The sequence below is a fragment of the Streptomyces sp. NPDC101166 genome (genome assembly GCF_044768125.1).
Taxonomy (GTDB): Bacteria; Actinomycetota; Actinomycetes; order Streptomycetales; family Streptomycetaceae; genus Streptomyces.
Map to the genome: position 1 here is coordinate 1 of NZ_JBIWPF010000014.1, position 57,671 is coordinate 57,671.

Below are 57,671 nucleotides of genomic sequence, written 5' to 3' on the forward strand. Positions count from 1 at the left end.
GCCCGTGTACTGGATGTACTCGGGTGATGCGACAACGCGGCGAGGCACCGTGCCGGGCGTCGCGAGCCGGTGAACCTTTCCGGTCACGGCACTAGAACGGCATGTGGCCGCGCGCGCGGCGACCGGCCGACCCGCTGCGGCTCACCGCGCGGGAGCTGCTGTGGAACGGCTTGCTGAACAGTTTGCCCAGTACGCCGGGCGCCTTGCCGCCGGCGCGCGCACCGGCGCCGAGGGAGCGCTGTGTGCCGCGCTCGGGGTGACGCGACAGGCGCGGAACGAGGAAGGCCAGCACGGCCAGGACCACACAGACGCCGATGACGACGGCGACCACCATGAGTCGGCTCCTTCGTACGAGGGGATTGCACGGTCACAGACACGTGTGCCCCGTCTCCTCGCCTCTAAGGACTCCTTCCCGTCGCCGTCACACCGTGTCGCGGAGCGCGCCCCAGGTCTCGCGGCCCACGACGCCGTCGGACTCCAGTCCCCGGTCGCCCTGGAAGCCGCGCACCGCGCTCTCCGTGCCGGGGCCGAAGACGCCGTCCGCGCCGTCGCCGCCGACGTCGTAACCGCGCCGGATGAGCATGCACTGCACCTGGACCACGCGTTTGCCGCTGTCTCCCCGGCGGGTGGGCTTCTTGCCCGCGTAGTGAGTGCAGTCGGAGATCCAGGGCGGGGTCGCCGGGCCGGGGTCGGTGCTGCTCGGAGAGGGCCCGACGGGGTTGCTCGGCTCGGCGGAGGCGCCGGACCGGCCGGCAGGGGCGGAGGGGGCCGCGGGGCTCTCGTCGGCGGCGGGGGCGGAACTCACGGGCGGCGCCTCGCCGGGTCCGGCGGGGCCGCCGACGCTCCGGCGGGCCGAGCCCTCGGCGGACACCCCGGGCGACGTCGCGGCCTGCGGAGAGGAGGAGGCCTCGTCGACGACGGTCCCGGAGAAGCCGGAGGAGCGGGAGGACACGGACGGGCCCGAAGCCGGGCGGTGGGCCGTGGTCGAGGCGTCCTGGCGGGTGAGGACGAAGGCTCCCGTGGCCACGACGCACAGCGTGACGCCCACGGCCGCGGCCAGCACCGGCTTCCGCCTCGTCCAGGCGGGGGCGCCGGCCGGGGGTAAGCGGGGTGCGGCGGGCGTCCGTGCCCGCGATGTGTCCTGCTCGGCGGCCTTCCGGTCCTCCGGTGCGGCCGGTGCGATCGCCGGTGTCGCCGACGTCGCCGACGGGGCGGGAGTCGGCCGGTGGAGGCCGGTCCGCCGTTCGGCGGAGAGACGGTGCAGCGTCTCGTAGGCGCGCTGCCGGGTGAGCACCCGGCCGGCCAGCGGCTCGGGCCATTCCGGCGCACCGGCGTGCACCGCGGCCGCCTCGACCAGTTCCTGCGGAGTGGGGCGCCGCTCGGGCTCCTTGGCCAGGCACGCGGTCAGCAGCGCGCCGAGCGCCGCGTCCGCCGAGGTGATCGCGCCGATCAGCTCCGGGTCCGGCTCCTCGAACGCCACCCGGTGCATCACGTCGACGCCCGTGCCGTCGCCGAATGGGGCGTGCCCGGCCGCCGCGTAGACCAGGGTCCCGGCCAGGGAGAACACATCCGACGCGGTGTCCGACAGGCCCGTCCTGAGGTGTTCCGGGGACATGTAGGCGGGGGTGCCCACCCGGTTGCCCGTGCCGGTGATCGCACTCGCGTCCACGGCCTTGGAGATGCCGAAGTCGATCACGTGCGTGCCGTGGACGGACAGCAGCACGTTGGACGGTTTCAGATCCCGGTGCACGATCCCGGCGGCGGCGAGGTCGGCGAGCGCGCGCCCCAGCTCGGCGGTCAGCCGCCAGACCGTGGCCGGGGCGAGGGCGCCGTGCTCGCGCACGACGTCCGCGAGGTCCGGCCCCGGGACGTACTCGGTGGCCATCCACAGCAGTTCGTCACGGAAGCCGGTGCCACGCAGCCTCGGTGTGTGCGGGGTGCGCAGCCGTGCGTGCACCGACGCCTCGCGCTCGAACCGGCGCCGGAACCTGACGTCCTCGGCGTACTCCGGCCTGATCACTTTTACGGCCACCAGGCCGGGGCTGTCGTCCAGGGGACGGGCCAGGTAGACCCGTCCCATGCCGCCGCTGCCGAGCAGGGCCAGCGGGACGAAGGGGCCGACCTCGGCGGGGTCGCCGACGCGCAGGGGAGCCGCGCCGGTCTCTCGCAGGGCGGCGGCCTCGATCGTCGCCGGTTCCGGCGACGCCGGCCGTCGTTCTGACACGGAACTCCCCGAAGTGATGTGCGCCGTACGCCAGTTCGCCATGAAGGAGACGAGGCTAACCCAGCATCGGCGCCGGCGTCAGCCGCCCACGTACCAGCTGAAACCGCCGTTGCTGGCGGCCACGGCCAGCAGGACCAGCCAGAGGACCACGTCGACGACGCCCAGAACGATGCCGGCCTTCGCCATCCCGGCGCCGTTCCTCGTGCCGGCCTGCCGCAGGGCGACCGAGCCGAAGACGATGGCCAGCGGACCCAGGACGATGTTGAGGAGGAACAGGCCGACGATGCCGCAGCACAGGCTCGCGATCGCCATGCCGTTGGTGCGCGATCCGGAGGACGCGGTGGAGGAACTTCCGTAACTCGACATTGCATACTCCCGATTGACGGTGGCGCGGCCCGAACTGGCCGCGCTGTACTTGCCTTTCGCTGACACTCCGAATGCCCCTTTGGTGCCGGGCCATGTCAACGCACCGTCAGATCAAGTGCTTTGGTCGAGCGCGCCCTCCGGGAGCGCGGGTGGGGCTACTGGCCGACGGGCTTGCCGCGTCCCCAGGCCCAGGCGAGCCGGTCGGCGCCGGACTGGTTGGTCGTCTCCAGCCAGGGGCGGGACGGGGGGCCGACCAGCTTCTGGATGGAGTAGGTGTCGTCGGTGCGCAGGCCCGGCCAGTAGACGGAGCCCATCTTCAGCTCGCGGAACGTGTCGGTGACGGCCTGGACGTAGTTGACGAAATTGTCGTCCGGGGTGGCCTTGTCGTAGTTCAGGCCGGTGGTCATCGGGGCCCCGAACTCGTCCGCGACCGTGCGGTTCGCGCAGTCGCCGATGCGCACCTTGAGGTCGGCCACCCACTGGTCGTAGGTGGCGTAGTCCTTCCAGAAGCCGTAGTGGTGCAGCGACAGGTAGGTGCCCTTGAGGCGGGGGTCGGCGCAGACGGTGGTGACGTGGTCGTTGTAGCCGGCGCCGCTGACGAACACCCGGTTGCGGGGAACGGACTTGTAGGTGTCGAGCCACTTCGCGGCGATGTCCGCCCACTGGGCGTCGGTGTAGCCGTGCGGCTCGTTCATCGGCTCGAAGTAGACGCGCTCGTCGTTCTTGTACGCCTTGACGACGGTCTTCCACATCGGCCAGTAGGTGGCCTCGTCGTCGATGAAGCCGTCCTTGCGGGGGCCGGTGCCCTCCCAGTAGGACACGATCACCTTGAAGCCCTGGTCGGACGCCGCGTCGATGACACCGCGGTACGACTTCCAGTACGCGCCGTTCACCGTGTACGGGTTGATCGGCAGCCGCACGGTGTTGGCGCCGAGGTTGGCGCGGAACGCGGCGATGACACGGGTCGCCTTGGCGTAGGTCTGACGGTAGGTGTCGGTCGTCGACAGACCGGAGAGCTGGAGGAGGTCGTCGGCGAAGTTGTCCCGGGGGTCGGCCCAGTTGACGCCCTTGAACTGCGTGGTGTCCTGGGCGGGCCGGGCGGCGGCGGAGGCGGGCGCGCCGGCGAGCATGCCGCCGCCGACGGCGGCCAGGGCGACGGCGACGAGGGCGGCTCTCGCGCGGGGGGTGCGGGAGGGGGCGGCGGGGGTGGGAGAAACCGCGGGGGGAGTGCGCATCAGCTGGGCCTTCCGGGAGCTGGGGCTGGTAGCTGGGGGGAGTGGAGGCGGCCGTGGGGAGCGGACGGATCCGACATGTTTGCGTGAACATTGCGATGCACGGGCCGGATGTTTACGTAAACATCGCGGCGCCGGAATCGTGGCACCCGCCCGGGTGATCGTCAAGGTTTCCCGCGCGTAACATCCGCCTCGGCAGACCCTGGCGCAGGAGTGCCAGAATGGCTGTGCCGATCTGTCGATCCTCCGATCCACCCGGGGTTTCTCGTGTCGAAGTCCGTGGCCCGCGAGCCGTTGCGGAGCAACGCGCGGTCCAACCGGGCGCGCATCCTCGCCACCGCCCGCCGTGAGCTCGGCCGCGATCCCGACGTCACCCTGGAGGAGCTGGCCAAGGCCGCCGGCGTCGTACGGCGGACGCTGTTCGGGCACTTCCCCGGGCGGGCCGCGCTGCTGGAGGCGCTCGCGGAGGAGGCCGCCGAGACCCTGCGGAGCACGGTGGCGGCGGCGTCACGGCCGGCCGAGCCCGCCGACCGGGCGCTGGCGTACTTCGCGTTCTCGACCTGGCCGGTGGGCGACCGCTACCGGATGCTCCTGGCGCTCGCCCGGCGTGACCTCGGCGCGGAGCGGGTGGCGGAGATCCTCGCGGTGGCCCGCGACGAGGTCACCGCCGTCCTGGAGCGCGGCCAGCGGGACGGTGTGTTCCCGTCGCACCTCCCGGCGCCGGTGCTGAGCGCGGGCCTGGAAGCGATGAACGTCGCTCTGCTGGAGCAGGTCAACGCGGGCGCCTGGGAAGACGACGGCACCCGCCTCGCGGTGGCGACGCTGGTGGCGGCGGGGGTGCCGGAGGAGCGGGCGGTGACGGTGGTGGCGGAGGTCGTCTCCGCGACGCCGGCCCGGTAGGGCGACGGCCGGCGCTGCCCGGTGATGTGACGCCGGGGCGTCCTGGTGGGCGGGGTCTTGTGCGGGCGGGGTCTTGCGCGGGCGTGGCCCTGTGCGGGCGAGGTCCTGTGCGGGGGAGGTTCCGTGCGGGCGTGGCCCTGGCGGGCGAGGCCTTGTGCGGGGTGGCCCCGACCTTCCCTGTGTGACGCCTGAGGCGTTCCCCTCCCTGCTCGCACGCGCACACCTTCGCCGACCTTCGCAGGTGTCCATCACCTCTGCCCACCTACACCCTTCTCCACTCGCACCCCCTCCACCTGCCCCTCCCATCTCCGCCCGCGCGGTGGGGTGTTCGACCTCTCGGTGTCACTGTCGGTTCGCCCGGCTGTCCGGTTCCGGGCGGGGTGTCCGAGGAGGGCTGGGGCACACGAGGTCGTGGGCCGCAAGGCTGCGTCGCCTTATTTGCACATGAGTGAGCAAGAACCTAGGCTGCACATCGATGGGCAATTAATTCGTTTCGCTAGGAGCACCTCATGCCCTTCCTCGCCGGCACTCCGGAAGAGAAGACGACCCGCCCGTACCCCCGCCGCTGGTGGGCCCTGCTCGTGCTCTGCCTGAGCCTGCTGATCGTGGTCATGGCGAACACCTCGCTGATCGTGGCCGCCCCCGCGATGACCGCGGACCTGGGGCTGAGCAGCAGCGACCTGCAGTGGGTCATCGACGGCTACACCGTCCCGTACGCCGCGCTGATGCTGGTGCTGGGTTCGATCGGCGACAAGTACAGCCGCCGGGGCGCGCTGGTCACCGGGCTCGTGCTCTTCGCCGGCGGGTCGGTCATGGGCAGCCTGGTGGACGGCACGGAGCTGGTCATAGCGGCTCGTGCCGTCATGGGCGTCGGCGCGGCCGTGGTGATGCCGGCGACGCTGTCCCTGCTCGTGGCGATCTTCCCCCGCCAGGAGCGGGCCAGGGCCATCACCGCCTGGACGGCGACCTCCGGTCTCGCCATCGCCGTGGGGCCGCTCGTCGCCGGCTGGCTGCTGAAGGACCACGCCTGGGGCTCGACCTTCCTGATCAACGTGCCCATCGCCGTCGTGGCCGTGCTGGGCGCGCTGACCCTGGTCCCGCCGTCCAAGGCGGCCGGCATGGGCCGTATCGACTACGTCGGCGGCCTGCTCTCCATCGTCTCCGTCGGCTCCCTCGTCTACGCGACCATCGAGGGCCCGCACTTCGGTTGGGGCGTCGGCCCGGTCACCGCCGCGGTCGTCGCCGGCGTGGGTCTCGCGGCCTTCGTCGTCTGGGAGTTGCGTCACCCGCGGCCGATGCTGGACGTGCGCAGGTTCGCCCAGCGTCCCTTCAGCGGCTCGATGCTCGCGGTGCTGTTCTTTTTCTTCGGCACCTTCGGCGCGATCTACTACTCCACGCAGTTCCTGCAGTTCGTCCTGGGCTACGACGCCCTGGAGACCGGGGTCCGTCTGCTGCCGCTGGCCGGCGCGGTCTTCGCCGGCGCCGCCGCCACGGGGCGGCTGACGCCGAAGCTGGGCGTGAAGGCGATGGTCGGCTCCGGCATGGTCGTCGGCACCGTCGGCGTCCTGCTCCTCACCCGGATCGACACGGGCTCCGCGTACAGCGACTTCCTCGCGCCGATGCTGCTGCTGGGCTTCGCCATCGGGCTGAGCGTGTCCCCGGCGACGGACACCATCATGGGCTCCTTCCCGGAGAGCGAACTCGGCGTCGGCGGCGGCGCGAACGACACCGCGCTGGAACTCGGCGGCTCGCTCGGCATCGCCGTACTGGGTTCGCTGCTCGGCACGGCTTACCGCGACGAGCTGACCGACCTCGTCGGAGGCCGGCTCCCGGCGGCGGCGTTGCAGGCGGCGCAGGACTCGGTCGGCGGCGGCCTCGCGGTCGCCCAGCGGATCGCCCAGGACCCGGCCGGCGGCCCCCGCCAGGCCCAGGCCCTCGCGGACGCCGTCCACCAGGCCTTCGCCCAAGGCGTCGCCCGGACCAGCCTGATCGGCGGCGTCATCATGGCCGCCGGCACCCTGATCGTCCTGGCCGTCCTGCCGGGCCGCCGCGCGACCGCAGAACACGCACCGGTGCCGGACGCGGGGGAAAGCGCCGGGGAGGACGTGAGTCATGAGAGCCGGGACGAGCCGAGCGAGGCCGAGGCGACGCCGGCCGGGCCGACGCGTCGGCGCCAGGGCTGAGACCGGTGGTCTCACGGTGCGTGCGCAGCGCGCAGGCGCTCTGTCGGACGAGCCGGCGGGTGCGTCCTTGACCTCAACTCCGGTTGAGTTCCTACGGTCGATCTCGTCGAACCGCCTCAGACCGACGACAGGGGTCCTGGCCATGGAGTACTCGCACAGCGACATCGATCTGATCAAGCAGCCCATCGGTTAATGGAGTTGGGCGGCCTACAAGGCCGTCGTCGCCCGCACCCGGGCCGCCCTCGCCGGGATCGGCACCACTCAACCGCAGTGGTGGGCCCTCGCGCAGGTGGCACGAGCCGACACCGTCAAGACTCGTGACGAAGTGTCCCGCCTCCTCCGGAACTACCTCGACGTCGGCCCGGAAACCATGGAGGCGGAGATCGACACGACCATCGCCCAGGGTTGAATCACCGAGGACGCCGAGGGGCGCCTGGGCATGACGGCTGAGGGCCGCGCGTTCTACGACAAGGCCGCTGCCCTCCAAGACGAACTCTGGGCGGAACGGCACGCTGATGTCTCCGACGAGGAGTACCTGACCACCCTCAAGGTGTTGCAGCGGTTCATCCACAACACGGGCGGCCGAGCGTGGCACCACTAGGGTGACGGGCCGGTGTAGGACGGCGAGGAGCAAGAAGGTCACTCCGGCGCTGGGACCGATCACGGTCGAGGTCCTGGACCGGACTCAGACCGAGAAGCTCGGCGTCAAGGGCTTGGTCTTGAAGGTGACCGGCTCCGCGAATGGAGGCTCGGCCGCTCTCGGTATCGACTACAGCCGCTTCGCCTCCGCCTACGGAGGCGACTGGGCGGGCCGTCTGCAGGCCTTACGTCTGCCGGACTGCGCGCTGAGCAATCCCGCTTCGGCCCGGTGCCGCGGCACCACCCGGCTCGAGTACGCCAACGACCGGGCGGATCAGCAGCTCACGGCGCAGTTGACCTTCCAGGCCCCCACTGCGGCTCGTCACAGCGGTGCCATTGCGACCGCCCCCGGCCGGACGATGCTGGTGGCTCTGGCCGCAGGCGCCGCGTCCGCCCGTGGTGACTGCAAGGCGACTCCGCTGTCCGCCTCCTCTTCCTGGGAGGCGGACAGCTCTTCGGGCTCCTTCACTTGGTCGTACCCGCTCAGGACGCCGCCTGCTGCGGCAGGCCCGAGCCCAGATCTGTCGATCTCCTACGACTCCGGCAGCGTCGACGGGCGCACCGCCTCCTCCAACAATCAGGGCACGACGATCGGCGAGGGCTTCGACCTCACTTCGTCCTTCATCGAGCGCAAGTACGGCTCTTGCGACGACGACCAGACCGACAAGTTCGACCTGTGTTGGAAGTACACCAACGCCTCCCTCGTGCTCAACGGCAAGGCCACTGAGCTCGTCAAGGACGACACCACAGGCGAGTGGCGGCTGAAGAACGACGACGCCTCCACCGTCACGCACTCCACAGGCGCCGACAACGGCGACGACGGCGACGCCTTCGACAAGGGCGAATACTGGACTGTCGTCACGGGCGAGGGCACCAAGTACGTCTTCGGCCTGAACAAACTGGACGGCGCCGGCACGGCCGACTGCACCGATTCGGTGTGGACGGTCCCGGTGTTCGGCGACGACGCCGGAGAGCCCGGCTTCATCGCGGGCGACACTTTCGCCAAGCGGGCGAAGAAGCAGTTCAGTTCAGCATTACACTCGATAGGGGGAGACGGCCGTGAAAAACATTGCATTGGCGACCGCTTCGCTGACCGCGATGTCTATGTTCTTCCTTGCTGCGTGCGGAAGTGGGGTGGAGGCCCCAGAGGGGCAGTATGCAGGGTGCGACTCGGTCATTCCATTCGATGAGATGGCCAGGCGGTATGCGCTCACGCTTCCGGAGCGAGCTGAGGGTGTTCGATTTTGTGATACTCCGAATCGTGACGGCTATGATGGGGAGCTGGAATTCTCCGCACCGGATGCGGAGGTAGGGAAAACCTTGCAGAGTATAGGCTTGGCCCTTAAAGACCTTAGGTCGCCAACGGAAAATAGGGTTAAGAGATATCAGTCCGAGAGGGCTTCTGGATGGAATCTTGAGTCCGGGAAAAAATACCTCATGGGTAGGAGTTCTGCTGAGTGGGACGGTGAGTGCTTGATCGACTACATAGTCTTTGTCGAGCAGCTTGAGAGAAGCAGAATGAAGGTTTATTTGGCAATGGGGTGCCAAAGCTGATCGAGAGTGCAGGCCTGTTTGGCGCAAAATTCAGGCCTGCACCCTCTCGGGTGCGCTGGGTGGGGGAGAGTTCCCCGGCGGGCTCGGCGCGGTGGCGGTAGTGGCGCGGCCGGAGGGGGCGCCAGGGCACGGACGCCCGGGGTGCCGCGGTGGCTGGAAGGGGTGGGTGCCCCTTTTCCTCGCGGTAGCTTGCCGGCATGTCTCGATCCGTCGAAACGGGCTCAGTCTTGTCTCCGGTCACCGCGGATGACGTCGGCCTTGCTGTGCGGCTTGCCGTGGACGTCCTTCGGGGCGCACCCTCGGAGGGGTGGGGTGGCAGGGCCGGTTCGCTGGAGTGGGACTGCTGGGAGACCGTCGAGCACCTTGCCAACGACCTGTTGTACTACGCCGTGCAGTTGGGGCCGAAGAGCCCGCCGCTGGATACTCATGTGCCTTTCGCGTTGAGCCAGAAGAGGCCGGACGGACCCGCGTACTTCCTCTTCGCGGAGCGTGACGCGGGTCCGGCCGGCCTGGTGCAGGTGCTGGAGGCGTGCGGCGCGCTGCTGGTCGCCATGGTGCGTACGACGCCACCCAGGGTCCGCGCCCACCACGCCGCCGGGGTGTCGGATCCCGAGGGCTTCGCGGCGATGGGGGTGGTGGAGACGCTGGTGCACATGCACGATGTGGCGGAAGGTTTCGGGTTTGGCTGGGACCCGCCCTCCGCTCTCTGCTCACGGGCGCTCGCCCGCCTGTTTCCGGATGCTCCGGGCGGCGCGGATCCCTGGCTCACCCTGCTGTGGGCCACCGGCCGCGCCGAACTCCCGGGGCACCCTCGTCCCACCACGTGGCGCTGGGTCAGCACACCGCGGTCGTAGGAGCGGATCGGCGTCAACCACGACCAAGCTGATGAAGGGGCGAGTCGTTGCCGGACTTCAGGGAGGACTCCGCCCTCTGGCGGAGCGTGCCGTTTCCTGGGCTGCGTCGGGGCGACAATCGACCAGGGCTGAAGATACGACGTGCCGGGCGTTCGGCGGGTGTGGCGGTCGTGCTGTTTGCGGTGCTTTCGACGTGCGGGCTTGGATTCGAGAGACCGACGATTGCCACTTCGATCTCCCCGGAACACGCGGGCACGCCGCCCGCCAACCTCTTGAGCAAGAACGGCGTTTCCTTGCGGGGAGAGGCGACCTCGGTTCACTACCGAGAGGTTGTGCCGCGCTCGGGCGGGTCACTGTATGTGCGGATGCGTTTGCCGGACGAGGCCGCCAGGGGGTGGATGACGGATCTGGGCGGAAGTGCCTCGGATCTGACGAAAGAGTGGAGTCCGGTCAGTTCCTATGAGTTGCGGGAATCGGGCTGACGCATCGAGAAGTCGGACGAAGTGTTCGGCGCGGTGATCCCCATCCCGGAATCGGGGCCCGAAACCAGCAAGGAGGTCCTCGTCGTGGAGGACGCGAGCGAAACTGCTTGGGTCTATCTGGTTGCGAACCTCTAGCGCGGAGTCTCGCGCCGCCCAAAGGTTGTCCCGGAAGCATCCGTGCCACTCTCTTGAGTCGAAGCGGTCACCAACGAGGCACACTCGCCCCCGGGCGACACCAGTCGGTGCCTACTCTTTGGATGCCGCCGCCAGCCAGGTCCGCCAGACGTGACGCGTATTCGGCACCTCGGGACGATCCAGAAGCCAGAGAACGTATCCGGCATGACGCTGCGCCCATAGGTTGTCCGAACGGGCGACAGTTTCAAGCCTGCTGCGCAGATCCTCACCGTCCACGGCCCGGGCCACGCGCACGTACTCGCGATCCTTGCAGCGGTAGGGCCGCTGGACGACGCTCTCGACCAGTTCCACAAGCTTGCTTCGAACCGTCTCATCGTGGTGAGCGGCAGCCACGTTCCGTATGAGGTCCTCCTTCGTGCCCCACGACTTGGCATACCGTGTCCACTCCTGCGGATACCTCGCTTCCCACTCCAGGAAGCACAGCGCGTAGGGAAGACCCGGCCATGCACTGATTTCAGGACCGGACGGCCGGTCCCATAGCCCGCCTGGCAGCGAACACCTCAGGGCCTTCAGGTAGTTTCTGTGCGCCGCCTTCCGCCTCAGTGAATACCTGCGACGCCACGTCTCGTGGTACCGATGCCGAGCCTCCTGGGTTTTCTTCTCCGCGTCAGTCAGACGGACAAGCGCCGCAGCACGTTCAGCCGGATCACTTGCTATCAGTCCGAACGTCCACCCCAGCCGCTCGTGCCACACGTCGGCACCATCCACACTCACGCCCGCATTCATGTCCCGCTTCACCCGGCAGATGATGCTCTACCTCAAGCCTCCATCGCCTTCATTTATCCCAGTCGTGCACAGCACCGTCCGACGTCGACCGCTGCTCAGAGTCGCGGCACTCCCGTACATTCCAAAGCCTTGCGGGCGGCGAGACAGCCCGCGATCTTGAACGCCAGTTCGTGAGAGCCGAACCTATCGGCGCGGGCACGCCGCAGCACCACCCGAGTGGCAATCACGACTCCGTGCTCGGGCAAGCTCAGATGCTCCTCGATCCCCGCGGCGGCAGCCGCGAAGAAGCGTGGCAGGTCCTCGGCAGGTTCGTACTCCACCGTCAGACCTTGGGCTACCTCGAAGGTGAAGCCCTCGGCTGCGGGCTCGAAATCCACCGCTATCTCCGCGAAGTGCGGCGCGCAGTTCTGCTTCTTATGCAGCACGCACACGTCACGAATCGGATACGGCGGAAACCGGGGCGGCCCTGACGTCATGCCGGAACGCTACCCCCTGCCCGGCACTCCGCCTCCGCTGTCGACCTTGGTGACAGCAAACCTGCCTCTGTGACAACGATCGTGCCTGGTGCTGTCGGAAGGCGACGCGTCCGGGCAAGCAGCCGCCTCACTCGGTTGCCAGGGGCGCCAGGGTCAAGGGCGCGATTCTGCCCTCCAGCATTGCTCCCAGGCCCTGGGCCGCGCAGATGTCGGGCTGTTCGGCGATGTGGACCGGCATGCCGGTGGCGCGGCGGAGCATCTGGTCGAAGCCGGGGAGCAGGGCCGAGCCGCCGACCATCATGATGCCGCGGTCCGCGAGGTCGGCGACCAGGTCGGGCGGGCATTCCCGCAGCACCCGGCCGATGCCGTCGAGGACCGCCGTCAGCGGCGTCTCGATCGCGTCCCGGACGGCCGCGGTGTCGACCTGGACGGTGCGGGCGAGTCCGGTCGCGACGTCGCGGCCGTGGATCTCCGTGCGGGCCGGTCCGTGCGCGGTGAGACCGTTGCCGGACAGGGCCAGCTGCAGCGGCCGTACGGACTGGCTCGGCAGCATCAACTCGTGTTCGTGCCGCAGGTGCTGGACGATCGCGTGGTCGACGGCCTCCCCGCCCACCGGGATCCGCTCGGCGGTCACGAGGGAGCCGAGGGAGAGGACGGCGACCTGCGTGGCGGCGGCCCCGCACACCATGATCATGGTGGCCTCCGGCTGCTCCACGGGCAGCCCGCAGCCGACGGCGGCGGCGATCAGCGTGTCCACCAGCTCCACCCGGCGGGCGCCGAGGCCGACGAGCGTCTCGACGGTCGCGCGCTGGGCGAGCGGCCCGGCGTCGTGCGGCGTGCAGGCGGCGGCCCGCAGGAACGGCCTGCGGCGCAGCTGCCGGCGCAGCTTGTCGCCGATCAGGTGCCGCAGCATGCGCTGCGCCATCTCGATGTCGATGACCGTGCCGCCGGAGACGGGGCGCACGACGCGGATGTAGTGCGGGGTGCGGCCCGTCATCTTCTCGGCGAAGTCCCCGACGGCGATCAGCGCGCCGGTGCGGGTGTTCACGGCCGCCGCTGACGGCTGGTCGACGACGAGCCCCGCCCCCTTCACCCACACGCGGGTGCGGGCGGCGCCCAGGTCGACTGCGAAGTGGCAGCGGCGCAGCTGCTCCAGACTGGCGGTCATGGCGGGTCCTCCCGAGAGCGCAGACCGTGGCGGCCGCCGGGCCGGCGGGCCTTCGTGCGTGGGCCGCCGGGCGGTGGCCTCCTACGCCATCGTGCGGGCGGGGGAGGACACGCGCCCGCTGGAGGGGTCCGGGCGGGGGAGCGGCCGAACGGGCGTAATACGGGCTTCCGCGCGCGGCGTGATCTGAGTGGGTGTCAGGAAAACGGCCGCGTGGGCGCTAAAGTGCCCGCGCCGCGTCGAGCACCGGCGCGAGCGAGCGCACGGTCACCTCGCAACCCGCGCCCCTGAGCTCCTGCTCGACGGTCGGATTGCGGGCGAGGCCCAGGAAACGCAGGCCGATCCGCTGGGCGGCGGTCAGCTCGGCCACCGTCGATCCGATGACGACGCTCGTGGAGTGCGGGGCGCCCCCGGCGGACGGCCGCCCCGGCGGGGGCAGCGCGTGCAGGGCGCGCAGCAGGACGTCCGGGTGCGGGGTGAGCAGTGCGAGGTCCGGGGCGCGGCCGTGGATCCCCACCAGCGGCAGCCGGTACGGCTCCACGTACTGGCGTACGGCCTGTTCGCACACGTCCGACACCAGGGTCACCCGCCGCCCCGAGGCATGCAACGCCCGTACCAGGGCTACGGAGTTGTGGGTGGTGGGCGCGTGCGGGACGGCTTCCAGCTCCAGGGCGTCCAGCCGGTTCCGCAGGAGAGGGCCCAGCGGATCCCGGGCGAAGACGCGCAGCACGTCGAGCGGGTGGGTGAGCGCGGGGTCGCCGGGGCGGCCGGAGGCGCGCGGTACGGCGTCGCCCCGCCGGTCGTCGCGGGGGGCGGATGCGAAGGCCAGCAGCTTCAGCGCGGCCTCGCGGGCGGTCACCGCCGTGAACAGGCGGGTGAGGGGTCCGTCGAATCCGAGCAGGACGGTCTCGGCCCGCGCGAGGAGCCCGGCGGGCGTCGCCTCGTCGAGCCGCTGCTCGTGGCGTTCGCCGTGCTGCTCGCCGGACGGGGGCGCCGGCGTGGGAGTCCGCCGGGGCTCGGGCGCGGGCGCCCACTCCGGCGTGAGCCGTACCTCGCACGTCACCGTCAGCCCCGGCACCGGCCATCTGCCCAGCCCGGCGTTCACCGCGCGCTGGGCGCCGACCGCGCGGCGCAGGGCCTGGTGGCGGGTGACGCGGGAGGCGGCCTCCGCCAGATGGGCCAACAGCCGCTCCGGTACGCGCGTCACCTCGGCCCGTACGAACGCCACCGGGTCCGCGACCTGCCAGGTCAGCTCGGCCGTGGCCGCGAAGTCGCCCTTGCTGGAGCTGGGCAGGGACAGCCGGTGCACGGCGTGCTGGGGGGTGAGGTCGACCTCGTAGTACGTGGTCAGCCGGGGCGGGCGGACGCCGTGCGGCCGGGCGGGGTCGAGGAGGGTGAGCGGGCCGCCGGCCTGGGTGTGCACCACGGCGGTGCGGCCGTGCGCGGGCACGCCCAGCTGCCGCAGGTCCGGTGTGACGAAGGGGCCGCGCACCAGGTCCCGGCTCGCGTCCTCGGCGTCGCCCCGGGGTGCGGGCAGCGGGCAGTACCAGGCGAGCGGGGGTCCGTCGACGGCGTCGCCGTACAGCGGGCGGAAGCGGTGCGGGCCGGAGGCGGCGGAGCTGTCGGCGAAGGACTCGTAGAGGTCCGGCGGGACGAGCACCAGGACGGGGGAGGCGGTGTGCGCGGGCTCGGGAAGCCGCGGTCCGTGCCCGAACGTCACCCGCAGGCGCGGCGGTTCGGCCGGCTCGGCGAAGGGGCCGGGCAGCCAGCGCAGGACCGCCGCGAGGACGGGGAGGAGATAGGCGTCCGCGTCTACGCCGACGTCGTAGCCGTCGGGGCGCACCCGGACGTCGTACTGGTGAGGAGCGAGATCCCCGCGCTCGAGGACCTGGTGCACCGCGTACTCGAGCGAGATGCGCGCCTCGGGACGGGCGCCGAGATCGACGTCGGTCTCGAAGCGGAGGGTGCGGCGATCGGTGCCCGTGCCGAGGTCCGTCGTGCCGAGGTTCGCCGTGTGGCCGGGGTCGGGCCCCGCCGCACCGGACTCCGTCGTGCCGGGGGCCGTCGTGTCAGGGGCTGCCGTGTCGCCGGGGTCGGGGCCCGCTGTGCCGAGGCCCGCCATGTGGCCGGGGCCAGGGTCCGCCGTGCCGGGATCCGCCGTGTCACCGGGGCCGGGTTCCGCCGTGCCGGGTTCCGCCGCACCGAGGTCCGCCGTGTCACCGGGGCCGGGGCCCGCCGTCCCGGGGGCGTCACCGTTCGCCTCGCGGTCCTCGCGGTCCTCGCGGTCCTCGCGGACGCCCGTGCCGCCGTCCGCGCCCAGTCGGCGTACCGTCTCCGCGCTCACCCTGGCGAACGTCGGGCCGTCGGCCGGTGCCGCGTCGCCGGGGCTCCACTCGGCGCGGAAGCCGCCCGCCGTCAGGCCCGCCCGTTCGTCGATCAGCGCGCCGACACGGTCGAGGAGTTCGCGGGCCCGCCCGCGTGCCGTGCGGGGCAGGGTGCGCAGCAGCAGGTCGCGTACGCCGGGGCGGAAGGCGTACGAGCCGGGCGGGCCGGGGACGCTGGCGAGCATGCCGCTGAGGATCACCTCGGCCAGGTGCTGCGGGCGCGGATCACGGTCCACCGCGCGCTGCACGAGCCGCATCACCGGTATCGAGGGCTCGGCCAGGGCCAGGTGCCCGGCGAGGCGGAACGCCTCCGGCGAGGCGGTGGCGCGGAAGCGGAGGACGAGGTCCTCGGCGGGGAGCGAGGCGGGGTCGGGAGCCGGATCGGCGGAGGCCGGGGTGGGGGCGGCGGGGCGTGGGGTGAGCCAGGCTGCCGCGCCGGGCGTGCGGCCGCCGCCGGGGGCGGCCAGCAGCGCCGCCCAGTGGGTGAGCCAGGGGACGCCGGCCTCCAGGACCGGGAGGGGGACGGCGGCGGGGTGCGGGGGCGGGGCGTCCCGGTCGTAGGGGGTGAAGGAGCAGGCGGTCAGCGGGGCCGCCGCGCCGGGAGAGGACAGGACGCCCGGTTCGGCGGGCAGCGCAGTCGTCGCCCACAGGTGCTCCGGGAGCGGCTGGACGACGGCCAGCGGCATCCGGGCCGCCCAGTGGCGCAGAGCGCGGTACCAGCGGTCGCCCGCGGGGCCGGGACGCCACTGCGGTCCCATGCAGTCGCTGACGATCAGGGCGACGGTCCGGCCGTCCCCGGAGTCCGGGACGTGCCGGGCGTGGCCGTCGGGGCCGGCCGGGTGCGGGGTGACCGTCCGGAAGACGCCCGACTGAGCCAGTACGGCGTGCAGTTCGCGGACGAGGGGACGCCAGACCGGCATGGTCGGGCCGGTGTCGTGCAGGAGGGCGAGCCGCAGCCAGCGGTCCCGCGCCGGGCGCAGGACGGGCAGCCAGACGTCGGGGTGCGCGCCGAGCCGTGCGATGCGGTCGGCGGTGGCGCGTTCGTCCAGTGCCCGCACCCGCGCCGACGGCACCGTCCGCTTCAGGGGACGCAGGGCGCGCTGGAGGCTCAGAGGGCAGGGCAGCATCGGCGGCACGGGCGCGAGGAGCGGCGTGCCGCCGCCGCCCGGTTCGCCCTGGTGGGCGGGGGCGCGGGGGAGGCGCAGGGGGACGCGGTCGGAGGCGGACTGCGGGAAGGAGGCGCCGGGGGCGGCGCGATCGGGGGCGGGACCGGAGTCGGCGTCTTTCGCAGGGATGCGGGAGTCGAGCCGGCCGGCCTTGTCGTCCGTGGCCGTGGCCACTCCCGTGGGGGCGTCTCCCTCGTCGCTCAACTGCCTGGCGAGCCAGAGGACTTCGGCGATCTCGCGAGGGGTCGGAGTGAACTCGGAAGCGGAAGGATGGCCGGCGGCGGCGAGGACGGCGGTCAGCCGGGCGACGGCACGGACGTCCCGCCCCCGAGCCGCTTCCAGGTCGGAGCGGCCCGCTTCCCCCTTCTTGTCTCCCACCTCACCTCCCGCCTCACCTCCCGTCTCCCCGTCCACCTCCCCTCCCTCCTGCTCTCCCCGGCGTTCAGAAGCCATCGGTGTCTGCCGTGGGGGTCAGGTAGGGCATCAACTCGTCGGCCAGGGCGTCTCGGGAGGTGGGGTCCAGGCCGGCGACGCCGGTGAGGTAGAGGGCGTTCAGGAGTTGGTCGGTGGCCAGTTCGCCGTCGGCCGCCCGGTTCAGGAACCGGGTGATGAGGTGGTCGGCCTCGCCCGGCGGGGTCGCCAGGTGGGCGCGGACGATCTCCGTGAGCTGCTCGCGGTCGGGGCGGCGCAGCTTCAGCCGGACGCAGCGGCGCAGGAAGGCCGGCGGGAACTCGCGCTCGCCGTTGCTCGTCAGCACCACGAACGGGAACGCGCGGCAGCGGACCCGGCCGCGGGTGACGGGCACCGGCGTGTCGGTGCCGTCGGCGAGCACGTCGGCGGTGGCGGCGTCGGCCGAGTGGCGGGCGGCGCGCATCAGTTCGGGGATCTCGTACTGGCCCTCCTCCAGGACGTTCAGGAGGTCGTTGGGCAGATCGAGGTCGCTCTTGTCGATCTCGTCGACGAGGAGGACGCGGGGGCGGTCGTAGGGGAGCAGGGCGGTGCCGAGGGGGCCGAGGCGCAGGTGGTCCTCGACGCCGTCCGCACCAGCGGCGGAGTCCGCGCTCGCCTCGGTCCCCGCGCCCGCGCCGGGGTGGCCGGCGCCCGCGCCGGAAGCCCCCGCCCGCCGGGCCGCCGCCTGCCTCGCCGCGTACAGGCGGGACAGGGGGTCGTACTGGTAGAGGCCGTCGGACAGGGCGCTGCGGCTGGTGATGTTCCAGCGCAGGACCGGGCCGAGGCGCAGCTCCCGGGCGACCGCGTAGGCGAGGGAGGACTTGCCGGTGCCGGGCGGGCCGGTGACCAGCAGCGGGCGGCGCAGGACGAGGGCCGCGTTGACGAGCTGCACGCTCTCGGGCGCGGCCACGTACGCGCGGGCGCGGTGGGCGCGGTCGGGGGAGACGGACGCCTCGTCGTCGGCGTCCCGTGGCGTGGGCAGGACGGGCTCGCCGTCGAACGCGCGCCAGGGCGGCGGCGGGGGCAGCCGGTCGACGCCGTCGTGCGGCACGCTGTCGCCGGTGTAGACGGACCAGTGGGGCATGGGAGGGTTCCGGTCTCCGTTCTCCGGAGCGGCTCAGGGCCGTCCCCGGACTCGGTTCAAGGGCTCGTACGAGGGGCTCGTTCGAGGGGCGACACGGGGGAGCGGACGTGCGCCGCCGTCTCGCCGTGCGGGTCGGTGAAGACCCGCGGGTCGTCCCACAGCAGCTGGATGTCCCGCGCCCAGTGCTCGTCCTCCGCGTCGGCCTCCTCCCGCAACTGAAGGATCATTCGCGGCAGTTCGCTGGGCGGGACGGCGGACACGCACGCGTCCAGCTCGTCCAGGAACGTCTTGCCCGCGCACCCTTCGCCGCCCGCGCAGGGATCGCCCGGCCCGCTGTCGCAGCCGCCCCTGGACCAGACGACCACCGGCGCGGGCGCGGTGAGCGAGGTGTCGAAGTGGGCCCTGGTGCCGGCCGAGGCCGGTGCGGCGCCGAAGCCGGCCAGACAGGCGTCGGCCTGCCGCAGCCGCACCCGCAGCCGGCGCGGCTCCTCCGGCCCGCCGCACTCGACCCGGTGCAGTCGCGCGCCGGGCACGGAGTCGAGCCGGTTCCAGGCCCGGGTCAGCTGATGCCGTGCGCCCGCCCTGCGTCGCGCCTGGTCGGTGACGACGAGCGGGTACACGCAGCCCAGCGGAGTATCGTCGTCGGGTGCGCTCGCCCAGCGGTCGACGGGCAGGTCGATCCAGTCGCGGGGCAGGGCGAACGCGATCAACTCGTCGTCCCCTGCCGTCAGACAGGGGAAGGCGGCCTCGATGAGGTCGCGCACGCGGGCGGGCAGCCCGGCCTGCGGCACGGTCCCGGAGGCGACCGGGTGCCGGCGTCCGCCGCTGTACGCGGACACCTCGACGCGGACCTGCTCGTCGCCGGCGCCGCTGTGCTGGAGCTCGACCAGGATGGGCGCCCACCGCGGGACGGCGGACGTACGGACTGGGGCCTGGAACAGGGCCTCCACCTGGTCGGCGAAACGGGCGACCGTTCCGGCCGCGTCCTCGCCGTCGATCTCGCACAGCACGAACAGGGCCGCCGCGCGCAGCGAGTCGAAGCCCTCCTGCGGCGGGTCCGGGTCGAACGGCCCGGCGGCGGCCCGGTAGAGCCGCGCGAGCCGTACGGGATCGCAGTCCAGGCCGGTGCGGACGGCCCGTTCGACGAGGTCGCGCAGCCGGGCGCGGTCGGCGGAGCGGTGGTCGGAGGTGGGGACGAGGCTCGTGAGCCCCGGCCAGTGGCGGGCCATGACCTCGGTGGGCATCATGCGTCCGTTGCGCACGCCCTGGTCGCCGGCGGCCGCCGTGACCATGCCGACGACCTCGCCGGTGTCGACGAGGGTGACGGCCGCGCCGCTGAAACCGGGGGCGAGCGGCTGGCCGTCCGGCTGCCAGGCCTCCAGCTGCATCCACTCCCGGTTGAGCAACTGCGGTGCGGTGATGCGGTATTCGGCGAGGGTGCCCTCGTCGAAGCCGACCGGGAAGCCGTACACGACGAGTTTGCGGGGCTGCCGGCCGTGCGCCGCGTCCACGGGAGCGAGCGCGGCCGGGGCGATGGCGACCTCCCGCTCCAGCTCCAGGACGGCGAGGTCGCCGAGGTCGGTGACCCCTCCGGCCCAGCCGCCCTCGGCGACGATCCGGGCGGGGACGGGAGCGGAGCCGGGCCGCTCGGTGAACGTCACCGCCAGCGCGTCCGCCGGGCCCTCGTGCACCACGTGCGCGCAGGTCAGGACCAGCCGTGGGGTGACCAGGAAGCCGGCGCCGACGACCTGGCCGGCGCACTCGACGCGGGCGTGCCACTCGGGGCTGTCCATGGCGGTCATGCGCTTCATGAGGAGGCGGGAGGCTCCGTCGCCGCCGTGGGAGCGCCGGGTCCGGCTCCTGAGGAGCCCGCCCCGGTGTCGCGGTCGGGCGACCACGTCAGTCTCACCACCAGGTGGCCCTCCGCCGTGCCCTTGGCGATGATCGCGCCCGTCTCGGCGGCCAGCTTCACCCCGAACTCGATCTCCACCCCGTCGGGCCGCAGCGCGCCGTCCCGAAAGACCCGCAGCGCGGACTCCGCGGCGGAGCGCACGCCCTCCAGCGCGCCTTCGAAGGTACGGGCCGCCTGGACGGCGCCGTCGCCCCGGGCGACCAGCCGCGAGCCGGGACGCTGCTCCGTGGCGGCCTCCACGGCGACCACGGCGCCGTCCTCCGTCCTGAACTCCACCAGTCCCGTCATGGCTCCCCGTCGTCCCCTCGTTCTCACCGGTCGTGCCACGCTGCTGTGCACGTGACACGGCTCTGTGCAGCGTAGCTGTTACGGACGGTGCTCGCAGTCGCCCCGGCCCCGTCACCCGGTGTCCGTGCGGATCACCCCCAGCTCCGCCAAGTCCTGTGGCCGGATGCGGAGTTGTTCCGCCGTCGGCTCGATCTCGGGCGGCGGGCGCTTGAGGATGCGGGCGGCCTGCTCCGGGGCGATGACGGAGAAGTAGCTGTCCGGTGTCGCCCAGGTGCGGCCGGGGGCGGCCAGTGCGAGCGCGCCGCCGGAGCCGCCCTCGCCTATGACCAGTGTGGTGAGGGGGGTTCGGGCGGTGGCGACCACGCCGAACAGCTCCGCGATCGCCGCGCCCGCGCCCTGCCGCTCGGCCTCGGCGTCGTTGGCCGCGCCCGGGGTGTCCACCAGGGTCAGCACCGGGATGCCGAGCCGTTCCGCGAGCCGGATCAGCCGGGTGGCCGTGCGGTATCCGGCGGGGCGGGTCGCGGTGCCGGTCTGGGCGGCGTAGGCGACCGTGCGGCCGTCCCGCTCGCCGAAACCGCAGAGGACGCCGTCAGGATTCGTGCCGCCGCAGCGGTCGCCGCCGATCGTGACGCGATGGGTGAAGTAGTCGTCCAAGTAGTCGGCGGCATGCGGGCGTTCGGGGGAGCGGGCGCGCTGGACCGCGTCCCAGCCGGAGGCGGGCAGGCCGGCTGCGCCGAGGGGGCGGGGTACGGGCGCGGGCTCCGCGGAGGGCGTGGTCAGCAGCCGCAGCCACCGCCCCAGCGTCTCCCGCAGCAGTTCCGGGGGCACGACCGCGTCCGCCGAGCCGGCCGCGACCTGCGCCTCGGCCGTGTAGGCGGCGGGGTCGGCGTCCGGCGGCCGTACCCGTGAGCCCGCGAAGCCCACTTGGGCGCCGGGCAGGGCCAGGACGACGTCGGCGCCCGCGCCCAGGGTGGCCCAGCCGCCGCCGGTCGTCGGGTCCCGCACCACGGCGACCTGAGGCAGCCCGGCCTCCCGGGTGAGCGCCGACTGCCTCGCCACACGCTGGAGTTGGGTGAGGGCGAGCATGCCCTCCTGCATTCGGCTCCCGCCGGTGGCGATCAACGGGACCACCGGGAGCCGGTGTCGACGTGCGTAGGCGAAGGCCGCCTCCAGCCGGTCGCCGGTCCGCTCGCCCAGCGAGCCGCCCAGATAGCCGAACTCGAACGCGATCAGGACGGCTCGTACGCCTTCGACGTCTCCCGCGCTCTTGATGTGCGCGGTGCCGCAGACGACGGACTCCGTCTCGCCGGTCCGCTCGGCGGCGCGGGCGCGGGAGGCGTCGTAACCGGGCCAGCCGAGAGGGCCGTCCTGTTCCAAGTCCCTTGCGGGATAGTCGAGTTCGCGGAAGTCGTCGGTGACGAGCGCGAGGGTCTCCCGGGCGCTCGGGCGGTGATCGGCGGTCATGACGGCAGCGCCCGCTTCATGATCTTCCCCATGTCGTTGCGGGGCAGGGAGTCCAGATACCGCACGACGCGCGGCCGCTTGTGCGGCGCGAGCCGGCCGGCGACATGGTCGGCCAACTCGCCTTCTCCCGGCGGGCTCTGTGGATCGACAGGCACCACCCACGCCACGATCCGCTCCCCGAGGTCCGCGTCCGGCTCCCCGGTGACGGCGGCCTCGCGCACCCCCGGGTGCTCCAGCAGCGCGTTCTCGATCTCCCCGGCCCCGATCTTGTAACCGCCGCTCTTGATCAGGTCGGTGGCCTTGCGCCCCACGATCCGTACGTAACCGTCGGGATCGCGCACCGCCATGTCACCGGTGCGGAACCAGCCGTCGGGGGTGAAGGCGGCGGCGGTGGCGTCGGGGCGGTTGAGGTACTCGGTGAAGAGGTTCGGCCCCCGTACCTGGATCTCGCCCACGGTCTCCCCGTCGTGGGCGGGGTTCTGCGCGCCGGGTGCGGCGGTGGGCGTGCCGGGGCGTGCGCCGATGGGCGTGCCGTCCTCCTCCACCAGCCGCAGTTCCACCCCCGGCAGCGGCACGCCCACGGTCCCCGGCCGTGCCTCCCCGTCGGCGCGGACGCTGGTGTTCATCAGCGTCTCCGTCATGCCGTACCGCTCGATCACCCGCCGGCCGGTCGCCGCCGCGATCCGCTCGTGGTCGTGCACGGGCAGCGCGGCCGAACCGGAGACCAGCAGCCGGGCCCCGGACAGCGCCTTGACCAGCTCGGGATCGCCGGGCAGCGCCTCGGCGAGCCGGTGGTACATCGTCGGCACCCCGAACAGCATGGTCGCCCCCGCGTTCAGCTCCCGTGCCACGGCCTCGGCGGAGAACCGTCCCAGGTGGCGCACCGCCCCGCCCCGCCGCAGCGGGCCGAGCACACCCAGCACCAGCCCGTGCACATGGAACAGCGGCAGTCCGTGCACCAGCACGTCGTCCGCCGTCCACTGCCAGGCGTCCGCGAGGGCGTCCAGGGTCGAGACGAGGGCCCGCCGGGGGAGGACCGCGCCCTTGGGCGGGCCGGTGGTGCCGGAGGTGTAGACGACGAGAGCGGGATCACCGTCGTCCACGCGTGCGAAGCCGGCGCCGGCGCCCCTCGCGTGGACGTCGACGTCGACGCGCGCCAAGTGGCCCGCGGCCTCCGGAAGCCGCTCACCGGGCGCCGCCAGGACCAGCGACGGCGCACTGTCGGCGAGGATGTGCCCGAGTTCCCTCTCGCCCGACTTCGGGTTGAGCGGCACGACGGCGGCCCCGGCGAGCAGCACGCCCACCACGCCGACGGCCGTCTCCAGCGAAGGGGTGGCCCACACGGCGACCCGCTCACCCTCGCGCACCCGCTCGCCGACCGCCGAGGCGGCCGCCGCGAGCTCCGCGTACGTGAGAGACCGCTCGCCGAACCGCAGAGCGACACACTCGCCCGGCCCGTCGGCCAGAGCGGGGAAAAGGGACGACACGCGGCGGCTCCTGGCTGTCTCGACGGCACGAAGGTGGACGACACCTCACGGCATCACCTTGCCCTGTCCCGGACGCCGCGAGACGCCTGCCGCGGGTCAGGCCGCCGTGGTTTCCACCACGTCCGCCACCACGCAGGTCACGTTGTCCGGGCCGCCGGCCGCGTTCGCTTCGCCGATCAGGGCGTGGACCGTCTCGTCGGGGGCGCCGGGGGTGGCGGTGAGGAGGCGGCGCAGCCGGTCCTCGGGGACGACGGTCGACAGGCCGTCCGAGCACAGGAGGTAGCGGTCGCCGGGGCGGGCGTCGTGCAGGCGCAGGTCGGGCGCGGCCGGGCCGCCGCCGGTCAGGGCCTTCAGCAGCAGGGAGCGCTGGGGGTGGGAGACGGCCTCCTCGGGCGTGAGGCGGCCCTCGTCGATCAGGGACTGGACGATGGTGTGGTCCTCGGTGATCCGGAACAGTCCGCCGTCGCGGAGGAGATACGCGCGGGAGTCCCCGATGTGGACCAGCGCGAGCCGGGAGCCCGTCCACAGCAGCGCCGTCAGGGTGGTCCCGACGTCGTCGCCGCCGTCGGCGATGTCACGGACCGCCTGGGTCGCGCCCCGCACCGCGTCCTCCAGGAGGTTCAGCACGTTCCCCGCGGGCGCGTCCGGGGTGTCCAGGAAGCGCAGCGCTTCCACGGCCGCGCCGCTCGCCGGCGCGCCCGCCGGTCCGAAGCCGTCGGCGACCGCGAGCAGCCGGCCGCCCGCGTAGGCGGTGTCCTGGTTCTCCGGGCGGACCCGGCCCCGGTCGGTGTGGGCGGCGTAACGCAGTTCCAGCATAGTGGTGTCCTTCCTCGGTGCTTGCGTCAACTGGTTCACGAGGAACGAGGCGAGGTCGCGTCGTACCGCCGTCTCCGCTTCCACCCGCGCCCAGTAGGCGCGGACCTCCCCGGCGGCGTCCGCCGGTTCGAGGGCGACGACCTCGCGGATGCGGGCCAGCGGCATGCCGAGCCGCCGCAGCCACGCCACCAGCCGCGCCTGCTCCAGCTGTTCGGCGGCGTAGTACCGGTAACCGGTGTGGGGGTCGACCCGCGCGGGTCGCAGCAGCTCCAGCTCGTCGTAGAGCCGCAGCGCCTTCGGCGACAGCCGGCTCGCCTTGGCGAAGGCGCCGATCGTCATGCTCATGTGCCTGTGCACCCCGTTCCCGTCTCGTTCCGCCACCGATGCTGGGGCTTCCCCGAAGGGGAAGGTCAACAAGGTCGACATGGTTGCCGGGCCGGCCACGGCAGCCGTGCCTGCCGTGGCCGAGCCGGCTCCGGTTAGCCTGCCGGGACGCGCCTCGCGAGAACGTACGAGAACGGAGTCCCGCCGTGCCACGCATAGCCCTCGTGACCTACGACCCCGGCCCGGAGCCCAGCAAGGACCGCGACCTCCCCGTGCTACGGCGCGCGCTGGAGGACGCCGGGGCGCGGGCGGACGCCGTGTGCTGGGACGACGCCGGCGTCGACTGGGCCTCCTACGACCTCGCCGTGATCCGCTCGACCTGGGACTACAGCTGGCGGGCGGCCGAGTTCACGGCGTGGGCGGAGCGCTGCGCGAAGGCGACGCGGCTCGCGAACCCGGTGGAGGTCGTGCGCTGGAACGCCGACAAGCGCTACCTCGGCGACCTGGCCGAGGCCGGCGTCCCCGTGGTGCCGACGCGCTACGTCGCCCCCGGGACTTCGGACCTCTCGGCCGCCCTCCCCTCCGGCCACGAGTACGTGATCAAGCCCACCTCCGGGGCGGGTGCGCGCTACGCCGCCCGCTACACCCCCGACCGGCACGAGACGGCCGTACGGCATCTCGAGCGGATGCACGAGGAGGGGCTGACGGCGATGATCCAGCCGTACATGGCGTCGATCGACACCGGCGGCGAACGGGCCCTGCAGTTCTTCGCCGGCCGCCTCCTGCACGCCAGCCGCAAGCGAGCGGTCCTCGCCCCCGGCACCGCCTTCGACGCGGACAAGGTGGCCCACCCCGGCCTGGAACCCTGGACCCCGACCCCGTCGGAACTCGCGGTGGCCCGGCAGGCGCTGTCCGCCGTCCCCGGCGCCCCGGAGCTCCTCTACGCCCGAGTGGACCTGGTGCAGGGAGCGGACGGCGAACCGCGGGTGATGGAACTCGAACTGGTCGAACCGAACCTGTTCCTCCAGCTCCACCCGACCTCGACCCCGACGGTCGCGACAGCGATCCTGACGGCGGCTACGGCCTGACCGCCGTCCGCTGCAGCAGCCCCCAGGTGAACTCCGCCGCCACCTCCTGTCGCCGCCCCTGCCCGTCCGGGGCGGTGAGGAGAAGGCCCCAGCGGGTGGGGGCGGTGCCCTCCAGGGGGCGGGCGGGGGCGAAGGCCCGGGCGGCCTCGTCGACCGTGCAGGACCAGGGGGTGAGGTCGTCGAGGGTGCGCAGGGGCGGCGGCTCGGCTCCCGGGGCGCGGACCAGCCACTCGTTCCACACCGCGCCGTTCGGGGCGAGCAGCACCTCGAAGCGGAGGTCGGGCCACAGGGGGAGCGGCCAGAGCAGCGCCTCGCAGTCGAGGTCGCCGACGCGGCGGGCGGCACGGGACTCAGGAGCCCCCAGCACCGAGCGGTACCGGGAGGCGGCAGCCCGCCCCCGCGGCGACCGCACCATCGCCTGCCACCGCTTGTTCGCCTCCCGCATCCCGCCCAGGGACACCCCGAGCTCCCGCCGCGCGTCCTCCACCAGCCCGGGATTGTGATCGGCCATGCGACGCAACAGCACCAGCTGGAAATGCAGGGCCGTGAACGGCTCGACGGAACGCTTCTCGGACGGCATGCCCTCCATCGTCACCCATCCCGCCCCCCGGCCGGTGTCGGCGCTCACCAGCCACTTCACACCCGCCCCGTTCCCGACCATTGCCCGGCAGGTCGCTGTGTAGCTAGCCTGTGTTCGTCATGCCGATCGCCTGTTGGTATATCGAACACAGGCAATGAAACGATCAAGGGAGGGGGCCGGTCGTGGGACGACTCGTGCCTGCCGTGACCCGGGCTCTCGACATTCTCGAGCTCTTCCTCGACGGAGACGGGACACTCTCCGCCCCCGACATCGTGCGCAAGCTCCAGCTGCCGCGCACCACCGTGCACGAGCTGGTCACCACTCTCGCCGCCCGGTCCTACATCGTCCAGATCCCCGGACAGCCCGGACGGTACCGCCTGGGTGTGCGTCCGTACCAGCTCGGGAGCCGGTACGCCGAGCAGCTCGACCTGGCCGCCGAGGGGCAGCAGGTGGCCCGCTCCGTCGCCGAGACCTGCGACGAGACGGTCCACGTGGCGATCCTGGAGGGCACCGACGTCATCTACATAGCCAAGGTCGACTCCACGCACGCCGTCCGCATGGTCTCCGCCGCCGGACGCCGGCTGCCCGCCCACTGCACCTCCGTCGGCAAGATGCTCCTCGCCTCCCTCCCCGAGGCCGAGCTCGTCGCCCGTATCCCCGACGACGCCGACCTCGTCCGCATGACGCCGAACAGCATCACCGAGCCGGGCGCGCTGCGCGAGGCGCTGGCGGAGATCCGCGAGCGCGGCGTCGCCGTGGAGAACCGCGAGTCGAACCCCGACGTCAGCTGCGTCGCCGCCCCCGTCCGCGACCGCAGCGGACAGGTGGTCGCGGCCCTGTCCATCTCCGTCCCCATGATCCGCTGGAGCGACGACCGCCGTTCCGAGCTGGAGCAGCTCGCCGTCAAGGGCGCGGCCGAGCTGTCCGAGCTCCTCGGCCACCGGGGCGGGTCATGACGACGACGCACGGCACGGCGTACGAGGTGGCCGTCCGCGCCCACGCCGTCCTCGGCGAAGGACCCACCTGGGACCAGGCCGCCGGCCGCCTCATCTGGCTGGACATCCTCGGCTCCCGCGTCCACACCTACGACCCGGTCACCGGCCGCCGCACGGTCCGGGTCACCGACCAGCACGTCGGAGCCGCCAAACCCCGCACCGGCGGCGGCCTCGTCCTCAACCTCCGCGACGGCGTCGCCCTCATCGACGCGGACGGGGACGGCGCCCTGCGCTGGCTGCACCACGAGCCCGTCCCCGGCCGCCGCGCCAACGACGCCGCCGTCGCCCCCGACGGCTCCCTCTGGGCCGGCACCATGCGCTACGACGAGGCCCCGGGCGGCGGCACGCTCAGCCGCCTCACCGGCGACGGCTCGGTGGAGCCCGTCCTCGACGACGTCGCCGTCAGCAACGGCACCGGCTGGAGCCCCGACGGCCGCCTCATGTACTACGTCGACTCCCCGACCCGCCGCGTCGACGTCTTCGACCACGCGGACGGCCGGGTGTCGAACCGCCGCCCCTTCGCCCGGATCGAGGACGGCGCGGGCTTCCCCGACGGCCTCACCGTCGACGCGGACGGATGCGTGTGGGTGGCGCTGTGGGACGGGGGAGCGGTACGCCGTTACACCCCCGGGGGGAAGCTGGACCGCGTCATCGTCCTCCCCACGCCCCGGGTGACCGCCTGCGCCTTCGGCGGCCCCACGCTCGGCGACCTCTACGTCACCACGGCCCGCGTGGGACTCCACTCGCCCCATCCGGTGGCCGGCTCACTGCTGGTGGTGCCGGACGCGGGCCAGGGCCTGCCCCAGCCGGCGTTCGCGGGCTGACAGCGGGGAGGAGGAGTCGGCGCCCCGCAGCCGCGCTCAGTCCTCCAGCCCCGCCCGCTTGATCTCGTCCCCCGTCAGCGGCGGTCCCGCCAGCGCGGGCAGCAGCGGCCCCGCCGCCGCCCCCGCCAGCACCGCCGGCGACAGCAGCACCGCCGCCCCCCGCTCCAGCGACGTCACATCCGTCACCCGCCGGGCGATCCGGCCGTTGCCCGTCGCCGTGTGCATCAGCCGGTCGACGTACGCCGCCACCAGCCGGTCCCGCAGCCCGGGGCCGCCCTCGACCGCGCCCGGGTAGAACACGTCCTGCCCGATCGCCAGATCCCACGCCGCCCCCACCGGCCGGGCCACCGCCTTCTGCACCCGCCGCGAGAGCCCGGCCGACCCCCACCCATGACGTCGCGTCACATCGCGCAGCAGCAGCACGCTTTGGGCGCTCACCGCCAACCCGTGCCCGTACACCGGGTTGAACGCGGCCAACGCGTCACCGAGGACGGCGAAGTTGTCGGGCCACGCCGGCATCCGCTCGTAGAAGCTGCGCCGGTTGACCGTCGCCCGGGTCACGGCCACCTCGCTCAGCGGCTCGGCCCGTTCCAGCAGCCGCCCGATCAGCGGGTGTCGCAGACCGTCCCGCGCGAAGGGAACGAACTCCCCGGCGACCGAGGTGGGTTCGGCGCCCCGAGTCCCGGCGAGCGTGACGATCCACCGCCCGTCCTCGATGGGCAGCAGGAACCCCGACCGCCCCGGCCCCCCGGCCCGCGGATCGAGCTGCACGTTGACGACGGGGAAGCCGGACCGCGCGTGCTCGGGGGCGAGGTAGAGCCGGCTCGCGTACGCCAACCCGGCGTCCACCTCCCGCCGTTCCACCTCCGGCAGCCCCAGTGACGTCAGCCAGCCCGCCGCACGCGAGCCCCGTCCCGTCGCGTCGACGACCATCCCCGCGTCGACGACCCGCTCACTCCCGTCGGCGGTCCGCACCCGCACCCCGGTCACCGCGGACGCCGTGCCCTCCAGCCCCGACGCCTCCGCCCCGGCCAGCACCTCCACCCGGGGGTCGGCGAGGACCCGAGCGCGGACCGTCGCGTCCAGCAGGTCCCGCCCGGCGAGGATCACATGGTGCGACTCCTCCCACCGCCGGAACCACCCCCGCGGCGACAGGACCACCATGTCCGTGGTGACGGGAGCCCGCCGCGCCCCGGCCTCCCGCAGCGCCGCCGTGACCCCCGGCAGCAGCTCCTCCAGGGCCCGCACCCCGCCCGACCACAGCATGTGCGCGTGCCGCGCCTGCGGCAGCCCCTTGCGGGGCTCGGGTCTCTCGGGCAGCGCGTCGCGCTCGACGACCACGACCCGTTCGGCGAACTCGGCGAGGGCCCGCGCCGCGAGCATGCCGGTGTGGGAGCCCCCCAGGACGACGGCGGTTCTGGCGGGGTGGGACGGGTCAGTCATGCGCGGACACGCTCTCTGCCGGGGCGGCGGCGCGGACGCGCACCGCGTTGATGTCGTCGGTGCTGCGCAACGCCCGGGCCACGGCCTGGATCTCGCGCAGCAGGTAGGTGGTGTCGGGAGTGGCGCCCGCGTCAGGGGACGTGTCATGAGCCGCCTCGCCGGCGCCGGACGCCTCACCGGCGACCGACGCCCCGCTCCGCCCCCCGCCCGCCGCGACCGCGTCCAGCAGCGCCGTCGCCGCCGCGAGCGCCTGCGCCCGCCCCCGGTCGTGGCCGAGCGCGAGGGCCGCCTCGTAGGCCCGCCCGCGCAGCCCCTCGTCGAGCCGCCGGGACAGCGGCAGCAGCGCGTCGCGGATGAACGTCTCGCGGCGGATCAGCCGCAACTCCGGCGTGGCGCGCAGCGCGAGCGGCTCGCGGTCGCCCGTGACCTCCCGCATCAGCCGGGACAGCGTCCGCAGGTTCCGGTGCCGCCGCCGCACCAGCCAGCGTTCCTGGAGGTACTGGCCGGCGTGCGGGACGATGAAGCCGACCGCGACGAAGGTGGCGGCGACGCAGGCGGCCGACGGGGCCACGTTCGTGTTGAGCCAGTCCAGGTCGTGACCCGTCCAACGGGCCGCCACGGCGGTGAACTTGGCCGCGCTGAACAGCAGGTTGGTCGCATAGCCGACGCCCAGGAAGCGAAGTCCCCAGCGCAGCCAGGCGTCGAGGCCGTCGGTGCGGATCCAGTTCCAGATGAGCCGGGCGGTGATCGAGCAGGCCACGGTGTGCGCGGTGAGGTAGAGCAGGATCTCCTCGCGCATGAACGGCGTACCGGCGTAGTAGGTGTCCAGGTCCCGGATCTGCTCCACGGGCACGTCGGCGAGCGCGAACAGCACCCAGAGCGCGACGACCACCCCCGCGTACACGGAGACCACCCACCGGGTCGCGCGCCGGGTCTGCGCCGAGCGCTCGGCGCGGCCGTTGCGCCAGGCGATGATCAGCAGCAGCCAGGACGCGGAGAGCGCGGTCAGCAGCGAGTACACCCAGGGGGCCGCGATGTTGGGCACGCCGGTGACCCGGTTGGTCCAGCGGATCGTGTTCGGGGCGGCGAAGACGAACACCGCGCAGGCGAACACCAGCAGTCCGCCGACGGCCCGCAGCAGCGGGTCCCGCCACAGCTTGAGGATGCTGGGCAGTTTGATCGCCAGGGCGGCGGCGAGGACGACGGTCGGCAGCCAGAAGGACACGTACAGCCCGCTGAGGAAGTGTTCCGCGGCGAGCGCGCCGGGCGCGGGCGCCGTCACCGCGCGGACCCTCTGCGCCCCCGGTAGCCCATCGACCGCTGCACCGGCGTCAGCGACGACGACGGGTCGCCGCCCCGCCCGGTCAGGTACGGCCGCAGCGCCGCCGCGAGCCGGTGCCCGAACTCGTCGGCCTCCGACTCGTCCCGCCGCCGGGAGCCGTTGCGGGCCGCGACGGCCAGGGCGATGTCGCCCCGGTCGGACCGCCCGGCGAAGACATGCGCGGCGGCCGTGTCGACACCGTGGTGGTGGTGCCGGTGCCCCGCGTGCAGATGCCAGAACTCATGGCCGAGGATGACCAGTTGCTGCACGGCCTCGGCCCGTTCCTCGACGATGACGAGGTCGAAGTCCTGGAACTCCACCCACAGCCCGGTCACCTGGAACTCGTCGGGGAACCGCTCGAACCGCAGCTCGACACGCCGTCCGCATCGCAGCGCGGTCATCTCCTCGCACAACGCCCGGAACACCTCCGGCACGCCGTGCGGGGGGCGGGGCCGGGTCCGCAGCGCGGCGGAGAGGACGCCGGCCAGCTCGCGCATGGCAGGACCGTTCCTCCCGCGCCGCAGCGCCGAGGCGATGTGGGCCACCCTGGCACGCGCGCCCGCGATGTCCATCGCGTCCCCCTCCCGGCCGCCCTGCGGCAACCTGTTCGAGGCTACGCGGCCGGAAGCAGGCGGCGTCAAGCCTTGCCGGAAGACCTGCCGAAGACCTGCATGGGACCCGCATGGGACCCGGGACGAATCCCCACCGGAGGACGTCACCGCCCACCGCCCCATTGACGCGCGAACCGCTCCGATCTTACGTTCGCGTTCGAAGTCGCGAGCGGCCTCCGATATACCGAACACCGCCCCCCGGGACACGAGTCACCGGACGACGACCCCGCACCGCACCCGAAAGGCGCCCGATGAGAACCGCCCGCCTCACCCTGGACCCCGCCTTCACCGTCGGCCGGGTCGACCCCCGACTCTTCGGCTCCTTCGTCGAGCACCTCGGCCGCTGCGTCTACACCGGCATTTACGAACCGGGCCACCCGACCGCCGACGAGGACGGCATCCGCGCCGACGTCCTCGACCTGGTCCGCGAACTGGGCGTCACCGCCGTCCGCTACCCCGGAGGCAACTTCGTCTCCGGCTACAAGTGGGAGGACTCGGTGGGCCCCGCCGAGGAGCGGCCCCGCCGCCTCGACCTCGCCTGGCGCTCGACCGAGACCAACCGCTTCGGCCTGTCCGAGTACATCGCCTTCCTCCGCAAGATCGGCCCCCAGGCCGAACCCATGATGGCCGTCAACCTCGGCACCCGAGGCGTCGCCGAGGCCCTGGAACTCCAGGAGTACGCCAATCACGCCGAGGGCACCGCTCTGTCCGACCTGCGCGTCTCCCACGGCGACAAGGACCCCTTCGGCATCAGGCTGTGGTGCCTGGGCAACGAGATGGACGGCCCCTGGCAGACCGGCCACAAGACGGCCGAGGAGTACGGCCGCCTCGCCGCCGAGACGGCCCGCGCGATGCGCCAGATCGACCCGTCCGTGGAACTGGTCGCCTGCGGCTCCTCCAGCCAGAGCATGCCGACGTTCGCCGAGTGGGAGGCGACCGTCCTGAAGGAGACGTACGACCTCGTCGACTACATTTCCCTGCACGCCTATTACTGGCCCGAGGACGGCGACCTCGACTCCTTCCTCGCCTCCGCCGTCGACATGGAGTCGTTCATCGACAACGTCGTCGCGACCGCCGACCACGTGGCCGCCCGGCTGAAGTCGAAGAAGAGGATCAACCTCTCCTTCGACGAGTGGAACGTCTGGTACATGTCGGAGTGGCACGAGATCGAGAACTCCGGTGCGCGGAGCTGGGCCGAGGCTCCCCGCCTTCTGGAGAACAACTACAGCGTCATGGACGCGGTCGTCTTCGGCTCGCTCCTCATCGCCCTGCTGCGGCACGCCGACCGGGTGACGGTCGCCTGCCTCGCCCAGCTCGTCAACGTCATCGCCCCGATCATGACCGAGCCGGGCGGTCCGGCCTGGCGGCAGACGACGTTCTTCCCCTTCGCCCAGGCCTCCCGGCACGGCCGCGGCGAAGTCCTCGACGTGCGCGTGGACTCGCCGACGCACGAGACGAAGAAGTACGGCGAGACGGACCTGCTGCACGCCACCGCCGTGCGCGCGGAGGACGGCACGGTCACGGTGTTCGCGGTCAACCGCAGCCGTACGGAGCCGCTGCCGCTGGAGGCGGCCCTCGGCGGGCTCGGTCTGACGCGGATCGTCGAACACAGCGTGCTCGCGGACGCGGACCCCGACGCCCGCAACACCCTCGACGACCCCGAGCGGGTCGCCCCGCACGCCGCCGAGGGCACCACGCTCTCCGGCGGGACGCTCACGGCGACGCTGGAGCCGCTGTCGTGGAACGTGATCCGGCTGGGGTGATCCTCTCCGCCTCGGGGGGTGGCCGCACAATGGGCGTATGAGGATCTCGGCACGGGCTGACTACGCGGTACGGGCGGTACTCGAACTGGCCGTACGGCAGGGCGGCGACCCGGTGAAGGCGGAGTCCGTCTCCGACGCCCAGGGCATCCCGCACAAGTTCCTGGAAGGGATCCTCGGCGACCTCAGGCGCGGCGGGATCGTGGAGAGCCGGCGCGGCGGTGGCGGCGGCTACCGGCTGGCGCGCGAGCCGGGCAGCATCACCGTCGCGGACGTCATCAGGGCGGTGGACGGCCCGATCGTCTCGGTCCGCGGCGAACGCCCGACCGGTCTCACCTACACGGGCACCGCCGAGCCCCTGCTGCCTCTGTGGATCGCGCTGCGCGCCAACGTCCGCAAGATCCTGGAGGGCGTCACGGTCGCCGACATCGCGGCCGGCGCCCTCCCGGAGCCCGTGCGCGCGCTGGCGGCGGAACCGGCGGCGTGGGAGAACCCGTAAGGCCCCGGCGGGCCGGGCGCGTGAACCGCGGGGGTGTGAACCGGTCGGCGTGAATGGCCGGAGATCGGTCTGTCCGCGTACCAGGCGGCTCCTTACGATGCGATCGCCTCGCCGCTTCACAGCAACTTCATGCATTCTTCACAGCGTTCGGCTGTGGAGGGGCTCGGCGCATCCACCCCCCACCGATCCCGAACGAAGGGGAGAGACCATGGCTAGTGGCCTGCTCCTGGGCGGCGCGGTAGCCGCTCTTGTCACCGCCGCCGTGCCGGCGCACAGCCCGTCGTCCTTCGACAACCCGCCGCCGGACAAGATCGTGATCACCATCGCCACGGTGAACGGCTCCGGCTGCCCCGCCGGCACCGCCGCCGTCGCCGTCTCCGCCGACAACACCGCCTTCACGGTGACCTACAGCGACTACCTGGCGCAGGTCGGCGGCAACTCCGACCCCACGGCGTTCCGCAAGAACTGCCAGCTGAACCTGAAGGTGCACGTCCCGCAGGGCTTCACCTACGCGATCGCCAGCGCGGACTACCGGGGCTTCGCCTCGCTCCAGCCCGGCGCGTCGGCCGTCCAGCGGGCCTCGTACTACTTCCAGGGGTCGTCGAGCACCGTCTACAAGAACCACAACTTCAACGGCGCCTACAACGACAACTGGCAGGCCACCGACACCACGGACTGGGCCCAGCTCGTCTACGCGCCCTGCGGCGTCCAGCGCAACTTCAACATCAACACGGAGCTGCGCGTGAACGCGGGCACCTCCTCGCCGGCCAAGGTCAGCTTCATGACCATGGACTCGACGGATGGCGACATCAGCACGACGTACCACATGGCGTGGAAGGAGTGCCCCGGCAAGTGAGCCGGCAGGGGCCGCCCGTCGCCTTGCGGCACGGACGGCCCCGACGGTCACCGCGCGGCGTACGCCACGAAGTCGGCCCAGGCGGCGGGGGAGAGGGCGAGCTGGGGACCGCTCTTGTCCTTGCTGTCGCGGACGTGGATGTGTCCGGGGAGGGTGGCGACCTCGATGCAGTCGCCGGATGCGCTGCTGCTGTGACTGGACTTGCGCCAGGTGAGGGCGACCTCGATGCAGTTGTCGCCGGAGCCGCTGCTGTAGCTGCTCTTGAACCAGGCCAGTTCGGACATGCTCATAGGTCTCCTCGCATCCGTTGCAGCAGGCTCACGGAGTCCTGGATGGTGAGAGCCTGTGAACGAATCCTGGCATACCGATTCTGGAGCACGCTGATGCCTTTCGGGTCGGAGATGAGCTGCCCGCTCTCCTGTCCTTCGCTGTATCCGAACCACTTGTGCTTCGGCGTCTCCAACAGGGCGATCGGGCCGTGCAGTCCGGCATGTGACGTCTGGACCAGCGGCATGATCTGAATCTCGACGTTTCGAAGTGCCGCAACGCTCAACAGGTGATCGATGGCGGCGCGGGTCACGTCCACGCCGCCGGTCCGACGCAGGAGCACGTGCTCCTCGATGATGAAGTTGAACGCGGTGTTCGATCGCTCCCGCAGCAACCGCTGGCGTTCGGCTCGGGCGGCCCAGTTGGCCTCGATCTGCCCATCGTCCAGGGGCGGCAGCTGATCGGCGAACAGTTGCCGAGCGTAGGCCTCGGTCTGCAACAGGCCTGGAATCATCCGGCATTCGTAGTTGAAGAGACTGATGGCGGTCTTTTCCATGCTCGCCCACTGGCGGAACCACGCCGCCAACCCCACCTGTCGTACCAGGTGCACGGCGGCCTTCCGCAGCGCCCCCGTGTTGCCCAGCACCGCCTCCGCCGCCTCGACGAAGTCGACGTCCGGCATGCGTCGGCCCAACTCCACGGAGGCGACCGTGTGTTTGGAGAACCCGACCAGGTTCCCGAACTCCTGCCGGCTCAGCCCGTGGAACTCGCGCAGAGCCTGGACGACCGCCCCGAACGTCCGCAGACTGTCCGAGGACTCCGGCTCACCGCTGCAGCCCGCACCCACCCGTCCGTCGACCACCATCGGCCACCTCCCTCGCGACCATGGTCACGTGGAGTCACCGGTACTGTCCAGTGCGTGACCGCGTACGCTGTGCGAGCGTACGCGGCACGTCGCTGGAGAAGTGGGCCCCACTCACGCCACATTGGGCGCATGACTGCACGCTCCACCCCTCGACCGACCCGACTTCCGGTCACCGTACGCGCGTTCACGCAGCGGCTGAGCCCGACGCCGCGCGGGGCGCGGCTGGCCAGGCACCTGGCGTTGAACCAGCTCGACGCGTGGGGCATCCCGCACGGCACGGACGTGTCGGACGCGGTCGCCGTGATCGTGGCCGAGCTGGCGGCGAACGCGGTGACCCACGGCCGGGTGCCGGGCCGGGACTTCGAGCTGCGGCTGTCGCTCGTGGCGGGGAGCGTCCGCGTCGAGGTGAGCGACACCCGGGCCGAACCGCCGCTTCCGCCGGGACCGGGGGCCCTGCGGGAGCCGCTGCCGCTGGAGGAGGGCGGCCGGGGGCTGGCGCTGGTGCACGCGCTGGCGGCCCGCTGGGAGGTGGTGGAACGGGTGCCGCCGCCGGGGAAGACGGTGCGCGCGGAGGTCGACGTGCCGGGATGGCTCGGGATCGTGAAGAGATGCCCGGTCTGAGTGGCCCCGGAGGCGGCGGGGTCGCGGGGGGGGGGCGGGGGCCCCCCGCCCCCGGGCCCCCCCCCGCCCCCCCCCCCCCCCCCCCCCGCCCCGGGGGGGGCGGGCCCGGGGGGGGGGGGGGGCGGCGCGGGGGGGGCGCCCCCGGGCGCGGGGGCCCCCCGGCCCGGCGCTCAGTCCCTCGCGACGGTCAGCTGGTCTCCACGCCGAGGGTCAGGGCGCCCGCGTAGCCCGCGGAGGGTGAACTCCCCAGCGCGGACAGGGTGAGCAGCCCGGAGGCCGCGCCGCCCCCGTCGTAGATCGAGTCCCGGGCGAGGGTGGTCCGGGTGACGCGGTTGGTGGAGTACGGCGAGATCGCGGCGACCCGGGTGGTGACGGTCTCGCTGAAGAAGAGCTGGCCGGTGTGGATCTCCCGGCCGCCGGTGAAGTGGCCGTCCGAGGTCAGGGTGACGCCGGTGTGGACCTTGACGTGGATGTGGATGCAGCGGCCCACGTACCAGCCGGGATAGACGGACGTGATGACCGCGACGCCGGCGGAGTTCGTGAGCACGCCGCCGCGCAGGAAGGTGCCGTTGTCGGGCTCGCTGTGCCCGTTGTTGCCGACGAAGCCGGAGTACTCGCCGAGCGCGTCGGCGTGCCAGAGCTCGACGAGTGCGCCCCGGAGCGGGGCGCAGGTGTCGTCGTCGACGACGGTGAGGGTCAGCTTCAGCGGGACGCCGGGCTTGCCCTCGCTGATGTCGGCGCGGACGTACTGGCCGTCGAGGTAGTAGGGGCCCTCGGTCATCTCCCGCGTGAGCGTGCAGACGGCGGCCGCGGCGACGGGTGCGGTGTCCTGGCCGGTGCCGCGGGAGGCGCCGGCCGAGGCCGCGCCCCCCACGGCCAGGGCGGCGGCGGTGGCGCCGCCGGCGACCAGCACCGTGCGACGCGCGACGGGGTTACGGCTTTCCGGGTTGCTCGAAGACGTGCTCGAAGGAGTGTCTGTCATGAACACGGCACTCTAGGGAGCCTTCCTGTCAGCCCCCTGTCAGTTCGGCAAAGCGACACCCCGTCAAGTCGCTTGCGGGCCGCGTTGAAGCGCCCGCGCCCCGGGACACGGCGAAGCCCCCGGCCGACTGGCTGTCGGCCGGGGGCTCCGTTCCCTCAGGTCACTTCTGGGCTGACCGCTAGGAGATCTGTCTGATCGTCTGCCAGCCGCCCGTGCCGACGACCGTGGGGGCGCCCACGCCGGTTCGGCGGCCCGGGAGGTACTCCAGGCCCGCCGTGGTGTTCGGCGTCGTCGTCCACAGGTCCGCGATGCCGTCGCCGTCGGTGTCGCCGGTGGCGGTGAACAGCGGGCGGGCCGCCGTGGTCCAGCCGGTGGCGTGGGCCGTGCGGTTGGCGCCGTCGCCCAGGGATGCCGGGTCGGTGCCGCCGTCGGGGATCCCGTCGCCGTCCGCGTCACCCGGGCTGCGGCCGTGGTACACCCACAGTCCGCCGCCGACGGTGTCACGGGCGAGCAGATCGGTGAAGCCGTCGCCGTCCACGTCGCCCGGGGAGGCAAGCTGCATCTTGCCCCAGCCGCTGCCGCCGATCACATAGCCCGACTCGACCGTGCCGTAGGCGTAGCCCGGCAGGAACCACAGCTGGTCGCCGATGACCGCGACGAAGTCGGGGTTGGCGGATTCGGCGTCCGGGGTGATGTCACCGACCGAGACGATCTGCTTGATCGTCGCCGGGTCGATCGCCACCTCGGTCTCCGGGTCCGGGAAGACGTACACCTCCTGCTTGGTGTCGTCGGTGAACTCGCCCTGCCCGTTGTTCGGGTACAGGTACAGCTTGCCGTCGGAGCGGCGGGCCACCAGGTCCTCGTAGAAGTCCTCGGTCCAGTCGCCCCGGTGCGTCAGCAGCGAGCCTCCCCAGCCGCCGCCGGAGGACAGCGGGAGCATCGTCGCGACCTTGCCGGCGCCCGTGCCGCCGTACAGGCGCAGGTTGTCGGCGCCGTCGATCGCGAACATGTCCGGCAGGCCGTCGCCGTTGACGTCACCGGGCTTGTCCGTCACGCCCGGGCTCTTCACGTAGAACCGGTACGGGTAGACGGGGCCGGGGTTGCCGCCCGCGTCCACCATGCGCACGTACAGCGTGTGCGGTCCCGGCGTGAGCGGGGTGATCTCGGCGGTCGCCTTGCCGCCCTTGGCCGCGGGCTTGGCCGACACGTTCGGCGGGGTGCGGTCCAGGCCGTACAGGTAGTCGACGGTGTCCGCGACGCCGTTCGCGCCGAACTCGAACACGCCCTTGGTGCGCGACAGCGCGCCCTCGACGGGCTCCATGTCGGCCGTGGTCTCCGGGTACAGGTCGTCCTTGGAGTCGACGACCGGCATCACGGTCGGCGCGTTCGGGTCGAAGCCGAAACGGCAGCCCGGCGCGCCCTTGGTGGGCGTCCAGTCGGAGGCGAAGTTCGCGTCCGCGGTGTCCTCGGCCTGTGCCTTCCAGGAGAACTGGCCGTTGCTGGCGCCGAGATGCTTCTTCAGCAGGTCCTTGCCCACGACGACCCGCGCCTGCGCGCCCTTGGAGTCGGCGGCCTTGACGGTGACCTTCACGCGCTTGTCGAAGACGATGCCCGGCGCGGTGTCGTGCTTGCCGGTCGCCCACAGGTGGAACTGCACGTTGACGCCGCCGCCGTCCGGGTCCCAGACCTGCGCGGTCAGCGTCACGTCGGTGTTGCCGAGGGTGACGTACGACGAGCCGTTGCCGCACTCGGTGGCGCTCACCTTGGAGCTGGGGATGGTGTCCAGCGCCCAAGGGGCCTTCGGCGGACGGTTGTACTCGACGATCAGCTTGGCGTCCGGCTTGAACTTCTTCCAGCTGTACTCGTCCTTGGACTCCTCCGCCTTGTCCGGCGCCTTCAGGCCGAAGGTGACGTTGGACCACTTGGAGGCCGCCGCCTTGACGGCCGCGTCCTTGGCGTCGAAGTCGACCGCCTTGTTCGCGCAGCCGACGTCCTCGTTGCCGTGGGCGTAGTTGCGGCTGTCCTGGAGGGTCTTCAGGGCCGGCTGCTTGTTCCAGGTGGTGGCCGAGGAGATCCCGCCGGTGAGCCACAGCTCGACCGGTTTCGGGGTGCAGGACCACGCGTGCGTCTCGGTGATCTGGAACTGCGCGTCGATCACCTTCACGCCGGCCAGGAACTTGCTGCCGACGCGGAAGTAGGAGCGGGCCGTGCCGCCGGACGACGACTCGTAGCCCACGCGGGCCTCGTCCGTCTTGCCGCCGTCCCAGCCGGTGCCGTTCCAGTAACTGCTGGTCGGATGCGGCTTGTAGGCGATGGTCCAGGCCTCGCGCGTGCCGGTCGTCCGGGGGTCGATGTAGACCGGGAAGCGGGTGTCCGGCGCGTTGAGGAGTTTCTGGTCGGGCGTCAGGGTGATCTTCTCGTCAAAGACCTGGACGCCGACCTCGCTGCTCTTGGAGGTGAGCGGGGAGGGATCGTTCTCGGACGCGGTCGTGGCGGTCGCCGTGCGCGGGGACTTCGCCGCCGGGCCGGCGGGAGCCTTGGCCGCGGCCGGCGTCCGGGAGGCGCTTTGCTCCTCCTCCGTCCCCGACGAGTCCCACATCCGGGCCGTGGACGACGCGAAGACCGTCTGCCCGGCCGCGTTCACCGCCCTCAGGGTGCCGCTCGCGGTGTCCTTGGTGAGGTCGAGCCCCTTGGCGCTCAGACCGAAGTCGATCCGCGCCAGGTCGGGGTTGCCGGCGGCCTCGGGCGTCTTCACGATCAGCGCCTGGCTGAAGCCGTCCACGCTGGCCTTCACCGCCAGGTCGACGCCCGGTAACACCTCCGGGTAGGTGGCCCTCGCCCCGTCGAGCACAGGCTCGGGCAGGGGCTTCGGCCAGGTCAGGGCGAGTTCGCCGCCCTGGTCGGCGAAGGTCACCAGTGCGGTGTCGCCGCCCGCGGAGAACGTGACGCGGCCGGGCGCGGCCTTGGGCGAGATCCGGCCCGCGGCTTCGGCGAGCGTGGTGTCCACCGCGCTCCACACGCCCTCGCGCTTCACACGGACGGGCAGGCTGTGCTGGGTGGTGCGCAGGTTTCCGTTGGGCAGGGCGTGCGTCTCGCTGGTCTCGGTGCGGGCGGACACCACTTCCACGGGCTTGCCGCTCTCGGCGGCCCTCTGGAGTGCGCTCTCCTCGGCGTCGGCGGCCGCCTCGGCCGGACGGGCATCGGCGGCGCCGGCCGTGAGCGGCATCAGCGGCGTCAGCCCGAGCGTCCCGCCGGCGAGCACCGCGACGAGCGCGGCCCGGGCCGCGCGCCTCGCCGGACGCTGTCTTCGGGATGTTTCTGGCATGGGCGAATCCCCCCGGAGTCGTTGCCGTGCGCGCCCCTCGCGGGGGCCGCTGCGCGCCCTTTCACTCGGGCCGCGAGGCCGAACAGTACACGCAGGAAAGGCAGTTCTTTACCTACGCATGAGCAAAGTGGGGATTGTCGCATTGCCTTTCCTTTGCTTGTCAGGGTGATCGGCAACGCCTAATGTCTGACCGTTCAACACTCGATCACACAGAGTGAGATCACGCAGAGTGAGTGAGGGGGAGGTCCTTCAGTGGACCAAGTCATAAGACAGTTACGCTATTTCAGCCACTGGCACAGATCCGTCTCCCTGTTCGTGGGCCTCGTGCTCTTCGTCGGCCTCATACCCGACGACGCGAGTGCCGCCGACGGGAGCACCAGGATCTCGGACGTCAAGCGCGATCCGTCCGTTCCCGGACGCGACTTCGACAAGAAGCGTCCGGCCACCCGGGACGACGCCGAGGGCGCTTTCAGGCCCGCGGCCGGAAAGGTGTCGCCCGGCACGTTCACGACACTGGTCACCGACAGTCGCGACAAGCTTCCCCAGCGGGCACCGCTGACCGCCGGCTCCACCGCGCAGGGCGCGGACACCGCCGTGCGGAGCGGAATGGTGAAAGCCCGTCAGGCCAAGGCCGCACCCGCCCGTACGGCGCTGAGCGTCCGCGGCGCGACCCCGAGGAAGGCCGCCGCCGACGCCGGAAGCGCCCTCCAGGTCCAGGTGAAGGACGAGAGGGCCGCCCGCGCGGCCGGCGTCCAGGGCGTCCTGTTCACCGCCGCGCCGGCGAAGACCGGCCTGGCTCCCGCCGCGTCGGGCTCCGTCGAACTGGAGCTGGACTACGCGTCGTTCAAGGACACCTACGGCGGTGACTGGGGCTCCCGGCTCCGTCTGTACCAGCTTCCCGCCTGCGCGTTGACCACGCCCGAGCTGGAGCAGTGCCGTACCCGCACCACCCTGCCCGGCGCCAACGACCCGGCCGCGAAGACGGTCCGGGCCACCGCCGACCTGGCGGCCGCGCCCACCGTGTTCGCCGCCGCGGCAGAGGCCTCCGGGCCCGGCGGAAGCCACGCGGCGACCTCGCTCGCGCCGTCCGGCTCCTGGATGGCCGGTTCGTCCTCCGGCGGCTTCTCGTGGGCCTACCCGATCGAGGCGCCCGAGGTGCCCGGCGGTCCGCAGCCCGAGGTCGAACTGTCCTACTCCTCGCAGGCGGTGGACGGCCGCACCGCGTCCACCAACGCGCAGTCCTCCTGGATCGCCGAGGGCTGGGACTACGAGCCGGGCTACATCGAGCGCAAGTACCGCTCCTGCTCGGACGACAAGGACGCCGTCGACGGGAAGAAGCCCAACAACACCGCCGACAGCGGCGACCTGTGCTGGGGCTCCGACCACGTCGTGATGTCGCTGGGCGGCAACACCACCGAACTCGTCAAGAAGGACGGCACCGACGAGTGGCGTCCCGCCGACGACGACGGCTCGCGCCTCCAGCACAAGACCGGCGCCGCCAACGGCGCCAAGGACGGCGAGTACTGGATCCTGACCACCACGGACGGCACCCAGTACCACTTCGGTCTGAACAAGCTGCCGGGCGCTCCCGACGGCACGGTCACCAACTCGGCGCTCACCGTGCCGGTGTTCGGCAACCACCCCGACGAGCCCTGCCACGCCACGGCGTTCATGGACTCCGACTGCGCCCAGGCCTACCGCTGGAACCTGGACTACGTGGTCGACCCGCTGGGCGACGCCATGACCCTGTGGTGGACCAAGTTCACCAACTTCTACGGCCAGAACATGAAGGCCGACCAGCAGGCCCGCTACGACCGCAACGCGCAGCTCGCGCGCATCGACTACGGCCTGCGCTCCGACAAGCTGTTCGGCGTCCTGCCGGCCGGCCGCGTCGGCTTCGCCCTGTCCGAACGGTGCGTCCCCGGCACGGCGTTCGACTGCGCCGAGACCAAGCGGACCACGGCCAACGCCAAACACTGGCCGGACACCCCGCTGGACCAGGAGTGCGCCTCGGGCGCCAAGTGCACCGACAAGTTCTCCCCCACGTTCTGGACGACCAAGCGGCTGACGAAGATCAGCACCAGCGTGCTCGTCGGCAGCGCCCTCAAGCCGGTCGACACCTGGACGCTGGAGCAGTCCTACCCGCCCACCGGTGACGCCACCTCCCCGGCCCTGTGGCTGGAGTCGATCGCCCGTACCGGGCACGGCGCCGGCGGCACGGCGGACATGCCGAAGGTCACCTTCGCCGGCCTCCAGATGGACAACCGCGTCGACGGCGTGGAGGGCCTGCCGCCCTTCTCCCGCTACCGCGTCCACGCCATCGACACCGAGACCGGCGGCCGGATCGGCGTCACCTACTCGGCCAAGGACTGCCAGGCCCTGGAGCCGAAGCGGATGCCGGCCTCGCCGGAGTCCAACACCATGCGCTGCTTCCCGCAGTTCTGGACGCCCAAGGGCGCGACGGCACAGGTCAAGGACTGGTTCCACAAGTACGTCGTCACCCAGGTCAGCGAAGAGGACCTGGTCACCGACAGCCCCGCCAAGGTCACCTCGTACGAGTTCCTCGGCGGCGCCGCATGGGCCTACGACGACAGCGAGTTCACCGAGAAGAAGTACCGCACCTGGTCGCAGTACCGCGGCTACGAGCGGGTCCGCACCCGCCAGGGCGCCGGCGGTGACGTCAAGCAGCTCGGCGAGCACCGCTACTTCCGCGGCCTGCACGGCGACAAGCTGCCCTCCGGCACGCGTTCGTCCGCCGTGGAGACCAGTGACGGCGCCAGCCACCAGGATCTGCCGCAGTACCAGGGGCAGTTGCTGGAGCAGATCACCTACGAGTCCGACGGCGGTCCCGTCGACTCGGCGACCGTCACCACCCCCTGGGCGGTGAAGACGGCCACCCGAACCCGTGCCGGGACCACGCCGCTCGAGGCCTGGATGACCCGCCCGGAGACCGTCCGCACCCGTGAGCGGGTCAAGGGCGAGACCTGGCGCACCTCCACCGAGACCACCAAGTACGACGGCTACGGCCTGCCGTACCAGGTCGAGGAGAAGACGCCCGGCGGCAAGGTCCGCTGCTCCACGGTCGATTACGCCCGTAACACCGGGGCGCACCTGATCGAGCTGGAGTCCCGCGAGAAGACCACGCTGGGGGCCTGCGGCACGACCGGCGGCGAGGTCGTCGAGGACAGCCGCACGCTCTACGACAACCTGGCCTTCGGCGCGGCCCCCACCAGGGGTCTGCCCACCGAGGTCCAGGAGATGAACGCCACCGGCGACGGTTACGTCACCATCGACAAGACCGAGTACGACATCCACGGCCGTGAGGTCGCCACGTGGGACGCGGACAACCGCAAGACGTCCGTCGAGTTCACCCCGAAGACCGTGGCGCGTCCGCTGAAGCAGGTCTCCACGGACCCGCTCCTGCACACGGAGACGACGGAGTTCGACGACGTCCGCGGTCTGCCCGAGAAGGAGACCGACGCCAACGGCAAGTCGTCGACCATGGAGTACGACCCGCTGGGCCGGCTCCTGAAGGTCTGGGAGATCGACCGCGATCCGTCACAGAGCCCGTCCGCCAGCTACGACTACACCGTCCGCCGTGACGGCCCGACGGTCGTCACCTCGCGGACGCTGAAGGACAACGGCCAGTACGCCGTGTCGTACGAGATCCTCGACGGCCTGCTGCGCGAGCGGCAGACGCAGGACGAGGCGGTCGGCGCGGGCCGGATCGTCAACGACACCTTCTACGACAGCGTCGGCCGGGTCTGGAAGGAGAACGACGGCTACTACAACTCCTCCGAGCCCGAGCCGAAGCTGCTCCCGGTCGGCGACCAGGACGTCCCGTCGCAGAACCGCACCACCTTCGACGGCCTGGGCCAGCCCACCGCGGAGATCACGTACTACCGCGGCACGGAGAAGCTCCGTACGACGACCGAACGCGACGGGGACGTCTCCACGACGATCCCGCCGAAGGGCGACACGGTCACGGCGACCTTCGAGGACGCCGAGGGCCGCACGGAGCGGCTGCGCGAGTACACCGACGCCGGGCGTACGAAGTGGCGGGACACCGTCTACGAGTACGACGACCTCGACAACCTGCGCAAGGTGACCGCGCCGGGAGGCGCCGCCACCACGTTCGAGTACGACAAGCGGGGCCGTCAGACGGCCGTCGTCGAACCCGACGGCGGACGCACGGAGACGCGGTACGACAACGCGGACAACGTGGTCGAGATCGTGGACCAGTTCAAGCGGTCCCTGTTTACCACCTACGACGACGGCGGCCGTCCGACCACCCTGCGCGAGGGCAGCGTCACCGGCCCGAAGCGTGTGGAATGGAAGTACGACACCCTCGGCAAGGGCCTGCCCACGGCGCAGATCCGCTATGAGAACGGTCGCGAGTACCGGGAGGAGGTCACCGAGTACGACAACGCGTACCGGGTGACGAAGTCGAAGACGGTGATCCCCGCCGAGGAGACGGGCCTCGCCGGCGCGTACGAGTACAAGTACGAGTACACGCCGACCGGCAACCTCGCCTGGGTCGAGGTGCCGGGCCTGGGCGGTCTGGTGACCGAGAAGGTCGTCTTCCGGTACAACACCGACGACCTGCCCGTCTTCATCGGCGGCGCGTCCACCTACCTCGCGGGCGTCGACTACTCGGCCTTCGGCGAGGTGTTGGCCACGGACGCCGGCCCGGCCGGCAGGCAGGTCCACGGCTCGTACATCTACGACGAGTTCACTCGCCGCCTTCAGACGGCCACCTTCGACCGCTCGGTCAACCCGGGCCGCATCAGCGAGACGCGGTACGGGTACGACGAGGCCGGCAACGTCACCAAAGTCACCGACGTGCCCGGCAGCGCGGCGCCCGACGCGGGCAAGACCGACACGCAGTGCTTCGTCTACGACCAGCTGAGGCAGATGACCTCGGCCTGGACGCCGAAGACGGCGGACGACTGCACGGCGGCTCCCGCGAAGGACACCGTCGGCGGCCCGGACGCGTACTGGCAGTCGTACCAGTACGACGAGGCGGGCAACCGCAAGCAGCTCGTGGAGCACGACCCGACAGGTGACTCCGCCAAGAACGTCACCCGCACGTACACGTACGGCAAGGAGGGCGTGGGCGGTCCGAACGCGCTGGCCGAGATCAAGTCGGTCGGTCCGCAGGGCGAGCGTCTGAACACCTTCTCCTACGACAAGGCCGGCAACACGGTCGGCCGCCAGCACGGCGGCGTCAACCAGACGCTCGACTACGACGTCGAGGGCAACCTGCGCAAGGTGTCCCAGCCGGTCGAGGGCGGTGGCACGCAGAACACGTCGTATCTCTACGGCGCGAACGGCGAACGCCTGATCCGCACCGGAGCGGACGGCAGCCGCACGCTCTACCTCGCCGAGGCCGAGCTGACGGTCGACGCGGCCAACAGCAGCGCGAAGGCGGAACGGTTCTACCCGCTCCCCGACGGCTCGACAGTGGTCCGTGCGACCGGCGGAGTCCGTCAGATGATGCTGGCAGACCACCACGGCACCTCGCACACGGTCGTGGACATGGTGGACCCGGCGATGGGAGTCACGCGGCGCAAATCGATGCCGTTCGGCGAGGCGCGGGGGTCACAGCCCACGTCCTGGCCGGGAGAGCGCGGCTTCGTGGGCGGCACGGTGGACAAGGACACGGGTCTGACCCGCCTGGGTGCCCGTGACTACGACCCGGTGACCGGGCGGTTCCTCCAGGTCGACCCGATGGTCGACTACACCGCTCCGGGCACGATGAACCCGTACGGCTACAGCAACAACGCGCCGGCGACGTTCTCCGACCCGTCGGGAGAGTTCTTCCCGATTCTGATCGGCATCGCGGCCCGTATCGCCATCCAGGCGGCGATCCGCGCGGCGGCCCGCCGTGCGGCGATCATCGCGGCTCGCAAGGCGGCTCAGGCGGCGGCCCGTCGGGCTGCGGCCCTGGCCCGCAAGCGTGCCCTCGAGGCCGCGAAGCGTGCTGCCGCCAAGGCCCGCCGTGAGGCGGCCCGCAAGGCGGCCGCGGCCAAGCGGGCGGCGGCCAAGCGGGCAGCGGCCCGCGCCGCGGCCAAGCGTGCGGCTGCTCGCAGGGCAGCGGCTCAGGCCCGTGCCCGCGCGGCACGTGCGGCGGCCAAGAAGGCGGCGGCCCGCCGGGCGGCGGCCCGCAAGGCGGCGGCACGTCCGAAGCCGCGCGCCAAGCCCCGCTCCCAGCCGAAGCCGCGCCCGAAGCCGTCCCAGGTGAAGCGGGCGGTGAAGAAGGTCGCCAAGGAGGTCAGGAACGAGGCCAAGGAGACCGTCAAGGAAGAGGCGCAGGGCCAGGCTTGTGAGTCCCTCGCCGGCGGAAGTCCCAACAGTTTCGTCCCCGGGACGAAGGTTCTGATGGCCGACGGCTCGACGAAGCCGATCGAGAAGGTCGAGGCCGGCGACAAGGTCGTCGCGACCGACCCGAAGACGGGGAAGCGGTCCGTCCAGACGGCGGCGGCGACGATCGTCGGCAAGGGCAGCAAGGACCTCGTGCGGATCACGCTCACGGTCCACGACGGCTCTTCCGCAAAGGCGGAGACGACGACCGTCACCGCGACGGCCGGCCACCCCTTCTGGGTGCCGACCTCGCGGGAGTGGATCGACGCCGGTGACCTCGAGCAGGGGCAGTGGCTCCAGACCTCCTCGGGGAGCTGGATCCAGATCGGCAAGGTCGAGGCGTGGACTGCCGAGGCGACGGTCCACAACCTCACGGTCACAGACGTGCACACGTACTACGTGCTCGTCGGAGCGGCGCCGGTCCTCGTCCACAACTGCGGGCCGACGGGGAACCCCGCGTTCCCCGACGACGACTACAACAAGGACAAGGTCGATGGCCGCATCATCCCCCAGGAGGTCCACGACACCGTGGACAAGATCGCGACGGGGCAGATCGGCCAGCGGCAGACGGGTCCCGTCGGGAGCCGCGTATGGGACTCCTACCAGCGGCGCACCGGCAGGAACGCGACCCCCCGCAAGTACCTCAAGTGGCTGGGCGCGACCGTCTACACCGGCACGGCGGGCCCGAACACCCAGACCCGGGTGCTCGTCGCTCCGAACGGCAACATCGGCTACGTTCTCAACCACAATTACAACCAGGTGTTCGAGTATCCGTGGCGGGTCCTCCCGCAGGCTCACACGGGACGTTCGGGTCCGGTGAGAGGCAGCCGCTGACATGAGTGGTCGACGTGAATGGACCGCGGGCCTGGCGAAGGCCGGGCTCGTGGTCAGGGACGACTGCGGTGCCGGGAAGGGGCTCATCCCTCCCGTGGTGACCGGCCAGCTGGCCGGCGTCATGCCCTGGGACATCAGCGGTAGCGCCTCGGTGGACGTCGACGACCCCGAGCTGCACCGGCGTGCGAACGCCGACTGGTACCGGCTGGCGGTCGAGGAGGGGCTCTTCCGGGCGGAGGACCCCCGGTTCTTCCTCGCCGCCGGCCCGGCCTGGGTCTGTGTGGAGCTGCGTCCCGACTGGGACGTCATGGGACAGGGCGCGGCCGGCCCGCTGGGCAGCGCCCCGTTCCGTCCGGAGTTCCGCATGCTCTCGCTGGACGGCGACGTTCTGCTGGGCGCGACCACCGGGCAGTCCTCGATCGACACGATCGTGGTCAAGGAACCGCACTGGTCGGAGGAACTGCGGAAGTTCGCCGAGGGGGTGGCGGAGTCCGACTCTGGCTTCCACGGCCCGCAGGAGAAGGCGGCAGCCCGCCGCTGGCTCGACGACCACCCGGAGCCGGGAGCGTGACCTGACAGCACCGAAAGAACGGAGCCCCCGGCCGACAACCAGTCGGCCGGGGGCTCCGTTGCGTCATCCGGCGGGATTCACCCCGCCTGGCCCATTCCCGCCGCGTTCGGCCAGCTCTGGGCGTTGGGCCAGCCGGTCGCCGCTGCCGGGGAGAGGCCGTTGGTGCCTCGTACCTGGGCGGCGGTCAGGCCGCCTCGGGCCGGGACGCCCGGGGGCGTCGGGCCGGGGGCCATGGGCGCGGCGGCCGGCGTCATCGCCGGGGCGGGGGCCGGGGCCGGCGGAGGGGGCATCGCCGCGGGGGTCATGGCAGCCGGAGCCATCGCCGCGGGAGTCATCGCCGCGGGAGTCATCGCGGCGGGAGTCATCGCGGCGGGCGCCATCGGCGGCGGGGTCATCTGCGGCGGGGTCATCTGTGGCGGAACCGGCGCCATCGGCGGGGCCATGGCGGCCGGGGCCATCGCGGGCGTCATCGCCGGGGCGGGGGCCGGGGCGGGGGGCTGGGGCGCCGGTATCGACTGGGGGAAGATCTGGGCCGCCGCCGGCAGCGGCACCCCGGAGCCGTCGGAGGGGGTCGGGGCCGACATGCCGACGGCGGCGGCCGGGGCTGCGGGCAGCCCCGGAGCACCGGCGCCCATGGCCTGAGCGGCAAGGCCCGGCATGCCGGCCCCGTTGGTAGCTCCCACCAGCCGATCCACGGCCGCCGTGCCCGAGCTGTAGCTGGTCCCGGCGCCCAGCTCGGGCACGGCGGCTCCCCTCCTGTTCCCGTAGAGCACCTGTTCCAGGCCGGACACCAGGCGACGCACGTCGACCTGGGGGCGCACCACGAGCCTCAGGAAGCGGCTGGAGGAGCCGATCTTGTTGCCGCACTCGCGGACCAGGATCCGGTGCTCGGTGAGCAGCCGGTCGCGGACCACGGTGCCCTCGGCGCCGACGGGGAGGCGCACGAAGAGGAAGTTCCCCTGCGAGGGGTAGACGGTCAGGCCGGGCAGCGCGGAGAGCTGGCTGGCCATCTCCAGACGGTCCCGGCGCACCTGCATGAGGCTCTGCGCGTACTCGGGGCCGTGCTCCTTCAGCATGAACACCACGTGCTCGGCGAAGGAGTTGAGGTTCCACTTGGGCAGCATGGAACGGACCCGCCCGGCCAGCGCCGGGTTCGCGACCAGGTACCCGAAGCGGATGCCGTGCAGGCCGAAGTTCTTGCCGAGGCTGCGCAGCACGACGACGTTGGGCCGCAGCATGGCCTCCTGCACCACGCTCGGCTCGGCCTCGGCGTCGGCGAACTCCAGGAACGACTCGTCGATGACGACCAGGTCCAGGTCGGCCATCGCGTCCATGAACTGCACCAGCGCGTGCTTGTGCAGGAACCCGCCGTCAGGGTTGTTGGGGTTGCAGATGACGGCGACCCGGGTGCCGCGCGTGCGGATGAACTCGGCGTACTGCGCGAGGTCGAGGGCGAAACCGCTGGACTCCTGGAGCGGGAACATGTCGACCCGCTTGCCGGTCTCCATCGGCTGGTCGGTCCAGCGGCCGAAGGTGGGGACGGGCACCGCGAGGGACTCGCGGACCAGCAGGTGGTCGATCCAGGTGATCAGCTCGGTGGAGCCGTTGCCCATCGCGACGGCCTGCGGCGGAAGCCCGAGCAGGTTGCACAGCTCGGCGGTGATGGTGTCGGCGCTGCTCGGGTAGTACGTGATGATGTCCCGCAGCCGGTTCGACATCTCGTCGAACATCTGCGGGGTGGGGAAGTAGGGATTGCAGGGGATGCAGAAGTCCACCGGCCCGCCCCCGTCGCCGCCTTCGCGGGTCAGCGCCGCCATCGACGGGCTGTGCGCCGCGGTGCTGCGGAACAACGAGGTGACGTTGTCGGCCATGGAACCTCCGTATGGGGCGGGCCCGGCGGGGACGACCGGGCCCGTCGTCATCTGGGTGGCCCGCGCGGGGGAGCACGGGCCGTCCCTACATACGAAGGCCGGGGCGCAACCGTTCAACCGCTGAAGAACAGGTGTGGAGTTGCGCCCCGTCGGTGAGGGTACGTCAGCAGTCGAACGAGTGGACCGTCGTCGACCGGTACGTCTGGCCGGGCCGCAGCACGGTCGACGGGAAGCCCGGCTTGTTCGGCGAGTCCGGGAAGTGCTGCGTCTCCAGGCACATGCCGTCACCCTGGCGGTAGACGGTCCCGCCGCTTCCGACGAGCGTGCCGTCGAGGAAGTTCCCGGAGTAGAACTGCAGGCCCGGCTCGGTGGTGGAGATTGTCAGGGTGCGGCCCGAGGACGGGTCGCGCAGGGTGGCGACGGGCGCCGGCCGGGAGGTGATGCCCTTGTCGAGGACCCAGTTGTGGTCGAGGCCCTTGCCGTACAGCAGCTGCTGGTGGGCGACGCGGATGTCCTCGCCGACGGTCTTGGCGCGGCGGAAGTCGAACGGCGTGCCCGCGACCCTCGCCAGTTCGCCGGTGGGGATCAGGCCCGAGTCGACGGGCGTGTAGCGGGCGGCGTCGATCTCCAGCTCGTGGTCGTAGATGGTGCCGCTGGACTCGCCGGCGAGGTTCCAGTAGACGTGGTTGGTGAGGTTGACGACGGTGGCCTTGTCGGTGGTGGCCTCGTAGTCGATGCGCCAGTCGCCGTGCCGGGTGAGGGTGTAGGTGACCTTGACCTTCAGCGTGCCCGGGTAGCCCATCTCGCCGTCGGCGCTGGTGTACCGCAGGTGCAGGCCGACGTCGGAGCCCTTGGTGAACGGCTCGACGCTCCACACGTGCTTGTCGAAGCCCTTGGAACCGCCGTGCAGGCTGTTCGCGCCGTCGTTGACGTCGACCTGGTAGGCCTTGCCGTCGAGGGTGAACTGCCCCTTGCCGATGCGGTTGCCGAAGCGGCCGATCAGCGCGCCGAAGTAGGGGGACTTGGCGACGTAGTCCTCGATGTTGTCGAAGCCCAGGGAGACGTTGGCGTAACGGCCGCGCCGGTCGGGGATCTCCAGGGACTGGACGATGCCGCCGTAGTCCAGGACCTTCAGCCGCGTCCCGCCGTTGGCCAGGGACCACAGGTGGACCTTTGTGCCGTCCGCGAGCGTGCCGAAGACCTTCTTCGTCGGCTTCTTGCTGCCGGAGGTGGAGGCCTCGGCGACGCCCCCGAGGGCGGTGGCGGCGATTCCCGCCGCAGCGGCGCCCGCGATGACCGTGCGTCTGTTCAGTTCCATCTAGCGGCTCCAGAGAGGGGAGTTGGAGGCGCCCGCCGGGCCCCGCGCCCCCTGGAGGGCGCGGGGAACTGCGCGACCAGCCCTGTGCGGCCCGCAGTGCTCGTACGGCTTCCCGGCGGAGCCCTTGCTTACGAACCGGACTTGCGCTTGTTCCACACGTCGAAGCCGACCGCGGCCAGCAGGGCGAGGCCCTTGATGACCTGCTGCCAGTCGGTGCCGACGCTGAGGAGGTTCATGCCGTTGTTCAGCACGCCGAGGACGAGACCGCCGATGATCGCGCCGAGGACGGTGCCCACACCGCCGCTCATGGACGCGCCACCGATGAACGCCGAGGCGATCGCCTCGAGTTCGTAGTTCAGGCCCGCCTTCGGAGAGGCCGCGTTGAGGCGGGCGGCGATCGCCAGACCCGCCAGGGCCGCGAGCACGCCCATGTTCAGGAAGACCAGGAAGGTGACCTTCTTGTCCTTGACGCCGGACAGCTTCGCCGCCGGCAGGTTGCCGCCGATGGCGTAGATGTGCCGGCCGAAGACGGAGTTGCGCATGACGTAGCCGTACCCGACCACCAGAGCGCCCAGGATCAGCAGAATGATCGGCGCGCCCTGCCAGCTGGCGAGCAGCAGGGTGACGACGAGCAGCGCGGTGACGATCGCGGCGAGCTTGAACAGGAAGAGGCCGGCCGGCGGCACGTCGAGCGAGAACTCCCGCTGACGCTTCCTGTCCCGGACCTCCTGAAGGACCACGAAGGCGATCAGGACGATGCCCAGCAGCAGGGTGATGTTGTGGTAGTTGGTCTCCGGGCCGACCGCCGGCAGGAAGCCGTTGCCGATCTTCTGCAGACCGTCGGGGAAGGGGCCGAGGGTCTGCCCCTCCAGCAGGATCTCGGTGACGCCGCGGAAGGTCAGCATCCCGGCGAGGGTGACGATGAACGAGGGGATGCCGAGGTAGGCGATGAAGAAGCCCTGCACCGCGCCCGCCACGGCCCCCGCCATCAGGCAGAGAGCGACGGCGACGGGCCACGGCACGTCGTGCTGCACGGTCAGCACGGCCGCGAAGGCCCCGACGAACGCCGTCAGCGAACCGACCGACAGGTCGATGTGGCCGGCGATGATGACCAGCATCATGCCGATCGCGAGGATCAGGACATAGCTGTTCTGCAGCACCAGGTTGGATATGTTGTGCGGCGTCAGCAGGCCGCCGTCGGTCCACACGCCGAACAGCGCCACGATCAGACCGAGCGCGATCAGCATGCCGTACTGACGCATGTTGCGGCGCAGGCCGTCCAGCACCAGCTGGAGCAGATTCCCGCCCGCCGCACCCCCGCTCTTGCCGGGCGGCGCGGGGGCCGGGCTCTTGGCGGTCACTTCCGTGCTCATCGCGTTACCTCTTTGTCCTTCGTCATCTGACGCATCAGCGATTCCTGCGTGGCCTCGGCACGCGGGAACTCACCCGTCAACCGCCCTGCGGCCATGGTGTAGATGCGGTCGCACATACCGAGCAGCTCCGGCAGCTCGGAGGAGATGAAGACGACCGCCTTCCCCTCCGCGGCCAGCTTGTCGATGACCGTGTAGATCTCGTACTTGGCGCCGACGTCGATGCCGCGTGTGGGCTCGTCCAGGATCAGCACCTCGGGACCGGCGAAGATCCACTTGCTGAGGACGACCTTCTGCTGGTTGCCGCCGGACAGCTTGCCCACCGGCTCGAAGACGGTGGGGGCCTTGATGTTCATCGACTTGCGGTAGCGCTCGGCCACCTGCCGTTCCTCGTGCTCGTCGACCACACCCCGCTTGGCGACCTTGTCCAGGGCGGTCAGCGAGATGTTCCGGTTGATGGTGTCGATGAGGTTGAGGCCGTAATGCTTGCGGTCCTCGGTGACATAGGCGATGCCGTGCCCGATCGCCTCCGCGACGGACCTGGTGCGGATCTCCTTGCCGTCCTTGAGGACGGTGCCGCCCGCGTGCCGGCCGTACGACCGGCCGAAGACGCTCATCGCGAGCTCGGTGCGGCCGGCGCCCATCAGTCCCGCGATGCCGACGATCTCCCCGCGCCGTACGTTGATCGACACGTCGTCGACCACCTTGCGGTGCTGGTCGATCGGGTGGTGCACGGTCCAGTTGCGGACCTCCAGCGCGGGCGCCGCGCCCGCCTCCGGCTCGTGCGGGGTGCGCTCGGGGAAGCGGTTGTCGAGGTCGCGGCCGACCATGCCGGAGATGATCCGGTCCTCGCTGGTCTCCTCGGCCTTGACGTCCAGGGTCTCGATGGACTTCCCGTCGCGGATGATCGTCACCGAGTCGGCGACCCGGCGGATCTCGTTGAGCTTGTGGGAGATGATGATCGAGGTGATGCCCTGGTTCTTCAACTCAAGGATCAGGTCGAGGAGTTTGCCGCTGTCCTCGTCGTTCAGGGCCGCGGTCGGCTCGTCGAGGATGAGCAGCTTCACCTCCTTCGACAGGGCCTTCGCGATCTCCACGAGCTGCTGCTTGCCCACGCCGATGTCGGCGACGCGGGTCTCGGGGTGGTCGCTCAGGCCGACCCGGCGCAGCAGCTCGGAGGCGTGGCGCAGGGTCTCCCTCCAGTCGATGAGCCCGCGCTTGGCGTGCTCGTTGCCGAGGAAGATGTTCTCCGCGAGGGAGAGGTACGGCACCAGCGCCAGCTCCTGGTGGATGATGACGATGCCGCGCTGCTCGCTCGCCCGGATGTCCTTGAAGCGGCAGAGCTCTCCCTCGAAGAGGATCTCCCCCTCGTAGGTGCCGTGCGGGTGGACGCCGGAGAGGACCTTCATCAGGGTCGACTTGCCGGCGCCGTTCTCTCCGCAGATGGCGTGGACCTCGCCCTGACGAACGGTCAGAGTGACGTCCGACAGCGCTTTGACGCCGGGAAAGGTCTTGACGATCGAGCGCATTTCCAGGACGGGTCCCGCCATGGTCGTGCCTTCCAATCCGTGTTTCGTGTGACGGGCGTCGGTGCTTACTTGAGCTGGTCGGCGGTGTAGGTGCCGCCCTTGACCAGGACCTCCTCGTAGTTGCTCTTGTCGACGCTCACGGGCTGGAGCAGGTAGGCCGGGACGACCTTCTTGCCGTTGTCGTAGGTCTTGGTGTCGTTGACCTCGGGCTTCTTGCCGTTGAGGGACGCGTCGACCATGTTCGAGGCGACCTTGGCGAGCTGGCGCAGGTCCTTGAAGACGGTCTGCGTCTGCTGGCCCGAGATGATCGACTTCACCGAGGCCAGCTCGGCGTCCTGGCCGGTCAGGACCGGCAGCGGCTTGGCGGCGCTGCCGTAGCCGTCGGACTTCAGGGCGGACAGGATGCCGATGGAGATGCCGTCGTACGGCGAGAGGACCGCGTCGACCTTCGCGCTCTTGTACGACCTGGAGAGGATGTCGTCCATGCGGCGCTGGGCGGTGGCGCCGTCCCAGCGCAGGGTGGTCACCTGGGTGATCTTGGTCTGGCCGGACTGGACGACGAGCTTCTTGCTGTCGAGGTACGGCTGGAGCACGCTCATCGCGCCGTTGAAGAAGTACTTGGTGTTGTTGTCGTCGTTGGAGCCGGCGAACAGCTCGATGTTGAAGGGGCCCTTGCCCGACTTCAGGCCGAGCTTGTCGGCGATGTAGGTGGCCTGGAGCCGGCCGACCTTCTCGTTGTCGAACGACGCGTAGTAGTCGACGTTCGGGCTGTTGAGGATCAGGCGGTCGTAGGAGATGACCGGGATCTTCGCGTCCTTGGCCTGCTGGAGCACGTTGTCCAGGGACTTGTTGTCGATCGCCGCGACGATCAGCGCCTTGACGCCCTGGGCGATCAGGTTCTCGATCTGCGAGACCTGCTGCTCGGGCTTGTCCTCGCCGTAGACCAGCTTGGTCTTGTAGCCCTTGGCCTCGAGTTCCTTGACGACGTTGTTGCCGTCGGAGATCCACCGCTCGGAGGACTTGGTCGGCATCGCGATGCCGATGGTCGCGCCCTTGGTGTCGCCCGGCTTCTCCTCGCTGCCGCCTTCGCTGTTCTGGCCGCAGGCGGACAGGGTGAGGGCGAGGGACGCGGCTCCGGCTATGGCGGTGAGTGCGGCTTTGCGGTTACGCATGGTCATCATCCTTGATGTGGTGAGTGAGGTTCCCGGCCCCGCGAGTTGGAGTCGCCCGAAGGCGGTGCCGGAAGGGCCGAGAAAACGCGCGTGTGGGATTCTGTTCGTCTGCGTCGGCTTATGTGAAGAGTTTGCGTGGTGTGTGTCCGGAACGTTATGCGGGTGTTTCGAACCGCCTGAGTTCGCCGGGTAGTCGCGACCCCGGTGGAGCCATGTCCCCGTCGGCTCCGTGGCGCGCGAGCAGGTCCAGGGCGAGCCGGCCGCGCCGCACCCGCTCCTTGGCGGTGGACAGCGTCAGTTCCCGCAGATGGTGTCCGTAGGGGTAGATCCCCGGGGTCTTGGAGAGGCCGAACTTGAGATAGAGCGGCGCGCCACGCCGGATCAGCTCGGCGACCTCGTACATCCGGACGTACCCCCCCAAGTCGTCCGGCGCCTCGATGTACATGTCCATCGGAGCGCCCGATGCCCGCCGGATCTCGGTGAGATGATCGAGCGTCAGATCGCTGGGCACATTGACCGAGTCGGCGCCGAGCTGCTCGTACACCGCGAACGCGGCCGGGTTGACGGGACCGGCCAGCGCCGACACCTTGAGCGTGGTGTCCGCCGGGACGATCCCGGCCAGCCGCGCCCGGTGCAGCGTCCACAGCACGCCCTCGTCGGCGACGAGCAGGCACTTCACGCCCAACTCCGTCGCCCGCACGGCGTCTTCGACACAGCCGGCGAGGGCGTCGTGGCCTCTGGCTCTCAGTCCCGCGCCGCGCGAATCGGTCCGGGTGGAGCCGCCGATGTCCCAGGTGCCGCGTGGACCGGTGAACAGGCAGAGCTCGATGTCGCGTTCGGCCGCCGCCTCGACCATCTCGGTGATCTCCGCGTCGGTCAGCATCCACACACCGCTGCCCTGACTGACGCGGTGGATCGGCACATCGAGCCGCGAGGCTTCCTTCAGGACGACGGCCAGCGCCTCGGGACCCTCGCACGAGGGGATCTCGGTGCGCCAGCGGCCGCCGCCCGGGAACGTGTGCGGCGAGGCGTCGGCGGGATCGAGGGCGGGCGCGCCCAGACCGAGCGCGGTGAGCGCCGGCTCGCCGGGGCGGCGGGCCGCCGCGGCGGAAGCGTCGGTGGTCACAAGGCTGTCCTTTGCGTTCGATATGTCGGACGAGGTTCGCGACTCAAGGCGGAAGGGGGCGGTGGGTACGCCGGTGCGGAGGCCGTCAGGTGCCCTCGCACCGGCGTACGGCTGGGGGTGTGCCTATGGCCTGAGCAGCACCTTGCCCACCTTCGGATCGCCGGAGCCCACCAGCTCGATCGCCTCGGGGAACTCCGTGAGCGGCAGCTCGTGCGTGACCAGCGACAGCGGGTCCAGCAGCCCTGCCCCGAACACCCGGACGGCGTGCGACCAGGCGTCCGGCGGAGCACCGAAGACGGTGTGCACCTCCAGCTGCCGCACGACCAGGTCCGTCGGGTCCAGTCCCTCGGCGCCCGGCGCCGGCAGGCCCGTCAGGACCAGCCGTCCGCCACGCCGGAGCAGCGAGGCGGCGGTGCGCGCGGCGGAGGCGGACCCGGCCGTCTCGATCACCACGTCGAAGTCGTCGGGCAAGGCATCGTCCTTGGTGCAGAAGCCGGTCGCCCCGAACTGCCGGGAGAGCTCCTCCCGGTCCCACCGGGCGCCCACCATCAGCAGCTCGGCCGGCGAGCCCGCACTGAGGAACTGGACGGCGAACATGCCCAGCGTCCCGGTGCCGACGACGGCGACCTTCGCGCCAGGCAGCGCGTTCGCCTTGAGGGCGGCGGCCGCGATGCAGGCGGCCGGCTCCAGCAGGGCTGCGGCGGTCAGGTCGGCGTCGTCGGGCAGTACGTGCAGCAGCCGGGCCGGCAGGGTGAGGGTGGGGGCCATGGCCCCGGGCTGGGTGAACCCGGTCTCCTCGTAGCCGTCCGAGCACAGCGTGGTCTCGCCCGCGTGGCAGCGGTCGCAGACCTGGCAGTTGCGGAAGCCCTCGCCGACGACCTTCCGGCCGACCAGTAAGGCGGGCGCTCCCGCGCCCACCGCCTGGACCGTCCCCGACCACTCGTGACCGGGGGTGAGCGGGTAACGGACGTACCCCTCGGGCCGGTTGCCGTGGTACACCTCGCGGTCGCTGCCGCAGACGCCGACGGCGTGGACCCGTACGAGCGCCTCGCCCGGCTCCGGCTCACGCGGCGTGTGCGCGACGAACCGGTGCTCGCCCGGCGCCTCGA

At 71.7% G+C, this 57,671-nt stretch carries 43 protein-coding genes and 2 pseudogenes (1 of these 45 running past the window's edge); 16 read left to right on the forward strand and 29 right to left on the reverse strand.

Annotation, left to right across the window (positions count from 1 at the left end):
• Nucleotides 1-91 precede the first annotated feature (91 nt).
• The 4 genes from ACIRS4_RS24210 to ACIRS4_RS24225 all read right to left on the reverse strand — a co-directional run bounded on the left by ACIRS4_RS24210 (nt 92) and on the right by ACIRS4_RS24225 (nt 3,825).
• Nucleotides 92-334: a DUF6411 family protein gene (locus ACIRS4_RS24210; RefSeq protein WP_404199530.1), complete on the reverse strand. Its 243-nt coding sequence runs from the start codon at nt 332-334 to the stop codon at nt 92-94.
• Between the two features lie 87 nt (nt 335-421).
• A complete protein-coding gene (locus tag ACIRS4_RS24215; protein WP_404199532.1) occupies nt 422-2,224 on the reverse strand; it encodes a protein kinase in 1,803 nt (600 codons plus the stop codon).
• A 78-nt stretch (nt 2,225-2,302) separates the two neighbouring features.
• Nucleotides 2,303-2,590, reverse strand: a complete 288-nt coding sequence (locus ACIRS4_RS24220) for a DUF4190 domain-containing protein (protein WP_404199535.1) — start codon at nt 2,588-2,590, stop codon at nt 2,303-2,305.
• 155 nt (nt 2,591-2,745) lie between these two features.
• Entirely contained in the window at nt 2,746-3,825 is a 1,080-nt protein-coding gene (locus tag ACIRS4_RS24225; protein WP_404199538.1) for a glycoside hydrolase family 5 protein, read from the reverse strand.
• A gap of 264 nt (nt 3,826-4,089) precedes the next feature.
• On the opposite strand from ACIRS4_RS24225, the gene ACIRS4_RS24230 reads away from it, so the two are divergent.
• From ACIRS4_RS24230 to ACIRS4_RS24260, 7 genes and pseudogenes are all read left to right on the forward strand, one after another.
• Nucleotides 4,090-4,722: a TetR/AcrR family transcriptional regulator gene (locus ACIRS4_RS24230; protein WP_404199540.1), complete on the forward strand. Its 633-nt coding sequence runs from the start codon at nt 4,090-4,092 to the stop codon at nt 4,720-4,722.
• 509 nt (nt 4,723-5,231) lie between these two features.
• Nucleotides 5,232-6,905, forward strand: a complete 1,674-nt coding sequence (locus ACIRS4_RS24235; RefSeq protein ID WP_404199543.1) for an MFS transporter — start codon at nt 5,232-5,234, stop codon at nt 6,903-6,905.
• Nucleotides 6,906-7,047: 142 nt separating this feature from the next.
• Nucleotides 7,048-7,506, forward strand: a pseudogene (locus tag ACIRS4_RS24240) (MarR family transcriptional regulator).
• A 1-nt stretch (nt 7,507) separates the two neighbouring features.
• Nucleotides 7,508-8,566 (forward strand): annotated as a pseudogene (locus ACIRS4_RS24245) (RHS repeat-associated core domain-containing protein); the annotation flags it as partial.
• A 169-nt stretch (nt 8,567-8,735) separates the two neighbouring features.
• Complete coding sequence (locus tag ACIRS4_RS24250) at nt 8,736-9,098, forward strand: hypothetical protein (RefSeq protein ID WP_404199546.1); 363 nt, start codon at nt 8,736-8,738, stop codon at nt 9,096-9,098.
• A gap of 197 nt (nt 9,099-9,295) precedes the next feature.
• Nucleotides 9,296-9,952, forward strand: coding sequence for a hypothetical protein (locus tag ACIRS4_RS24255; protein WP_404199548.1), 657 nt, complete (start codon nt 9,296-9,298; stop codon nt 9,950-9,952).
• Between the two features lie 161 nt (nt 9,953-10,113).
• Nucleotides 10,114-10,434, forward strand: a complete 321-nt coding sequence (locus ACIRS4_RS24260; RefSeq protein WP_404199551.1) for a hypothetical protein — start codon at nt 10,114-10,116, stop codon at nt 10,432-10,434.
• Nucleotides 10,435-10,680: 246 nt separating this feature from the next.
• Here ACIRS4_RS24260 and ACIRS4_RS24265 read toward each other — a convergent pair whose 3' ends face one another.
• From ACIRS4_RS24265 to ACIRS4_RS24310, 10 genes are all read right to left on the reverse strand, one after another.
• Nucleotides 10,681-11,367 carry a hypothetical protein gene (locus tag ACIRS4_RS24265; RefSeq protein ID WP_404199554.1) on the reverse strand — a complete coding sequence of 229 codons (687 nt, stop codon included), beginning with the start codon at nt 11,365-11,367 and terminating at the stop codon, nt 10,681-10,683.
• Between the two features lie 83 nt (nt 11,368-11,450).
• On the reverse strand, nt 11,451-11,831 hold the full coding sequence (locus ACIRS4_RS24270; protein ID WP_404199556.1) for a hypothetical protein: 381 nt from the start codon (nt 11,829-11,831) through the stop codon (nt 11,451-11,453).
• A 127-nt stretch (nt 11,832-11,958) separates the two neighbouring features.
• Nucleotides 11,959-12,999, reverse strand: a complete 1,041-nt coding sequence (locus ACIRS4_RS24275; RefSeq protein WP_404199559.1) for a rod shape-determining protein — start codon at nt 12,997-12,999, stop codon at nt 11,959-11,961.
• A gap of 217 nt (nt 13,000-13,216) precedes the next feature.
• Nucleotides 13,217-16,924, reverse strand: coding sequence for an SAV_2336 N-terminal domain-related protein (locus ACIRS4_RS24280; RefSeq protein ID WP_404199562.1), 3,708 nt, complete (start codon nt 16,922-16,924; stop codon nt 13,217-13,219).
• Nucleotides 16,925-16,988: 64 nt separating this feature from the next.
• On the reverse strand, nt 16,989-18,080 hold the full coding sequence (locus tag ACIRS4_RS24285) for an AAA family ATPase (protein WP_404199565.1): 1,092 nt from the start codon (nt 18,078-18,080) through the stop codon (nt 16,989-16,991).
• Between the two features lie 56 nt (nt 18,081-18,136).
• Complete coding sequence (locus ACIRS4_RS24290; protein ID WP_404200114.1) at nt 18,137-19,882, reverse strand: trypsin-like peptidase domain-containing protein; 1,746 nt, start codon at nt 19,880-19,882, stop codon at nt 18,137-18,139.
• Between the two features lie 5 nt (nt 19,883-19,887).
• Nucleotides 19,888-20,280, reverse strand: a complete 393-nt coding sequence (locus tag ACIRS4_RS24295) for a CU044_2847 family protein (RefSeq protein ID WP_404199568.1) — start codon at nt 20,278-20,280, stop codon at nt 19,888-19,890.
• Between the two features lie 111 nt (nt 20,281-20,391).
• Nucleotides 20,392-21,744 (reverse strand): carboxyl transferase domain-containing protein, encoded by a 1,353-nt coding sequence (locus ACIRS4_RS24300; protein WP_404199570.1) that lies wholly within the window; start codon nt 21,742-21,744, stop codon nt 20,392-20,394.
• A complete protein-coding gene (locus ACIRS4_RS24305; RefSeq protein WP_404199573.1) occupies nt 21,741-23,231 on the reverse strand; it encodes an acyl-CoA synthetase in 1,491 nt (496 codons plus the stop codon). Before ACIRS4_RS24305 ends, ACIRS4_RS24300 begins: the two co-directional genes overlap by 4 nt.
• 96 nt (nt 23,232-23,327) lie before the next feature.
• Nucleotides 23,328-24,392 (reverse strand): MerR family transcriptional regulator, encoded by a 1,065-nt coding sequence (locus ACIRS4_RS24310; protein WP_404199576.1) that lies wholly within the window; start codon nt 24,390-24,392, stop codon nt 23,328-23,330.
• 185 nt (nt 24,393-24,577) lie between these two features.
• Here ACIRS4_RS24310 and ACIRS4_RS24315 point away from each other — a divergent pair, with 185 nt between their 5' ends.
• Entirely contained in the window at nt 24,578-25,459 is an 882-nt protein-coding gene (locus ACIRS4_RS24315; protein ID WP_404199579.1) for a RimK family alpha-L-glutamate ligase, read from the forward strand.
• Here the strand turns inward: ACIRS4_RS24315 and ACIRS4_RS24320 are convergent.
• Complete coding sequence (locus ACIRS4_RS24320) at nt 25,449-26,039, reverse strand: hypothetical protein (RefSeq protein ID WP_404200117.1); 591 nt, start codon at nt 26,037-26,039, stop codon at nt 25,449-25,451. The two genes, ACIRS4_RS24315 and ACIRS4_RS24320, sit on opposite strands and share 11 nt — an antisense overlap.
• 182 nt (nt 26,040-26,221) lie before the next feature.
• On the opposite strand from ACIRS4_RS24320, the gene ACIRS4_RS24325 reads away from it, so the two are divergent.
• On the forward strand, nt 26,222-26,995 hold the full coding sequence (locus tag ACIRS4_RS24325) for an IclR family transcriptional regulator (protein WP_404199581.1): 774 nt from the start codon (nt 26,222-26,224) through the stop codon (nt 26,993-26,995).
• On the forward strand, nt 26,992-27,858 hold the full coding sequence (locus ACIRS4_RS24330; RefSeq protein ID WP_404199584.1) for an SMP-30/gluconolactonase/LRE family protein: 867 nt from the start codon (nt 26,992-26,994) through the stop codon (nt 27,856-27,858). The genes ACIRS4_RS24325 and ACIRS4_RS24330 overlap by 4 nt, the downstream gene beginning before the upstream one ends.
• A 36-nt stretch (nt 27,859-27,894) precedes the next feature.
• Here the strand turns inward: ACIRS4_RS24330 and ACIRS4_RS24335 are convergent, their stop codons facing one another.
• From ACIRS4_RS24335 to ACIRS4_RS24345, 3 genes are read right to left on the reverse strand one after another with little or no spacing between them, the layout of a single operon-like run.
• Complete coding sequence (locus tag ACIRS4_RS24335) at nt 27,895-29,301, reverse strand: FAD-dependent oxidoreductase (protein WP_404199587.1); 1,407 nt, start codon at nt 29,299-29,301, stop codon at nt 27,895-27,897.
• Entirely contained in the window at nt 29,294-30,583 is a 1,290-nt protein-coding gene (locus ACIRS4_RS24340; RefSeq protein WP_404199590.1) for an MAB_1171c family putative transporter, read from the reverse strand. Before ACIRS4_RS24340 ends, ACIRS4_RS24335 begins: the two co-directional genes overlap by 8 nt.
• Nucleotides 30,580-31,194 (reverse strand): toxin-antitoxin system, toxin component family protein, encoded by a 615-nt coding sequence (locus ACIRS4_RS24345; protein WP_404199593.1) that lies wholly within the window; start codon nt 31,192-31,194, stop codon nt 30,580-30,582. Before ACIRS4_RS24345 ends, ACIRS4_RS24340 begins: the two co-directional genes overlap by 4 nt.
• A gap of 290 nt (nt 31,195-31,484) precedes the next feature.
• Between ACIRS4_RS24345 and ACIRS4_RS24350 the strand changes: the two genes are divergently transcribed.
• The 3 genes from ACIRS4_RS24350 to ACIRS4_RS24360 all read left to right on the forward strand — a co-directional run bounded on the left by ACIRS4_RS24350 (nt 31,485) and on the right by ACIRS4_RS24360 (nt 34,348).
• Nucleotides 31,485-32,996, forward strand: coding sequence for an alpha-N-arabinofuranosidase (locus ACIRS4_RS24350; RefSeq protein ID WP_404199596.1), 1,512 nt, complete (start codon nt 31,485-31,487; stop codon nt 32,994-32,996).
• A 37-nt stretch (nt 32,997-33,033) separates the two neighbouring features.
• The gene (locus tag ACIRS4_RS24355) at nt 33,034-33,492 is read left to right on the forward strand and encodes an RrF2 family transcriptional regulator (RefSeq protein ID WP_404199599.1); all 459 of its coding nucleotides are present in this window, start codon (nt 33,034-33,036) and stop codon (nt 33,490-33,492) included.
• A 208-nt stretch (nt 33,493-33,700) separates the two neighbouring features.
• Nucleotides 33,701-34,348 carry a DUF4360 domain-containing protein gene (locus ACIRS4_RS24360; RefSeq protein ID WP_404199602.1) on the forward strand — a complete coding sequence of 216 codons (648 nt, stop codon included), beginning with the start codon at nt 33,701-33,703 and terminating at the stop codon, nt 34,346-34,348.
• A 47-nt stretch (nt 34,349-34,395) separates the two neighbouring features.
• Here ACIRS4_RS24360 and ACIRS4_RS24365 read toward each other — a convergent pair whose 3' ends face one another.
• Both ACIRS4_RS24365 and ACIRS4_RS24370 read right to left on the reverse strand, forming a co-directional pair.
• Nucleotides 34,396-34,638 carry a DUF397 domain-containing protein gene (locus ACIRS4_RS24365; protein WP_404199605.1) on the reverse strand — a complete coding sequence of 81 codons (243 nt, stop codon included), beginning with the start codon at nt 34,636-34,638 and terminating at the stop codon, nt 34,396-34,398.
• Complete coding sequence (locus ACIRS4_RS24370; RefSeq protein ID WP_404199608.1) at nt 34,635-35,480, reverse strand: Scr1 family TA system antitoxin-like transcriptional regulator; 846 nt, start codon at nt 35,478-35,480, stop codon at nt 34,635-34,637. The genes ACIRS4_RS24365 and ACIRS4_RS24370 overlap by 4 nt, the downstream gene beginning before the upstream one ends.
• A gap of 129 nt (nt 35,481-35,609) precedes the next feature.
• Between ACIRS4_RS24370 and ACIRS4_RS24375 the strand changes: the two genes are divergently transcribed.
• Entirely contained in the window at nt 35,610-36,101 is a 492-nt protein-coding gene (locus ACIRS4_RS24375) for an ATP-binding protein (protein ID WP_404199611.1), read from the forward strand.
• A gap of 187 nt (nt 36,102-36,288) precedes the next feature.
• On the opposite strand, the gene ACIRS4_RS24380 is transcribed toward ACIRS4_RS24375, so the two are convergent.
• Complete coding sequence (locus ACIRS4_RS24380) at nt 36,289-37,083, reverse strand: intradiol ring-cleavage dioxygenase (RefSeq protein ID WP_404199614.1); 795 nt, start codon at nt 37,081-37,083, stop codon at nt 36,289-36,291.
• Between the two features lie 178 nt (nt 37,084-37,261).
• A complete protein-coding gene (locus tag ACIRS4_RS24385) occupies nt 37,262-40,408 on the reverse strand; it encodes an FG-GAP repeat domain-containing protein (protein ID WP_404199617.1) in 3,147 nt (1,048 codons plus the stop codon).
• 252 nt (nt 40,409-40,660) lie between these two features.
• Between ACIRS4_RS24385 and ACIRS4_RS24390 the strand changes: the two genes are divergently transcribed.
• Nucleotides 40,661-47,605 carry a polymorphic toxin-type HINT domain-containing protein gene (locus ACIRS4_RS24390; RefSeq protein WP_404199620.1) on the forward strand — a complete coding sequence of 2,315 codons (6,945 nt, stop codon included), beginning with the start codon at nt 40,661-40,663 and terminating at the stop codon, nt 47,603-47,605.
• 1 nt (nt 47,606) lies between these two features.
• Nucleotides 47,607-48,176, forward strand: coding sequence for a hypothetical protein (locus ACIRS4_RS24395; RefSeq protein WP_404199623.1), 570 nt, complete (start codon nt 47,607-47,609; stop codon nt 48,174-48,176).
• A 77-nt stretch (nt 48,177-48,253) separates the two neighbouring features.
• Here ACIRS4_RS24395 and ACIRS4_RS24400 read toward each other — a convergent pair whose 3' ends face one another.
• The 7 genes from ACIRS4_RS24400 to ACIRS4_RS24430 all read right to left on the reverse strand — a co-directional run.
• Nucleotides 48,254-50,047, reverse strand: coding sequence for a pyridoxal phosphate-dependent aminotransferase (locus ACIRS4_RS24400; protein WP_404199626.1), 1,794 nt, complete (start codon nt 50,045-50,047; stop codon nt 48,254-48,256).
• Nucleotides 50,048-50,210: 163 nt separating this feature from the next.
• On the reverse strand, nt 50,211-51,365 hold the full coding sequence (locus ACIRS4_RS24405) for an aldose epimerase family protein (protein ID WP_404199629.1): 1,155 nt from the start codon (nt 51,363-51,365) through the stop codon (nt 50,211-50,213).
• A gap of 128 nt (nt 51,366-51,493) precedes the next feature.
• Nucleotides 51,494-52,738, reverse strand: coding sequence for a multiple monosaccharide ABC transporter permease (gene mmsB, locus ACIRS4_RS24410; protein WP_404199632.1), 1,245 nt, complete (start codon nt 52,736-52,738; stop codon nt 51,494-51,496).
• A complete protein-coding gene (gene mmsA / locus ACIRS4_RS24415) occupies nt 52,735-54,285 on the reverse strand; it encodes a multiple monosaccharide ABC transporter ATP-binding protein (RefSeq protein WP_404199635.1) in 1,551 nt (516 codons plus the stop codon). Before mmsA ends, mmsB begins: the two co-directional genes overlap by 4 nt.
• Nucleotides 54,286-54,329: 44 nt before the next feature.
• Nucleotides 54,330-55,436 (reverse strand): multiple monosaccharide ABC transporter substrate-binding protein, encoded by a 1,107-nt coding sequence (chvE, locus tag ACIRS4_RS24420; RefSeq protein WP_404199638.1) that lies wholly within the window; start codon nt 55,434-55,436, stop codon nt 54,330-54,332.
• A 154-nt stretch (nt 55,437-55,590) separates the two neighbouring features.
• Nucleotides 55,591-56,562, reverse strand: a complete 972-nt coding sequence (locus tag ACIRS4_RS24425; protein ID WP_404199641.1) for a hypothetical protein — start codon at nt 56,560-56,562, stop codon at nt 55,591-55,593.
• A 123-nt stretch (nt 56,563-56,685) separates the two neighbouring features.
• Nucleotides 56,686-57,671 carry the 3' portion of a zinc-binding dehydrogenase gene (locus tag ACIRS4_RS24430; RefSeq protein WP_404199643.1) on the reverse strand. 19 nt of this gene lie beyond the right edge of the window, so 986 of the gene's 1,005 nt are visible here — the last part of the coding sequence; its start codon lies beyond the right edge, outside the window — the gene reads right to left on this strand; its stop codon occupies nt 56,686-56,688.

Bases quoted from the DNA above. Each gene is read 5' to 3' on its own strand.
- ACIRS4_RS24285 (WP_404199565.1), bottom strand. From the start codon at position 18,080: ATGCCCCACTGGTCCGTCTACACCGGCGACAGCGTGCCGCACGACGGC.
- ACIRS4_RS24365 (WP_404199605.1), bottom strand. From the start codon at position 34,638: ATGAGCATGTCCGAACTGGCCTGGTTCAAGAGCAGCTACAGCAGCGGC.
- ACIRS4_RS24385 (WP_404199617.1), bottom strand. From the start codon at position 40,408: ATGCCAGAAACATCCCGAAGACAGCGTCCGGCGAGGCGCGCGGCCCGG.
- ACIRS4_RS24290 (WP_404200114.1), bottom strand. From the start codon at position 19,882: ATGACCGCCATGGACAGCCCCGAGTGGCACGCCCGCGTCGAGTGCGCC.
- ACIRS4_RS24330 (WP_404199584.1), top strand. From the start codon at position 26,992: ATGACGACGACGCACGGCACGGCGTACGAGGTGGCCGTCCGCGCCCAC.
- ACIRS4_RS24235 (WP_404199543.1), top strand. From the start codon at position 5,232: ATGCCCTTCCTCGCCGGCACTCCGGAAGAGAAGACGACCCGCCCGTAC.
- ACIRS4_RS24355 (WP_404199599.1), top strand. From the start codon at position 33,034: ATGAGGATCTCGGCACGGGCTGACTACGCGGTACGGGCGGTACTCGAA.
- ACIRS4_RS24395 (WP_404199623.1), top strand. From the start codon at position 47,607: ATGAGTGGTCGACGTGAATGGACCGCGGGCCTGGCGAAGGCCGGGCTC.
- ACIRS4_RS24295 (WP_404199568.1), bottom strand. From the start codon at position 20,280: ATGACGGGACTGGTGGAGTTCAGGACGGAGGACGGCGCCGTGGTCGCC.
- ACIRS4_RS24220 (WP_404199535.1), bottom strand. From the start codon at position 2,590: ATGTCGAGTTACGGAAGTTCCTCCACCGCGTCCTCCGGATCGCGCACC.
- mmsA (WP_404199635.1), bottom strand. From the start codon at position 54,285: ATGGCGGGACCCGTCCTGGAAATGCGCTCGATCGTCAAGACCTTTCCC.
- mmsB (WP_404199632.1), bottom strand. From the start codon at position 52,738: ATGAGCACGGAAGTGACCGCCAAGAGCCCGGCCCCCGCGCCGCCCGGC.
- ACIRS4_RS24255 (WP_404199548.1), top strand. From the start codon at position 9,296: ATGTCTCGATCCGTCGAAACGGGCTCAGTCTTGTCTCCGGTCACCGCG.
- ACIRS4_RS24310 (WP_404199576.1), bottom strand. From the start codon at position 24,392: ATGAGCATGACGATCGGCGCCTTCGCCAAGGCGAGCCGGCTGTCGCCG.
- ACIRS4_RS24380 (WP_404199614.1), bottom strand. From the start codon at position 37,083: ATGACAGACACTCCTTCGAGCACGTCTTCGAGCAACCCGGAAAGCCGT.
- ACIRS4_RS24300 (WP_404199570.1), bottom strand. From the start codon at position 21,744: ATGACCGCCGATCACCGCCCGAGCGCCCGGGAGACCCTCGCGCTCGTC.
- ACIRS4_RS24225 (WP_404199538.1), bottom strand. From the start codon at position 3,825: ATGCGCACTCCCCCCGCGGTTTCTCCCACCCCCGCCGCCCCCTCCCGC.
- chvE (WP_404199638.1), bottom strand. From the start codon at position 55,436: ATGCGTAACCGCAAAGCCGCACTCACCGCCATAGCCGGAGCCGCGTCC.
- ACIRS4_RS24360 (WP_404199602.1), top strand. From the start codon at position 33,701: ATGGCTAGTGGCCTGCTCCTGGGCGGCGCGGTAGCCGCTCTTGTCACC.
- ACIRS4_RS24370 (WP_404199608.1), bottom strand. From the start codon at position 35,480: ATGGTGGTCGACGGACGGGTGGGTGCGGGCTGCAGCGGTGAGCCGGAG.
- ACIRS4_RS24375 (WP_404199611.1), top strand. From the start codon at position 35,610: ATGACTGCACGCTCCACCCCTCGACCGACCCGACTTCCGGTCACCGTA.
- ACIRS4_RS24400 (WP_404199626.1), bottom strand. From the start codon at position 50,047: ATGGCCGACAACGTCACCTCGTTGTTCCGCAGCACCGCGGCGCACAGC.
- ACIRS4_RS24350 (WP_404199596.1), top strand. From the start codon at position 31,485: ATGAGAACCGCCCGCCTCACCCTGGACCCCGCCTTCACCGTCGGCCGG.
- ACIRS4_RS24335 (WP_404199587.1), bottom strand. From the start codon at position 29,301: ATGACTGACCCGTCCCACCCCGCCAGAACCGCCGTCGTCCTGGGGGGC.
- ACIRS4_RS24250 (WP_404199546.1), top strand. From the start codon at position 8,736: ATGGCCAGGCGGTATGCGCTCACGCTTCCGGAGCGAGCTGAGGGTGTT.
- ACIRS4_RS24405 (WP_404199629.1), bottom strand. From the start codon at position 51,365: ATGGAACTGAACAGACGCACGGTCATCGCGGGCGCCGCTGCGGCGGGA.
- ACIRS4_RS24345 (WP_404199593.1), bottom strand. From the start codon at position 31,194: ATGGACATCGCGGGCGCGCGTGCCAGGGTGGCCCACATCGCCTCGGCG.
- ACIRS4_RS24275 (WP_404199559.1), bottom strand. From the start codon at position 12,999: ATGACCGCCAGTCTGGAGCAGCTGCGCCGCTGCCACTTCGCAGTCGAC.
- ACIRS4_RS24270 (WP_404199556.1), bottom strand. From the start codon at position 11,831: ATGACGTCAGGGCCGCCCCGGTTTCCGCCGTATCCGATTCGTGACGTG.
- ACIRS4_RS24320 (WP_404200117.1), bottom strand. From the start codon at position 26,039: ATGCCGTCCGAGAAGCGTTCCGTCGAGCCGTTCACGGCCCTGCATTTC.
- ACIRS4_RS24210 (WP_404199530.1), bottom strand. From the start codon at position 334: ATGGTGGTCGCCGTCGTCATCGGCGTCTGTGTGGTCCTGGCCGTGCTG.